General features: G+C 59.3%; 66 protein-coding genes (1 of these 66 running past the window's edge). 32 read left to right on the forward strand and 34 right to left on the reverse strand.

Features of this window, described 5'->3' with window-relative positions; translation table 11 throughout:
* The coding region (locus VMV64_RS06555) for a hypothetical protein (RefSeq protein ID WP_325329159.1) at positions 1-183 on the forward strand (183 nt) is incomplete at its 5' end.
* A gap of 532 nt (positions 184-715) precedes the next feature.
* On the opposite strand, the gene VMV64_RS06560 is transcribed toward VMV64_RS06555, so the two are convergent.
* From VMV64_RS06560 to VMV64_RS06645, 18 genes are all read right to left on the reverse strand, one after another.
* Positions 716-961 carry a hypothetical protein gene (locus VMV64_RS06560; protein WP_325329160.1) on the reverse strand — a complete coding sequence of 82 codons (246 nt, stop codon included), beginning with the start codon at positions 959-961 and terminating at the stop codon, positions 716-718.
* A gap of 653 nt (positions 962-1,614) precedes the next feature.
* Complete coding sequence (locus tag VMV64_RS06565) at positions 1,615-1,959, reverse strand: hypothetical protein (protein ID WP_325329161.1); 345 nt, start codon at positions 1,957-1,959, stop codon at positions 1,615-1,617.
* 35 nt (positions 1,960-1,994) lie between these two features.
* Positions 1,995-2,222, reverse strand: a complete 228-nt coding sequence (locus VMV64_RS06570) for a hypothetical protein (protein WP_325329162.1) — start codon at positions 2,220-2,222, stop codon at positions 1,995-1,997.
* Positions 2,219-2,773: a pyridoxamine 5'-phosphate oxidase family protein gene (locus tag VMV64_RS06575; RefSeq protein WP_325329163.1), complete on the reverse strand. Its 555-nt coding sequence runs from the start codon at positions 2,771-2,773 to the stop codon at positions 2,219-2,221. The genes VMV64_RS06570 and VMV64_RS06575 overlap by 4 nt, the downstream gene beginning before the upstream one ends.
* Positions 2,773-3,384 (reverse strand): flavin prenyltransferase UbiX, encoded by a 612-nt coding sequence (locus tag VMV64_RS06580; RefSeq protein ID WP_325329164.1) that lies wholly within the window; start codon positions 3,382-3,384, stop codon positions 2,773-2,775. Before VMV64_RS06580 ends, VMV64_RS06575 begins: the two co-directional genes overlap by 1 nt.
* 32 nt (positions 3,385-3,416) lie before the next feature.
* Positions 3,417-3,968 carry a surface-adhesin E family protein gene (locus tag VMV64_RS06585; protein ID WP_325329165.1) on the reverse strand — a complete coding sequence of 184 codons (552 nt, stop codon included), beginning with the start codon at positions 3,966-3,968 and terminating at the stop codon, positions 3,417-3,419.
* Positions 3,965-4,507, reverse strand: a complete 543-nt coding sequence (locus VMV64_RS06590) for a Gx transporter family protein (RefSeq protein ID WP_325329166.1) — start codon at positions 4,505-4,507, stop codon at positions 3,965-3,967. Before VMV64_RS06590 ends, VMV64_RS06585 begins: the two co-directional genes overlap by 4 nt.
* A gap of 46 nt (positions 4,508-4,553) precedes the next feature.
* Positions 4,554-4,922 carry a NusG domain II-containing protein gene (locus tag VMV64_RS06595; RefSeq protein WP_325329167.1) on the reverse strand — a complete coding sequence of 123 codons (369 nt, stop codon included), beginning with the start codon at positions 4,920-4,922 and terminating at the stop codon, positions 4,554-4,556.
* Positions 4,922-5,761: an RNase adapter RapZ gene (rapZ, locus tag VMV64_RS06600; RefSeq protein WP_325329168.1), complete on the reverse strand. Its 840-nt coding sequence runs from the start codon at positions 5,759-5,761 to the stop codon at positions 4,922-4,924. Before rapZ ends, VMV64_RS06595 begins: the two co-directional genes overlap by 1 nt.
* A gap of 43 nt (positions 5,762-5,804) precedes the next feature.
* Positions 5,805-6,755 (reverse strand): HPr(Ser) kinase/phosphatase, encoded by a 951-nt coding sequence (gene hprK / locus VMV64_RS06605; protein ID WP_325329169.1) that lies wholly within the window; start codon positions 6,753-6,755, stop codon positions 5,805-5,807.
* A gap of 55 nt (positions 6,756-6,810) precedes the next feature.
* Positions 6,811-7,263, reverse strand: coding sequence for a PTS sugar transporter subunit IIA (locus VMV64_RS06610; RefSeq protein ID WP_325329170.1), 453 nt, complete (start codon positions 7,261-7,263; stop codon positions 6,811-6,813).
* A 56-nt stretch (positions 7,264-7,319) separates the two neighbouring features.
* On the reverse strand, positions 7,320-7,646 hold the full coding sequence (gene hpf / locus VMV64_RS06615) for a ribosome hibernation-promoting factor, HPF/YfiA family (protein ID WP_325329171.1): 327 nt from the start codon (positions 7,644-7,646) through the stop codon (positions 7,320-7,322).
* A 192-nt stretch (positions 7,647-7,838) separates the two neighbouring features.
* On the reverse strand, positions 7,839-9,278 hold the full coding sequence (locus VMV64_RS06620; protein WP_325329172.1) for an RNA polymerase factor sigma-54: 1,440 nt from the start codon (positions 9,276-9,278) through the stop codon (positions 7,839-7,841).
* Positions 9,279-9,328: 50 nt separating this feature from the next.
* Entirely contained in the window at positions 9,329-10,051 is a 723-nt protein-coding gene (gene lptB / locus VMV64_RS06625) for an LPS export ABC transporter ATP-binding protein (RefSeq protein ID WP_325329173.1), read from the reverse strand.
* A 58-nt stretch (positions 10,052-10,109) separates the two neighbouring features.
* The gene (gene lptA / locus VMV64_RS06630; RefSeq protein WP_325329174.1) at positions 10,110-10,712 is read right to left on the reverse strand and encodes a lipopolysaccharide transport periplasmic protein LptA; all 603 of its coding nucleotides are present in this window, start codon (positions 10,710-10,712) and stop codon (positions 10,110-10,112) included.
* On the reverse strand, positions 10,693-11,214 hold the full coding sequence (lptC, locus tag VMV64_RS06635; protein WP_325329175.1) for an LPS export ABC transporter periplasmic protein LptC: 522 nt from the start codon (positions 11,212-11,214) through the stop codon (positions 10,693-10,695). The genes lptA and lptC overlap by 20 nt, the downstream gene beginning before the upstream one ends.
* A gap of 85 nt (positions 11,215-11,299) precedes the next feature.
* On the reverse strand, positions 11,300-11,821 hold the full coding sequence (gene kdsC, locus VMV64_RS06640) for a 3-deoxy-manno-octulosonate-8-phosphatase KdsC (RefSeq protein ID WP_325329176.1): 522 nt from the start codon (positions 11,819-11,821) through the stop codon (positions 11,300-11,302).
* A 204-nt stretch (positions 11,822-12,025) separates the two neighbouring features.
* The gene (locus VMV64_RS06645; RefSeq protein ID WP_325329177.1) at positions 12,026-13,015 is read right to left on the reverse strand and encodes a KpsF/GutQ family sugar-phosphate isomerase; all 990 of its coding nucleotides are present in this window, start codon (positions 13,013-13,015) and stop codon (positions 12,026-12,028) included.
* A 49-nt stretch (positions 13,016-13,064) separates the two neighbouring features.
* Here VMV64_RS06645 and VMV64_RS06650 point away from each other — a divergent pair, with 49 nt between their 5' ends.
* The gene (locus VMV64_RS06650) at positions 13,065-15,035 is read left to right on the forward strand and encodes a monovalent cation:proton antiporter-2 (CPA2) family protein (RefSeq protein ID WP_325329178.1); all 1,971 of its coding nucleotides are present in this window, start codon (positions 13,065-13,067) and stop codon (positions 15,033-15,035) included.
* Positions 15,036-15,093: 58 nt separating this feature from the next.
* On the opposite strand, the gene mazF is transcribed toward VMV64_RS06650, so the two are convergent.
* The 14 genes from mazF to VMV64_RS06720 form a co-directional block, all read right to left on the reverse strand.
* Positions 15,094-15,435, reverse strand: a complete 342-nt coding sequence (mazF, locus tag VMV64_RS06655) for an endoribonuclease MazF (protein WP_325329179.1) — start codon at positions 15,433-15,435, stop codon at positions 15,094-15,096.
* Entirely contained in the window at positions 15,435-15,677 is a 243-nt protein-coding gene (locus VMV64_RS06660; RefSeq protein WP_325329180.1) for an AbrB/MazE/SpoVT family DNA-binding domain-containing protein, read from the reverse strand. The genes mazF and VMV64_RS06660 overlap by 1 nt, the downstream gene beginning before the upstream one ends.
* A gap of 494 nt (positions 15,678-16,171) precedes the next feature.
* Positions 16,172-16,819 carry a prepilin-type N-terminal cleavage/methylation domain-containing protein gene (locus VMV64_RS06665; protein WP_325329181.1) on the reverse strand — a complete coding sequence of 216 codons (648 nt, stop codon included), beginning with the start codon at positions 16,817-16,819 and terminating at the stop codon, positions 16,172-16,174.
* Between the two features lie 196 nt (positions 16,820-17,015).
* Positions 17,016-17,216 (reverse strand): hypothetical protein, encoded by a 201-nt coding sequence (locus tag VMV64_RS06670; protein WP_325329182.1) that lies wholly within the window; start codon positions 17,214-17,216, stop codon positions 17,016-17,018.
* A gap of 9 nt (positions 17,217-17,225) precedes the next feature.
* Complete coding sequence (locus tag VMV64_RS06675) at positions 17,226-17,891, reverse strand: type II secretion system protein (protein ID WP_325329183.1); 666 nt, start codon at positions 17,889-17,891, stop codon at positions 17,226-17,228.
* A gap of 62 nt (positions 17,892-17,953) precedes the next feature.
* Positions 17,954-19,744: a hypothetical protein gene (locus VMV64_RS06680; protein ID WP_325329184.1), complete on the reverse strand. Its 1,791-nt coding sequence runs from the start codon at positions 19,742-19,744 to the stop codon at positions 17,954-17,956.
* A 56-nt stretch (positions 19,745-19,800) separates the two neighbouring features.
* Positions 19,801-20,202: a hypothetical protein gene (locus VMV64_RS06685; RefSeq protein WP_325329185.1), complete on the reverse strand. Its 402-nt coding sequence runs from the start codon at positions 20,200-20,202 to the stop codon at positions 19,801-19,803.
* A gap of 61 nt (positions 20,203-20,263) precedes the next feature.
* Positions 20,264-20,917 carry a hypothetical protein gene (locus tag VMV64_RS06690; protein ID WP_325329186.1) on the reverse strand — a complete coding sequence of 218 codons (654 nt, stop codon included), beginning with the start codon at positions 20,915-20,917 and terminating at the stop codon, positions 20,264-20,266.
* Positions 20,914-22,476 carry a hypothetical protein gene (locus VMV64_RS06695; protein WP_325329187.1) on the reverse strand — a complete coding sequence of 521 codons (1,563 nt, stop codon included), beginning with the start codon at positions 22,474-22,476 and terminating at the stop codon, positions 20,914-20,916. The genes VMV64_RS06690 and VMV64_RS06695 overlap by 4 nt, the downstream gene beginning before the upstream one ends.
* Positions 22,477-22,587: 111 nt before the next feature.
* Entirely contained in the window at positions 22,588-23,793 is a 1,206-nt protein-coding gene (locus VMV64_RS06700; protein WP_325329188.1) for a type II secretion system F family protein, read from the reverse strand.
* A gap of 12 nt (positions 23,794-23,805) precedes the next feature.
* Positions 23,806-25,533 carry a GspE/PulE family protein gene (locus VMV64_RS06705; RefSeq protein WP_325329189.1) on the reverse strand — a complete coding sequence of 576 codons (1,728 nt, stop codon included), beginning with the start codon at positions 25,531-25,533 and terminating at the stop codon, positions 23,806-23,808.
* Between the two features lie 5 nt (positions 25,534-25,538).
* Positions 25,539-26,981 carry a tetratricopeptide repeat protein gene (locus VMV64_RS06710; protein ID WP_325329190.1) on the reverse strand — a complete coding sequence of 481 codons (1,443 nt, stop codon included), beginning with the start codon at positions 26,979-26,981 and terminating at the stop codon, positions 25,539-25,541.
* Positions 26,978-28,813, reverse strand: a complete 1,836-nt coding sequence (locus VMV64_RS06715) for a secretin N-terminal domain-containing protein (protein WP_325329191.1) — start codon at positions 28,811-28,813, stop codon at positions 26,978-26,980. Before VMV64_RS06715 ends, VMV64_RS06710 begins: the two co-directional genes overlap by 4 nt.
* Positions 28,814-28,889: 76 nt before the next feature.
* On the reverse strand, positions 28,890-30,401 hold the full coding sequence (locus VMV64_RS06720) for an AAA family ATPase (protein ID WP_325329192.1): 1,512 nt from the start codon (positions 30,399-30,401) through the stop codon (positions 28,890-28,892).
* Between the two features lie 141 nt (positions 30,402-30,542).
* Here VMV64_RS06720 and VMV64_RS06725 point away from each other — a divergent pair, with 141 nt between their 5' ends.
* From VMV64_RS06725 to tatC, 24 genes are all read left to right on the forward strand, one after another.
* On the forward strand, positions 30,543-31,010 hold the full coding sequence (locus tag VMV64_RS06725; RefSeq protein WP_325329193.1) for a hypothetical protein: 468 nt from the start codon (positions 30,543-30,545) through the stop codon (positions 31,008-31,010).
* A 58-nt stretch (positions 31,011-31,068) separates the two neighbouring features.
* Positions 31,069-31,890: an ABC transporter ATP-binding protein gene (locus tag VMV64_RS06730; protein ID WP_325329194.1), complete on the forward strand. Its 822-nt coding sequence runs from the start codon at positions 31,069-31,071 to the stop codon at positions 31,888-31,890.
* Positions 31,880-32,677, forward strand: coding sequence for a lipid asymmetry maintenance ABC transporter permease subunit MlaE (gene mlaE, locus VMV64_RS06735; RefSeq protein WP_325329195.1), 798 nt, complete (start codon positions 31,880-31,882; stop codon positions 32,675-32,677). The genes VMV64_RS06730 and mlaE overlap by 11 nt, the downstream gene beginning before the upstream one ends.
* Before the next feature lie 4 nt (positions 32,678-32,681).
* Positions 32,682-33,191 carry an outer membrane lipid asymmetry maintenance protein MlaD gene (gene mlaD, locus VMV64_RS06740; protein WP_325329196.1) on the forward strand — a complete coding sequence of 170 codons (510 nt, stop codon included), beginning with the start codon at positions 32,682-32,684 and terminating at the stop codon, positions 33,189-33,191.
* Positions 33,192-33,208: 17 nt separating this feature from the next.
* A complete protein-coding gene (locus tag VMV64_RS06745; RefSeq protein ID WP_325329197.1) occupies positions 33,209-33,841 on the forward strand; it encodes an ABC transporter substrate-binding protein in 633 nt (210 codons plus the stop codon).
* Positions 33,842-33,859: 18 nt separating this feature from the next.
* Positions 33,860-34,150 (forward strand): STAS domain-containing protein, encoded by a 291-nt coding sequence (locus tag VMV64_RS06750; protein WP_325329223.1) that lies wholly within the window; start codon positions 33,860-33,862, stop codon positions 34,148-34,150.
* Positions 34,151-34,267: 117 nt separating this feature from the next.
* Entirely contained in the window at positions 34,268-35,185 is a 918-nt protein-coding gene (locus VMV64_RS06755) for an ABC transporter ATP-binding protein (protein ID WP_325329198.1), read from the forward strand.
* Positions 35,182-35,937, forward strand: a complete 756-nt coding sequence (locus tag VMV64_RS06760; RefSeq protein WP_325329199.1) for an ABC transporter permease — start codon at positions 35,182-35,184, stop codon at positions 35,935-35,937. Before VMV64_RS06755 ends, VMV64_RS06760 begins: the two co-directional genes overlap by 4 nt.
* A gap of 1 nt (position 35,938) precedes the next feature.
* A complete protein-coding gene (locus tag VMV64_RS06765; protein ID WP_325329200.1) occupies positions 35,939-36,178 on the forward strand; it encodes a BolA family protein in 240 nt (79 codons plus the stop codon).
* 17 nt (positions 36,179-36,195) lie between these two features.
* Positions 36,196-36,519, forward strand: a complete 324-nt coding sequence (gene grxD, locus VMV64_RS06770; RefSeq protein WP_325329201.1) for a Grx4 family monothiol glutaredoxin — start codon at positions 36,196-36,198, stop codon at positions 36,517-36,519.
* 3 nt (positions 36,520-36,522) lie between these two features.
* Positions 36,523-37,776, forward strand: a complete 1,254-nt coding sequence (gene murA / locus VMV64_RS06775; protein WP_325329202.1) for a UDP-N-acetylglucosamine 1-carboxyvinyltransferase — start codon at positions 36,523-36,525, stop codon at positions 37,774-37,776.
* A 113-nt stretch (positions 37,777-37,889) separates the two neighbouring features.
* Entirely contained in the window at positions 37,890-38,543 is a 654-nt protein-coding gene (gene hisG / locus VMV64_RS06780) for an ATP phosphoribosyltransferase (protein WP_325329224.1), read from the forward strand.
* A 39-nt stretch (positions 38,544-38,582) separates the two neighbouring features.
* Complete coding sequence (hisD, locus tag VMV64_RS06785) at positions 38,583-39,884, forward strand: histidinol dehydrogenase (RefSeq protein ID WP_325329203.1); 1,302 nt, start codon at positions 38,583-38,585, stop codon at positions 39,882-39,884.
* 8 nt (positions 39,885-39,892) lie between these two features.
* Positions 39,893-40,954 (forward strand): histidinol-phosphate transaminase, encoded by a 1,062-nt coding sequence (hisC, locus tag VMV64_RS06790; RefSeq protein ID WP_325329204.1) that lies wholly within the window; start codon positions 39,893-39,895, stop codon positions 40,952-40,954.
* A gap of 79 nt (positions 40,955-41,033) precedes the next feature.
* Positions 41,034-41,621: an imidazoleglycerol-phosphate dehydratase HisB gene (gene hisB / locus VMV64_RS06795; protein WP_325329225.1), complete on the forward strand. Its 588-nt coding sequence runs from the start codon at positions 41,034-41,036 to the stop codon at positions 41,619-41,621.
* Positions 41,622-41,626: 5 nt separating this feature from the next.
* Positions 41,627-42,283 carry an imidazole glycerol phosphate synthase subunit HisH gene (gene hisH, locus VMV64_RS06800; protein ID WP_325329205.1) on the forward strand — a complete coding sequence of 219 codons (657 nt, stop codon included), beginning with the start codon at positions 41,627-41,629 and terminating at the stop codon, positions 42,281-42,283.
* A gap of 36 nt (positions 42,284-42,319) precedes the next feature.
* Positions 42,320-43,066: a 1-(5-phosphoribosyl)-5-[(5-phosphoribosylamino)methylideneamino]imidazole-4-carboxamide isomerase gene (hisA, locus tag VMV64_RS06805; protein ID WP_325329206.1), complete on the forward strand. Its 747-nt coding sequence runs from the start codon at positions 42,320-42,322 to the stop codon at positions 43,064-43,066.
* Positions 43,066-43,839: an imidazole glycerol phosphate synthase subunit HisF gene (gene hisF / locus VMV64_RS06810; protein ID WP_325329207.1), complete on the forward strand. Its 774-nt coding sequence runs from the start codon at positions 43,066-43,068 to the stop codon at positions 43,837-43,839. The genes hisA and hisF overlap by 1 nt, the downstream gene beginning before the upstream one ends.
* Entirely contained in the window at positions 43,836-44,231 is a 396-nt protein-coding gene (gene hisI, locus VMV64_RS06815) for a phosphoribosyl-AMP cyclohydrolase (protein WP_325329208.1), read from the forward strand. Before hisF ends, hisI begins: the two co-directional genes overlap by 4 nt.
* The gene (locus tag VMV64_RS06820; protein WP_325329209.1) at positions 44,228-44,548 is read left to right on the forward strand and encodes a phosphoribosyl-ATP diphosphatase; all 321 of its coding nucleotides are present in this window, start codon (positions 44,228-44,230) and stop codon (positions 44,546-44,548) included. Before hisI ends, VMV64_RS06820 begins: the two co-directional genes overlap by 4 nt.
* On the forward strand, positions 44,545-44,880 hold the full coding sequence (locus VMV64_RS06825) for a histidine triad nucleotide-binding protein (RefSeq protein ID WP_325329210.1): 336 nt from the start codon (positions 44,545-44,547) through the stop codon (positions 44,878-44,880). Before VMV64_RS06820 ends, VMV64_RS06825 begins: the two co-directional genes overlap by 4 nt.
* A gap of 18 nt (positions 44,881-44,898) precedes the next feature.
* Positions 44,899-45,120 (forward strand): Sec-independent protein translocase subunit TatA, encoded by a 222-nt coding sequence (tatA, locus tag VMV64_RS06830; protein ID WP_325329211.1) that lies wholly within the window; start codon positions 44,899-44,901, stop codon positions 45,118-45,120.
* A 6-nt stretch (positions 45,121-45,126) separates the two neighbouring features.
* On the forward strand, positions 45,127-45,582 hold the full coding sequence (gene tatB / locus VMV64_RS06835) for a Sec-independent protein translocase protein TatB (protein ID WP_325329212.1): 456 nt from the start codon (positions 45,127-45,129) through the stop codon (positions 45,580-45,582).
* The gene (gene tatC / locus VMV64_RS06840; protein WP_325329213.1) at positions 45,579-46,397 is read left to right on the forward strand and encodes a twin-arginine translocase subunit TatC; all 819 of its coding nucleotides are present in this window, start codon (positions 45,579-45,581) and stop codon (positions 46,395-46,397) included. Before tatB ends, tatC begins: the two co-directional genes overlap by 4 nt.
* A gap of 15 nt (positions 46,398-46,412) precedes the next feature.
* On the opposite strand, the gene VMV64_RS06845 is transcribed toward tatC, so the two are convergent.
* Positions 46,413-47,558 carry a Do family serine endopeptidase gene (locus VMV64_RS06845; RefSeq protein WP_325329214.1) on the reverse strand — a complete coding sequence of 382 codons (1,146 nt, stop codon included), beginning with the start codon at positions 47,556-47,558 and terminating at the stop codon, positions 46,413-46,415.
* A gap of 83 nt (positions 47,559-47,641) precedes the next feature.
* Between VMV64_RS06845 and VMV64_RS06850 the strand changes: the two genes are divergently transcribed.
* The 6 genes from VMV64_RS06850 to VMV64_RS06875 all read left to right on the forward strand — a co-directional run bounded on the left by VMV64_RS06850 (position 47,642) and on the right by VMV64_RS06875 (position 52,461).
* Entirely contained in the window at positions 47,642-48,388 is a 747-nt protein-coding gene (locus tag VMV64_RS06850) for a Nif3-like dinuclear metal center hexameric protein (RefSeq protein ID WP_325329215.1), read from the forward strand.
* Positions 48,389-48,652: 264 nt separating this feature from the next.
* Complete coding sequence (petA, locus tag VMV64_RS06855) at positions 48,653-49,255, forward strand: ubiquinol-cytochrome c reductase iron-sulfur subunit (protein ID WP_325329216.1); 603 nt, start codon at positions 48,653-48,655, stop codon at positions 49,253-49,255.
* 3 nt (positions 49,256-49,258) lie between these two features.
* The gene (locus tag VMV64_RS06860) at positions 49,259-50,494 is read left to right on the forward strand and encodes a cytochrome bc complex cytochrome b subunit (RefSeq protein WP_325329217.1); all 1,236 of its coding nucleotides are present in this window, start codon (positions 49,259-49,261) and stop codon (positions 50,492-50,494) included.
* Positions 50,494-51,207, forward strand: a complete 714-nt coding sequence (locus VMV64_RS06865) for a cytochrome c1 (RefSeq protein ID WP_325329218.1) — start codon at positions 50,494-50,496, stop codon at positions 51,205-51,207. The genes VMV64_RS06860 and VMV64_RS06865 overlap by 1 nt, the downstream gene beginning before the upstream one ends.
* A gap of 235 nt (positions 51,208-51,442) precedes the next feature.
* Positions 51,443-52,042, forward strand: coding sequence for a glutathione S-transferase N-terminal domain-containing protein (locus tag VMV64_RS06870; protein ID WP_325329219.1), 600 nt, complete (start codon positions 51,443-51,445; stop codon positions 52,040-52,042).
* Positions 52,039-52,461: a ClpXP protease specificity-enhancing factor gene (locus VMV64_RS06875; protein ID WP_325329220.1), complete on the forward strand. Its 423-nt coding sequence runs from the start codon at positions 52,039-52,041 to the stop codon at positions 52,459-52,461. Before VMV64_RS06870 ends, VMV64_RS06875 begins: the two co-directional genes overlap by 4 nt.
* Here the strand turns inward: VMV64_RS06875 and VMV64_RS06880 are convergent, their stop codons facing one another.
* Positions 52,462-53,315 carry the 3' portion of a hypothetical protein gene (locus VMV64_RS06880; protein ID WP_325329221.1) on the reverse strand. Its footprint extends 115 nt past the window's final position, so the window shows 854 of its 969 coding nt (coding positions 116-969); its start codon lies beyond the right edge, outside the window; its stop codon occupies positions 52,462-52,464.

Consider the following 53,315-nt stretch of genomic DNA (forward strand, 5'->3'; position numbering starts at 1 on the left):
CTTGCCGTATCCGCGACGGGTGCATCCATACCCGTCACCGCGTTTCGCGTCATGACCCGAGGCAGGAGCCGTATGCGGCAATTCCGCAAGTACGGATCTGTGCGGGGGGTGTTGGGTAACCGGCATTCCTACCGCGACCCCCGCCGCACCGGCCCTACGGGCTACCCTCGATTTTCCGGGTAAATCGGGCGGCCGCGTAAAACTCGGCCTTTGGCCTCAGACAAACGCAGCCGACGGCCCCCGATTTACCCGGAAAACCGAGGCGGTGCAGAGGGGGAACCGGGTGGTGTGCGTAGCGGGTTGATTCTCTCCACTTTCAGCCCTCTCTCCAACTCTCTCCCGGAGGGAGATAGGGCTGCTGTCCCTTCCCCTTCAAGGGGAAGGCTAGGATGGGGACGGGGTGTTTGGTTTAACTTCCCCTTGATTCGCCGCCGAGTAGCGCAGCCAAGCCGGGGGATTTCTGCGAGGACTGTTTGAGCGCAAAGCGCGAGTTCCGCAGCAGCCCGGCTTGGCGAGCAACGCAGGGAACCCCGAAGGGGCGGTGGATGGGAGTCGCCTTCTTTGGGTTACCTTTCTTGGCGAAGCAAGAAAGGAACCAGCTGCCGGGCTGCCCCCGGCACCTAAACAATCGCGCGAAGCGCACAAAACCACAACCAAGCAACAGCAAACCCGTTCCGCGTCATTGACGCTCTACCTGATTGCGCCTTGCGCGAGTTTATTCCGCCAGAAGAGCTACCGTCGTCTCGGCCGTCGTTTTATTGATATCAAGCTGCACCACACAGTACTCAACCTGTTCTTCGACAGGCGTGGGGTCGTCCGCACAACCGCAGCCGGGAGTAATCCCCGCATAAAAAATGCCGACTTTTGCACGGATGAAACTGGCTTCATCGGAAACGCCGATAACCCGCACATCGAGTTTGTCATCCAGGGCATAGCTGCTGGTAGATAATCCCTGCTGCAAGGGTAGCTGTTCAGCACCCAGTTGCTCTATTTCCGCCTTGAGCAGAATAATAGGGGACGTAGCCCTAATTCCATCGCACCGACTGTTTTGTGTGCGCTACGCGCGGGTGTTTGGGTGCCGGGGCTGCCCGGCGGGCAGGTTACCTTTCTTGCTTCGCCAAGAAAGGCTAACCCAAAGAAGGCGACCCGCCCGCACCGGCCCTGCGGGCTACCCTCGGCTTTCCGGGCAAATCGGGCGGCCGCGTAAAACTCGGCCTTTGGCCTCAGACAAACGCAGCCGACGGCCCCCGCTTCACCCGGAAAACCGAGGCGGTGCAGAGGGGGATTTAGGTCTTGTGGGCGGAGCCCGGTTTTTGGGTGCCCTCCCCGGCGGAGAGGGCGGGGTTGGGTTGGTTTTTCGGTCCCCTTGGTCCGCCGCCGAGTAGCGCAGCCAAGTCGGGGGATTTCTGCGAGGACTGTTTGAGCGCGTAGCGCGAGTTCCGCAGCAGCCCGGCTTGGCGAGCAACGCAGGGAACCCGTAGCGTAGCGAAGGGCGGCAGACAGGGGCGGCTTTCTTTGGTTACTTTCTTTAGCCGTTTAAAGAAAGCAACTAGCCCGCCGGGCTACCCCTGGCACCCAAACATTCGCGCGAAGCGCACAAACCGCTCCGCGTGTTTATTCCGCCAGTAGAGCTACCGTCGTCTCGGCCGTGATTTTATTGATATCAAGCTGCACCACGCAGTACTCAACCTGTTCTTCGACCGGCGTGGGGTCATCCGCACAACTGCAGCCGGGAGTGATCCCGGCATAAAAAATGCCGACCTTGGCACGGATGAAACCGGCTTCCTCGGTGACACCGATAATCCGCACGTCGAGTTTGTCGTCCAGGGCATAGCTGCTGGTCGATAATCCCTGCTGCAAGGGCAGCTGTTCGGCGCCCAGTTGCTCGATTTCCACCTTGAGGGTGCCCTCAAAATCGGGTGTGCCCCAGGCGTTTAATGATTTGATTAGTCGAAGCATTGGCTATTCCCTTCCAGTCCAAGGAAATCTGGCGCTTAGTAGCCGGCGGCTTTGCCGGCAGCTTCCTCCCGCTCCTGGCTTGCCTGTTCGACCGTCTTTTCCACGCCCTTGGCCTTGTCCAGCGCGTCGCGTTGCGGCTCGAACAGCTTGGTGGCGGATTTGTCCGGTTCGGTGTGGGGGATCGGCGGCTGGTAGGGCTTTTGTTCGCAGGCGGCGAGCAGCGTTGCCGTCAGCAGCAATATGATTAATCCGATGTGTTTCATGGGGTTTTCTCCTCAAACAATCCAGTCGGCAGGCCGTCGATGCTGACCCGATTTTTTTCATACTGGTAATCGCGCACGCCCTGCTCGCCTTTCTTTTCCACCCAGCGCAGCAGCGCCTCTCGTTCTCCAGTATAGGTGTAGAGGGGCACGCCGGCACCGCAGGAGGTTTGCAGCGATTCGATGTCGAGCAGGATGATCTGGCGCGTGCCGGGCAGGTTGGGGAATTGCGGCGCGAGCGTTGCCCATTCGGAATCGCCCGGCTTGATGGCGCGTCCCTGGCCATACAGGCGCAGGATCAGGTGGTTGCCCTCGAAGGCGCAGAACATCAGCGTCATGCGTCCATTTGCCAGCAGGTGGGCGGCGGTTTCGTTGCCGCTGCCGGTGAGGTCGAGGTAGGCCACGCGCCGGTCATCCAGGATGCGCAGGCTGTCCAGCCCCTTGGGCGAGAGGTTGATGCGCCCGTCCTGAGTCGCGGTGGCGACGAAGAAGATGTGCTGCCGTGCGATGAAGGCTTTGAGGTTGTCGTCGAGGGCGGGATAGAACCTGGCCATTATTCGCCCCAGCGAGCCATCAGTTGGTGTTCGACGCCGAGATGATCGAGGATGCGCGCGACGATGAAGTCCACCACTTCGTCCACGCTCTGGGGGTGGTGGTAGAAGCCGGGGTTGGCGGGGAGGATGACGGCGCCGGCGCGGGCCAGTTTCAGCATGTTTTCCAGATGGATGACGGAGAACGGCGCTTCGCGCGGGACGATGATGAGCTTGCGGTTTTCCTTCAGCATCACGTCGGCGGCGCGTTCGATCAGGTTGTCGGACAGCCCTGCCGCGATCGAGCCGAGCGTGCCCATGGTGCAGGGGCAGATCACCATGGCGTCGGCCGGGTTGGTGCCGGAGGCCACCGGGGCGAACCATTCGTCGCGGCCGAACACCTTGAGTCGGTCGGGCGATGCGCCGTAGCGTTCGCACAGCATTTGCTGCGCTTCCTGCGGGCGGGTGGGAAGGGTCAGATCCATTTCCTGTTTTGCCACGATCTGCGCCGCCTGCGAATACAGGAGATAGACCCGGCTACCGCTTTCCAGCAGACACTGTAGCAGGCGCAGGGCGTAGGGCATGCCGGAAGCGCCGGTCAGCGCCAGGGTGATGGTCTTGTTTTGGGTTTTCATGCTTCAGATTGTAGGCCAGGTAAGCGGCGCGCTCAATGCTGCGGTGCGGAAGTGCCGGGTGGGGGTGCCACAGGCTGCGGGGCGGCGGCCGCTTCAGCCTTAAGCCTCGCCTTTTCCTCTGCCTCCGTTTTTTTCGCAGCCTCTGTCTGTGCTTTGGCCTCGGACCTTAGGCGGTCTTCTTCCTGTTTTTGTAGGACCAGCGGGCAGAGGGCTTTTTCGAATACGTCGCCGAGGCTGTCAGGGATGATCGGGGCGGGGTCGCCTTCCTTGGTCGGGGTGTATTCGAAGAGTTCTCCTGCCGGGGTGTAGAGCAGGTAGCTGATCAGCTTGAGGGTGTGCTCGGCGCAATGTATGCGCTCGCGGTACAAGGCGCTGGCAATGAGCTTGTCCTTGAAGGGTTGGGGCGTGATGAACACTGCCTTCTTCCAATAGGTGATCTCGTCGTCATTCAGGAAGAGTTTGGATCGATCGTAAAAGTACAGGCTCTGATCGGCTGCGGTGTGAATTTTCACCCATTCTGCCGCAATAGTGACGGACGGCGCAGTTGCCAGGCAGGCCACCAACAGCAGGAGCGCGCGCTTCATGGCTGGGGTAGCGGTGTCCGGGCGGGGACAGGGTTCGCTCCCTCGGCCAGGAGTTTGGCGGTGATCAGCCCGTTCACGGTGCCGAACAGCAGCGCGGCGGCGGCGAAAATCGGGGCGAGGTAGAGGATGCCGGCATGCGGGATCAGCCACAGGTAAACCACGGCCATTTGCCCGGCGATATGGACGAAGGCGGCGATGATGCTCAGGGAAATTGCGCCGAACCAACTTCTCGGCAGATGTCGCGCCAGTGCCAGCGCTGCGAGGCTGGCTGCCGCACCGGAAAAACTCAGGGCGAACGAAGGGGAAAGGAAGGTGCCGAGGATCAGGCTACCCGCCACCACCCGCAGCAGCGATACCCACACGGCAGCGCGCAGGCCGAAGCGTTCCAGCACCAGCAGGGTGACGATGTTCGCCAGCCCGGGCTTGATGCCGGGCAGCGGTGAGGGGATGACGGCTTCCATCACCGAAAGGCCAATGGCGAACGCCGCCAGCCGCGCGATGCGGTGGTCTTCCGGGGTGGTCTGGATGGTGATTTGCATGTTTCTTACCACAGAGACACAGAGGCGCCTACTTCTGGCTCTGTGGTTAATAGTTAAGTGAATCATATAATTTTTTAGCGCCGGTCAGTTCCAGGCTGACCTGGTTGGGCAGGCACAGGGCCGCTTCTCCAGCCTGGCTCAGCCAGCCCTGTTTGACGCAATACTGGCGCGGGCTGGGGTCTTCGGCTACACGGGCGCGGCGGTTGTGGATTTCGATGCGGCTGGTGCCGAGCGGGCCGTGCGCGAGGTAGCTGCGGTTTTCAGACAGGCTGAGCTCGGCGACTATTTTGCCGCCGCTACGCACCACTGCTTTGTCGGCGGCATGGCCTTGCCACAGGGTGGCAAACAGCCAGGTCGTGATGATCATGCCGGCAAGCAGCACTAGCCAGTCGCCGGTTTTTATCAGCCTCAGCATCAACTCAGCTCCCGATGCCTCACCATCGTCTGCTGCCCGCCGGTGCGGAAATGTTCCGTCAGTTTTTCGGCGAAATACACCGAGCGGTGCTGTCCACCCGTGCAGCCCAGGGCGATGGTCAGATAGTTGCGGTTGTCGCGGATGAAGCAGGGCAGCCAGTCTTCCACGAAGCGGCGGATGTCGCCGAGCATTTTCTGCACGCTGGCATCGCTCTCCAGGAAGGCGGCAACCGCGGCATCCTTGCCGGTGAGCGGGCGCAGCAAAGGGTCGTAATGGGGATTGGGCAGGCAGCGCACGTCGAAGACGAAGTCGGCATCGAGCGGGATGCCGTGCTTGAAGCCGAAGGACTGGAACAGCAGGGTCAGCCGGGAGCGGTCGAAATCCACGAAATCCTTGATCCAGGCGCGCAAGGTGTTGGGGTTGAGGTCGCTGGTGTCGATGCGATGGCCGAGGTCGCCTACCGGTTCGAGCAGGTTGTGCTCGAGCTGGATGCATTCCTGCAGGGTGCGCTGGCCGCTGCTCAAGGGATGGCGCCGCCGCGTTTCGCTGAAGCGCTTGACCAGGGTGTCGGTCTTCGCCTCCAGAAACAGCAGGCGCAGGTCGATGCCCTGTTCCTTGATCTGCGTAATGATTTGCGGCAGCTGATCGAGCGTGCCGCTGCTGCGTACGTCGACGCTGATGGCGATGCGCGCATGGCCGGCCTGGTCGAGGAAGCCGGCGATGTTGGGCAGCAGTTGAGCCGGCAGGTTGTCCACGCAGTAAAAGCCGCTGTCTTCCAGTACGGCGAGCGCGATGCTTTTGCCGGAGCCGGAGAGGCCGCTGATCAGGATGAGTTGCATTCTTAGGGTAAGGGGTGAGGGGCGAGAGGTGAGGGGGTGTTCTTCATTTTTCTTCCCCCGGGCCTGCCATCAGGCGTTCATGCCGCTCGACAAATTCGCGCGTGCTGTTGATCCCGCGCTTGCGCAGGATATGGTTGCGCACGGCGACTTCCACCATCACCGCAATGTTGCGGCCCCCCGCAACGGGGATGCGTACCTTGGGAATTTCCACGCCCAGGATGTTCTGGCTGAGTTCCTCGATTTGCAGCCGGTCCTGGGACGAAATTTTCAGGTCGGACAATTTGATTAGATTGACGATCAGCTTGATGTTCTTTTTCGGCTTGACCGAGGTCTCGCCAAACAGCGCGCGGATGTTCAGTACGCCCAGGCCGCGTACTTCCATGAAATCCTGCAGCAGCGCCGGGCAGCGTCCCTCCACGGTTTCCGGCGAAACCAGGTAGAAGTCCACCACATCGTCGGCGATCAGGCGGTGGCCACGTGTAACCAGCTCCAGCGCCAGCTCGCTTTTGCCGATGCCGCTTTCGCCCGTGATCAGCACTCCCATGCCTTGTACTTCCAGAAAAACGCCGTGCAGGGAGATGGTCTCGGCCAGTACCTGGGTGAGGTAGTGGTTGAGCACGTTCATCAGGTAGGGGCTGGGTTGCGGCGAGGTGAATAGCGGCGTCTGGCTGCGGTTGGCGGCGTCGAGCAGTACCTCCGGCACCGGCTCCTTGTTGGCGACGATGATTGCGGCAAGCTCGGTGGAGAACAGGTTGCCGATGGCCTGAGCCAGGGCAGGCTGATCCAGGCTGCGCAGGTAGTCCATTTCTGCACAGCCGAGCACCTGTACCCGGTTGGGATGGACTAAATTAAGGTGGCCGATCAGCGCCAAGGTCGGTTTTTGCACGATTTCGCCGGTGAGTTGGCGGGCTCCGCCCCCCACACCGGCGACCCAGACGAGTCCCAGTTTGTCGTGGGTTTCGTCGAACAGCTGCTTTACGTTTATCTGTGACATTTAAAGTACTGAGTCCTGAATGCTGAGTCTTGGTGGATTTTACTCAGGACTGATTCTAACTCCATGTGGTCAGCAGGCGGTAGGTTTCGACCGGATCGGAACTGGCCTGCAATTTCTCGCGCAACTGGCGATTGCTGAACATCTGAGCCAGTTCGCCGAGGATTTGCAGGTGCAGGTCAGTGGCCTGTTCCGGCACCAGCAGGATGAACAACATGCCGACCGGCTGGCCATCGGGCGCATCGAAGGAAATCGGTGTTTTCAGCCTGAAGAAGGCGCCAGTGGCTTCGCGCAGGCCCTTGATGCGGCCATGCGGGATGGCGATCCCATAGCCGAGTCCGGTGGAGCCGAGTTTTTCACGCGTAGCGAGGCTGCCGATCACCTTCTTGCGCGGTAGCTGCAGATTGTTTTCGAACAGCCAGCCGGCTTCCTCGAATAGCTGTGCCTTGCTGCCTACATCGAGGCCGCAGAGGACGTTGCCTGGGGGCAGTATTCTGGCGAGGAGACTCATATCCGGCTTTGGGGCAGGGCGCGGCGGTACTTTTTCGGTTGCCGCCGCGCGATGGCTTACTCGGCGACTTGCTGGTGTTTGCCGCCGCTGCCGCGGGTCGGGCCGCCGTTCATTTCCTTGTGCTTGACGATCTGGCGGTCGAGCTTGTCCACCAGGCTGTCGATGGCGGCGTACATGTCGGCATCCTCGGATTTAACGAAAATATCCTTGCCGCTGACGTGAACGTTTACTTCGGCTTTCTGGGCCAGTTTTTCGACGGAGAGAATGACGTTGACGTCAATGACTTGGTCGAAGTGGCGGGTAACCCTGCCGAGCTTGTCGGTGACGTAATCGCGGATGGCGGGGGTCACTTCAACGTGGTGGCCGGTAACATTGAGGTTCATTTGAGGCTCCTTCGGGTTGATATTGGATGTTAAAGGGATAGAAGAGTCTATAAACGGACAACCAGAACATTCTGGCTGCACTGGCGGGCGCGCTGCTGCGTTGCCGTCCGCTTGCATGGAATGGCCATGCGGCGCGTCCAGCGTCTTGCATCGCATCCCGCCAGCACATCCATAATTGTCCAGGTTATCCATTTACAGACTCTTTCGGAAACTGACCGCGGGAATTTGCATGGACTCGCGGTACTTTGCTACGGTGCGCCGGGCAACGACGATGCCCTGTTTTGCCAGAATATCTGCAAGCTGGCTGTCGGAAAGAGGTTTTTGCGGGGTTTCTGCCGCCACCAGCTGTTTTATCAGCGCACGGATGGCCGTGGAGGAGCAGGCGCCACCGGTTTCCGTGGCGCAGGAACTGCCGAAAAAATATTTGAGTTCGAAAACGCCGCGCGGGGTGAACATGTACTTCTGTGTGGTGACGCGCGAGATGGTGGATTCATGCAGCTCGACGGCTTCAGCGATCTCTCTCAGCACCAGGGGGCGCATGGCCACTGCACCGTGTTCGAAGAAATTCCGCTGGCGCTCGACGATGGCCTGGGAAACACGCAGGATGGTCTCGAAGCGCTGCTGGATGTTCTTGATCATCCATTTCGCTTCCTGCATCTGACTCGACAGGTGCTGCCCGCTGCTATCGCGGTTGCGCCGCAGAATATCGGCGTACATGCGATTGATGCGCAGCTTGGGCATGACCTCCGGGTTCAGGGTGGCGACCCATTGCCCCTTGACCTTCTTTACCTCGACGTCGTGCTGGATGTAGCGCGTGTCCAGGTTGGCGAAGGTGGCGCCGGGGCGCGGATTGAGGCTGGTGATCAGGCTCTGGGTGGCACGCAGTCCGTCGTCGTCGAGGCGCAGCAATTTCTTCAGTTTGGTGAAATCGCGCGCAGCCAGCAGGTTAATGTGGTGCTTCGCGAGGGAAAGCGCTTGCTCTCTGTATGGAGTTTCAGGCGGAAGGGTTTCGAGCTGCAAGGCCAGGCACTCCCCCAAATCCCGTGCGCCGACACCAGGCGGGTCGAGGTTTTGCAGGTGGCATAGCGCAGTATGCAGCTCGATCGGTTCGATTTCCAGTTCGGGCGGCAACAGCGCGGCGAGTTCATCGAGGTTCTGGGTGAGATAGCCGTCTTCGTCGAGGGCATCGATCAGCAAGGCGACAATTCGCTTGTCGTGTTCGGACAGCGAAGTGAGGCCTAACTGCCAGTTGAGGTGGTCGCGCAGATCCACCGCTTCGGCACGTTGCGAAGAGTAGTCGCTATCCTCTTCGTCGTCGTGCGCAGTCCAGGGGCTATCCTGATCCCAATCGCTTTCGGTAAGGGGGGCGGGTTCAGCGGGTGTCGCGTCGGTAGCGCTGCTGGAGGTGGGCTGAGTAGAGAACTCGTCCGGCTTGCCGCCGGCATCGGCTACTTCCTCGCTTTCCGTATCGCCTGTGCTTTCCACCCGTTCGAGGAAGGGATTTTCCTGGGTGAAGGCGTCCAGTTCCTGGTCAAGTTCCAGCGTCGACAGCTGGAGCAGCCGGATGGACTGCTGCAGCTGAGGCGTCAGGGTCAGGTGTTGCGAAAGTTTGAGTTGTAGGCTGTGCTTCATGTATTTGTTCCCGGGAGAATGTAGGCACGGTTCCTGGAGCGGGTTCGCCGCTACATCCGGAAGTGTTCTCCCAGGTAAACTTTTCTTACATTTTCATTATAAACGATTTCATCCGGATTTCCGCTGGCCAGCACCTCGCCGTCATTGATAATGTAGGCGCGATCGCAAATTCCCAGGGTTTCCCGTACGTTGTGATCGGTGATCAGCACGCCGATATTCTGTGAAGTAAGGAAGCGGATGATTTTCTGGATATCGATCACGGCGATAGGGTCAACCCCGGCAAAGGGCTCGTCCAGCAGGATGAAGCGCGGCTGGGTGGCGAGTGCACGGGCGATTTCCACCCGGCGGCGCTCGCCGCCGGAGAGGGAAAGCGCCGGGTTGTTGCGCAGGTGGTTGATATGCAGCTCGTGCAGCAGATCGTCCAGGCGCTGTTCGACCTGCCCCGGTTCAAGCGTTTGCAGCTCCAGGATCGCCCGGATGTTTTCGGACACCGTCAGCTTGCGGAAGATCGATGCTTCCTGAGGCAGGTAACTCAAGCCCAGCCGGGAGCGGCGGTGGATCGGCAGGCGGCTCAGTTCTTCGCCGTCCAGGCGGATGCTGCCGCCATCCAGCGGCACCAGTCCCACCATCATGTAGAAGCTGGTGGTCTTGCCCGCGCCATTCGGCCCGAGCAACCCGACCACTTCGCCGCTGGACACATCCAGCGAAACGTTTTTCACTACCTGGCGCGATTTGTAGCGCTTTTTCAGGCCCTGGACGATCAGTTCACTCATATAAATGCAGTCCGTAGGAGCGAGTTTGGCCGCGATAGATTCGCGGGTAAGCCCGCTCCTACTCTTCTCGTGGATTGGCGATACTTTCGGCGGGTTTCAGCTTGCTGGGAGACGGGGCGGGGGCGTCGGTTTTCTTTTTCGGCTGTATCACCGTGCGAACCCGACCGCGCGGGTTGCTGGCCGTGGCGGTTTCCTTGCCTCCGATCACCTGGAAGAATTCGGTCTTGCCATCATAGGAAATATAGTTTCCATGTGCTTCATCCAGACCGCGCTTCATGCGCGCCTGATTGAAAAGCTGTACCAAATCCTTCCTCTGATCGTATTCGATGCGCAGGGCATAGCCTTCAATGTATTCGTCGTAGCCTTCGCGCTTCTGCCTGAAACTGGCCAGGTTGCCGTAAGCCGTCCCGAGCTGGAAACCTTCGGCATCCTCAGTGACCACCAGCTTATCGGCGAGGATTCGCAGCGTGCCCTGGGTGAGGATGACATTGCCTTCGTAAATGCTGATTTTCTTGGCATCATCCACAGTGGCGGTATCCGACTCCAGGTTAATGGGCTTGTCCCGATCCGCTTTCTCAGCATGAGCCCAGGGCGTGGCTACCAGCAATAATGCTGTCCACAGGCAGAGAAGGAGCGAAAGTTTAACGGTTGGGTTTTTCATAACGGCCTTTGACGCGTGAAAACAGTTTCATCACGTGGGTTTTGTTGTTCAATTCTAAACCAACGGCGTCGACATTAATACGTGCATCCCGAATGTTAACAGCCTTGTCGGTCAGCGCCAGATCCTTGTCCGGAATGACATGCAGGTAGCTGGTCGTGAGCGTCAAGGTGCTTTTGCCGTCGAAGGCATCGCGTGTGACCACGACGTTGCCTGTGAAGTAGGCATGTTCCCCCTCCTTCGACAGTAGCCCCTTGGTCGACTGGATGTGTGTCGGGGCCATCCCGCTTTCGAAGCGGGTGAAATGCGGCCTGTCGAGATGGGTGCTGTCGTCATCCGGGTAATGCAGCATCTTGGTGGCGGTCAGGGTATGCCGCGGCAGTCCGTCCATGCCCATGCGGGTGGCGGTGAAGTTTTCCACGGTATAGTCGGGGTCGTGCCGGCCGCTGCCGTCGTTTTTCGGCTGCGTCGGCTGCACCGTGCGGTCGAGCCAGAACGTCAGCATCGCCAGCAGTACCAGCAGACCAGCTGGGAACCAGAGTGTAAAGCGGTCGCGCATCAGGCCTGTCACGGGGAGATAGCCAGCAAAGTTATTTCAGATAAGGCGCCATTTGCGCCTCGAAAGTTCCCTGCGCCTGCATGATCAGCTCGCACATTTCGCGCACGGCGCCGCGCCCGCCCGCCAGTTCGGTGACGTAGTGGGCATGCTGCTTGACCAGAGCCGGGGCGGCGGGAACGCACACGCCCAGCCCACAGCGGCGCATCACCGGCAGGTCCACCACGTCATCGCCCATATAGGCGCATTCTGTAGGGTCAATGCCGGTTTTCTCCAGCACTTCGAGAAAGGCGGCCAGCTTGTCCTCCGAGCCCTGGTAAAGATGGGTCACGCCCAGGTTGATGGCGCGCAGCGCAACCAACTGCGAGGTTCGGCCGGTGATGATTGCCAGCTCGACACCGGAGCGGTTCAGCATTTTCATGCCGTGGCCGTCGAGAGAATTGAACGCCTTGAATTCCTGGCCGTCGTCGGCCAGGTAGAGGCTGCCGTCGGTCATCACGCCATCCACGTCGAAGATGGCCAGTTTGATTTTTTTTGCGCGTTCGAAAGCGTCCATTGTCTTGTTGAATTCTTAAAGATTAACCACGAATGACACGAATGTTCACTAATGAACACGAATAAAAAAACAATATCGTTAGGATTGGCACGGACAAGCCTTTATTAACCCAGTTACCGAGCACTGTATAAATGATGGCTTTGGGTTTTCATTCGTGAACATTCGTGGGCTATTCGTGTAAATTCGTGGATAAAGTTTTTGAACTTAAACCACCCCTGCCCGCAGCAGGTCGTGCATGTTCAGCGCGCCGACCAGCCGGCCATCCGCGTCCACCACCAGCAGCCCGTTGATCTTGTGCTGATCCATCATCTGCACGGCCTCGGCCGCCAGCTTTTCCGGGCCGATCGTGCGCGGGTTAAGGGTCATCACCTCGGCCACCTTGGCGGCGCGGATGTCGAGCGTTTTGTCGAGGGCGCGGCGCAGGTCGCCGTCGGTGAACAGTCCGAGCAGGCGGTCTGCGTCGTCCGCCACCGCGGTCATGCCCAGGCCCTTGCGCGACATTTCCAGCAGCGCCTCGGTGAGCAGCGCCGTTTCCGGTACCTTGGGCAGCGCTTCGCCGCTGTGCATCAGGTCGCCGACATGCACCAGCAGGCGCCGGCCGAGCGCCCCGCCGGGATGGGATCGGGCGAAATCCTCCGCGCCGAAGCCGCGCGCATCGAGCAGCGCGATCGCCAGCGCATCGCCCAGCGCCAGCGCCGCGGTGGTGCTGGCAGTCGGAGCCAGTCCCAGCGGGCAGGCTTCCTGCGCCACGCTGGCATCGAGGTGCGCGTCCGCCTCGCGCGCCATGGATGAAGCCGGATTGCCGGTCATGGCGATGAGCTTCGCCCCCCTGCGCTTGACGATCGGCAAGATGGTGAGCAGCTCCGGACTTTCGCCGGAATTGGACAGGGCGATCAGCACGTCATCCGCGGTGATCATGCCGAGATCGCCGTGGCTGGCCTCGCCGGGATGGACGAAGAACGCCGGGGTGCCGGTGCTGGCCATGGTCGAGGCGATCTTGCGCGCGATGTGGCCGGACTTGCCCATGCCGCTTACCACAACCCTTCCCCGGCAGTGTAGAATCAGTTGCAGGGCGCAGGTGAATTTGTCGTCCAGCCGGCCTATTAGCGCTTCGACGGCCTTGGCTTCGATAGAGAGTACCTGGCGCGCCAGGTCGAGAGCGTTGCGGTCGGATATCGGTTCGGTTGCGTTCATCCGAGCATTATACTAAACCCCACAGTCTATTGCCTCACCTGATTTTCATATGCATAACACCCTGCAACTTGTCCTGATCCTGCTTGCCGCCGCCGTGCTGGTGGTGGCGCTGTTCCGCTCGCTGCGCCTGCCTCCCTTGCTCGCCTACCTGCTGGTGGGCATCGTCATCGGCCCGCATGCCTTGGGATGGGTGCCGGAAAGCGGCGAAACGACTTACCTGGCTGAATTCGGCGTGGTATTCCTGATGTTCAGCATCGGTCTGGAATTCAGCCTGCCACAGCTGAAAGCCATGCAAGGTCTGGTGTTTGGTCTCGGCGGCGCTCAGGTTCTATTAACCCTGGCGCTGGTATTGGTGATATGCCTGGCTCTGGGGTTGAGCTGGCAAGCCGGGGTGGCGCTGGGCGGCATCCTGGCGATGTCCTCCACGGCCATCGTCAGCAAGCTGTTGGCTGAACGGGTCGAGCTGCATTCCAGGCACGGCCGCGAAATTGTCGGGGTGCTGCTGTTCCAGGACTTGGCGGTGGTGCCCCTGCTGGTGCTGATTCCAGCCCTGGCCGCCGGCGACAACAACCTGGGCTGGACGATGGCGGAAGCAGTCATCAAGGCGGTGCTGCTGTTGGCGGTGCTGCTGGTTTTTGGTCAGCGCATCCTACGCCCATGGCTGCATCTTGTCGCCGGACACAAGACTTCCGAGCTGTTCATGCTCAACGTGCTGCTGGTGACGCTGGGCCTCGCCTATCTGACCGAGATGGCCGGCCTGTCGCTGGCGCTGGGGGCATTTCTTGCCGGAATCCTGATTTCCGAGACCGAATACCGCTACCAGGTGGAAGCCGACATCAAACCTTTTCGCGATGTGCTGCTCGGCTTGTTCTTCGTCACCATCGGCATGTTGCTCGACCTGCATGCTGTTGCTGACAACTTTGCCTGGGTGATGGGGCTGCTTTTCCTGCTGGTGGTGGGCAAGGCCCTGATGATCGGCCTCTTGAGCCGTTTCTCCGGCAGCGAGCTGTCGGTTTCCATCCGCTCCGGGCTGGCGCTGGCCCAAGGAGGAGAATTCGGTTTCGTATTGCTAGCACTGGCCGGGGGGGTGCATCTCCTGGATGAGCGAATTTTGCAGATCAGCCTCTCGGCGATGCTGCTTTCGATGCTGGCGGCGCCATTCATCATCCACTACAGCGAAGCCATCGTGCAGAAAGTGTGCGGCGGTGAATGGGTGAACCGTGCCCGCGAGCTGCATGAAGTCGCAGTGCGCAGTGCGTCCAGCGACCAGCATGTCATCGTCTGCGGTTATGGCCGTAGCGGACAGAATCTGGCGCGCTTTCTGGAGCAGGAAAACATTTCATTTATTGCGCTTGACCATGACCCGGAGCGCGTCAAGGCGGCGGCGGTGGCGGGCGAAAGCGTCGTCTATGGCGATGCGAGCCGGCGCGAAGTGTTGATGGCGGCCGGGCTGAACCGTGCCAAGGCGCTGGTGGTGACCTACGCCGACGTGAAATCATCGCTGCGGGTGCTGCACCATGCCCATGAAATGCGCCCCGACCTGCCGGTGATCGTGCGTACCCTGGACGATACGGACCTGGAAAAACTGCGCGACGCCGGTGCCACAGAAGTCGTGCCGGAAGTGCTGGAAGGCAGCCTGATGCTGGCTTCGCACACCCTGATGCTGCTTGGCGTGCCGCTGTCGCGCGTAGTCAGGCGCGTGCGCCAGGTTCGGGAAGCACGCTATAGCCTGCTGCGCGGTTTCTTCCATGGCGTCACCGACCAGGACTATGAGTTGAGCGAAAAAGTGCAGCCGCGCCTGCATAGCGTCGCCCTGAACGAAGGGGGTGCGGCGGTGGGCAAAACGCTCGCCGATCTGGACCTGGACAGCCTGCTAGTGCAGGTGACGGCGGTGCGGCGGCGCAACATCCGCGCCCTGGCGCCGCAGCCGGAAACCGTGCTGCAGGCGGGCGATGTGGTGGTGCTGCTGGGCGCGCCGGAGGATCTTGCCGCTGCGGAAGTCAAATTGCTACAAGGGTAGTGGCCATTCATGTAGGGCGTCAATAAGCGAAGCGCATTGCGCCTTGCGCGGGTTGCGGTCAGGACAGGCAGAGCAGTATGCGGATTTTCGCCTTGATCTCCGCCATCTCGGCTGCCGTGGCCGCGCCCTTGCGTTCGGCTTCCCGCGATTGCCAATCCAGGCTCTTGACCTGATCGGCCAAGGCCGCCCCTGTGGCGGCTGAGCCACTGAGCACCACTTCGAAGGGATAACCCTTGACCTGATTGGTGACTGGCACGCATACCAAGAGCCCCGCCTTGCTGTTGTATGCCTTCGTGCTTAAAACCACGGCAGGCCTTCTGCCCGCTTGTTCGTGGCCGCTTTGCGGCGTGAAGCTCATCCAGACGATATCCCCTGCATCCGGGACGTAGCGACTCGGCATCAGATCAGCTCCCGGCCTTGCGGTGCGCCAAAGTCGACCGCGGAATGGCGGTTTTCAGGGGTGATCCCGGCCAGCAGATCATCGAGCGAATAGCTCGGTTCTACCGGTTCAATGATGACCCGGCCATTTTGCGCCCTGATCTCGACGAGCTGATTCAAGGACAAGTGCGCCGATTCCATGACGGCAGCGGGAATGCGCACCGCAGGGCTGTTGCCCCATTTCTTGAGCAGCTGAACGGCCATGATTCTAGTCTCCTGTAGAAACAAAAGTTGATACAGGTGATAGTATAGTCACCTAGACCAATTGTTTCAACAATCGTATCGACACATCTTGTCGTGAGGCGAGGTTTTGCTGGGGAAGCACAAAGCAAAACGGGCATCCGAAGATGCCCGTCAGCTTGGTTGATACGTGGTCCGGATGCTGCGCAACGGAATCCGGGATGCCGGGGCATTCCCTTGCCCCGGATTTCACTCCGTTCCATCCGGGCTACGCTCGCTGCGTCCTCCGCGGTAAAATGCTTTTTTATGGGTTAATCAGGGTACTTCCCCTATTGTTCCGTTGGTTATTGCGCCAGCCTTACGCGGGTTGGTGCAGCAAACATAAAAAAAGCCCCTTCTTTACAGGGGCTTTTTTTGGGGGGGGCACGCGGAATTCCAAACGGCGGAAGACGCTACGTTTTTCCGCCTTACGTGGTCTGAATGCCCCTCTTCATCAAGCAACAGTCGATCGGCCAGTGTCAGAATGCCAGACACACGGTGTAAGCAGTGCCGTCCACCGGTTCCGCAGTGAGCGCTGTTGTCGGAGCTGCATCAGTTGCCGCGACCAAGGAGCCTTTAAGCGCGGAACCGTCATCAATCATAATGTCCAGTTGCCGCACCAGCTTGCCGTCAATACCGCTAGAACAAACATAGTGGCTCCCGCCGATCACGCCCCCAGAACCGGCCGTGTACCCGCTGAGTGGCGAAGTGCTGCTGATGCCCATTGTTCCGCCGGCGGCGTTGGTTCCCAAGGTGCCGGCAGTCGAATTGCCAGTGGCTAAGCCAGCCAAGCGGATGTGCTGCCAGAACAACGCCGATTCGTTCGTGGCAGTCGTCGAATTCCAGACGCCTTCGATTCTTCCGTTGCCAACTGTTCCCCCGGTCGTAGCATTTGTGGCCCCGGTTACATGAGTTGCCGCTGTTATGTCATCGCCCGGTAGAGCCCTGAATTTGTCTTGATAGGCATAGAATGCTGTTTCAATCCCCTTCAGGTCATTGCCCAGGTTCTTGACCTTGGCGCTTTCTATCATCGCCTGACCCTTCAGCACGCCGCCGAGCAGCAAACCGATAATCACCAGCACAATGGCGATTTCCACCAAGGTAAAACCGGATTGAGTTTTTTTCATTTTGACCTCTTCTTTAATTTGGATAGGGAGAATACTTATTCATGACTAAGGTAATTATTTAATTGTAAACAGTTTAGCCCTATTTTATTCGGCTTGCAAACGTCTCTGGCCTATTTCGCAGACCGTCCAGTTTGCCCGCGGATAACGCGGCTACAGGTGCACGTCTTCAAAAATGCCATCCAGCGAGAAAAGCGGTTTATTCGGCAAAAAAGAGGGCTCCCAAACTCAGGATGGCTCCCGTTATGATCAGCCCCATGCCGGCAAACGCGCTTTTGATCGCCAGGGCGGGTTCGGTGTCCGGATCGATGCCGAGGAAAAAATAGCCGGCCAGGATCAGCGCGATACCGGCAAGGCCGACGATCTTCCTGAAGGGGATGAAGTCGGTCAGTTTTGCCATGGGCATCGATCAGGGCAGCTGGTTGGCCGCGACCATGCGGTTGAACAGGATGGGGCGTGAAACCCAAATGGTGATGTCGTCGAAGGCAGAGCTCGGTGTATCGCTTTGATAGATAGCGTCGAAGGTGGCGTTTTGCCCGTCTGCGGTTTTGTTCGGGCCAGTAGAATAGATGATCGCCACCGGGCGTTCGGTCGTGGTGGTCAGGGTGGCTCCCGCGCTGTTTCGGACAGCCAGGCTGTCGGCGAAACCTGTGGTCAGCGTGAAGGTGACGGCAAAATTCCGATCAACCCGGTAGCGCCAGTAGCCGAGCCAGGGGGCGGCGGTAGTGGTGCGCGGTATGCCCCAGGCATCCAGTTCAGCTACGCCCAGTGTCTTCCAGGGAAGATAGCCCTCGGCGACGGGGGCTGCGGAGCAGGAGGCATCCTCTGCGCCGTAATCGGTGGCGGCTGGATCGGTTTGGGTGGAAGGGCAGGGCAGCCGCTTGTTGGCGACCGCAAACCCGATCAGCGCCTGATTGATCTCGTCCATGGTCTTTTGGGTTTCGCTGATCCGGCGCTGTTCCATCTGCGCGGAAAGCGGCATCAACATGCCGCCGAGCAACAGACCGACGATGACCAGCACGATGGCCATTTCGACCAGGGTGAAACCGAAGGTGTGATTGCGGTACGTTTTCATAAAATATCATCTCGTATTCAACATGAAACATCCAGCGCTATGCCCGTTGGTTGTTGCGTGGGCTAAGGCGATGTCCAGGATGTGCAAGTGTCTGCTCCCGTGGCGCCGTCCCCGGTGACGGCGCAGGTTCCAGCAGCGCAGGCCACGACCTGATTAATATAATATCCATTGTTAGTCCCTGCGGTAAAAATAACCTGGTTAAAGGTGGGATTGCCTGCCGGGACGATGTTGTTGAAGATGCTGGTATTCGAGGAGGAGCAGCCATCGATGGTGGCCGTGCCGACGGTGGCCCCATCATTTTTGAAAGTGATGGAACCACTATCATTATTTTTCAGCATACCCACTAAAACCGCAAGTGATTGCTGACCGCTGGTGAAGGTAAAGCTCATCTGTTCACCGTTGCCGAGATTGAGAGACTTTGCGCCGGACCCGCTATCTATGCCGATTCCCGTATTCGAAACGTAAATGGTTGGGGTGCTGCCGGATGTGGATGTGACGGCGATAATGGTGCCATCGGACAAGGTGACACTGCTTTGGCCCGTGTCGCCGGTCCAGCCAGCGGGTTGGTTCACTCCTGGAGGAACGATGCCCGTATAGATGCCACCGCCACCGGTGCTACCAGCGCCGATGCACGCAATCAGGTCTTGAGCCGTGCCGGTTTTGCTGAATGTACTGATGCCGCTGAAACTGGTGCCGCCGGGGAAAGAGGTTGCGTTGGCGCCTTCCAGGTACATGGCGGCATCATTCTTTTCGTTGGATGTGGCGCGTGTCTGGGCGACCAGCGGGGCGACCGTTCTGGTCGTGCGTTCGCCGCCAAAGAGTAGCACCGCATTGCAGACGTTGGCGGTCAACACGCCGTTGACGGCGATTTTGGTGGGGGTGGCCAGTTTGGTATAGAGCAGGTTGTCGTGCCAGTTGGCCAGGAATTTTTGTTGTCTTGCTGTCAACTTGTTCCAGCAGTTGGTCGGGTCGGCCGTCTTGCACTTGTCATAGACGTCGTCCGAACCCTTTGTGCCGGAGGTCAGCGTTGGCAAGCTCGCGGGGGTCAGGCTGTTAAGGTAGGCGGCGAGGGTGATGCTGCTGCCAGGGGAAATGGGCGTGTTGCTGAGCAGGTCGTTGATATCGGCGGCAAAATCGCTGCGCCGTTTGATGCGATCGAAGATTTCGGTGGGGGTGATCCAGAGCAGGCGGTCATTAATCGTGGTGTTGCCATATGCCCCGGCAGTCAGCATGACGGGGGGCGGGGTTGGGATTGTGAAGGCGTTGCCGCCATCCAGATAAGCGGCGACGCTGTTAGTGGTGTCTCCGCTGCATTCCTGGCCGCTACTGGGGGGGCGGTTTTGCGCGCTCAGTGGCGGGCCGGGGGAGAAGATCACCGCAACGGGGCGGCTGTGGGCCGTTGCTCCCGATACGGTTGAGCCGCCCGCATCCTGAATCGCGAACTGTCCCAAGGTGTCCCAGTTCATAAAATCAGTCAGGTTGCCGCCCGCCACTGCCTTGAAGGTTCCGGAAACGGCATACCACAGGCATTCACCGTGGCTGTCGCGCAGCGGCGGCAGACCCAGAGTCTTCCATGGCAGGCGTCCTGCCACCGGGATGTCCTTGCCGGCACATTGCGTAGGAGTTTGATTGGCTTCGGCTTCGCCATCGTTGTCGAAGTCCGGGCAAGGCAGGTAGCCGAATACATCATCCGGATGACCTTTATCCCGGTAAGTGATCGCATATCCGATCAATGCATCCTTGGCCTTGGCCAACGCATCCGCCGTGATTTTATCCCGCTCGATCTGGGGGTTGCTCTTCAGGGCGCTGACCAGCAAGGCTGTGGCCAAGCCGAGAATAATCAGCATCAGCATCAGCGCTGAGCCTTTGGCCTTGGGGCAAGGAAATGGCAGATCGTTTCGCATGGCGGCTATTTTATTGCGCTATTCGGGTCGTCAGGCACGGCGGTGAATTGGTAGCCCTCGCGAATCTCTCCGGTGCCGGGCGTCAGGGTTTGGCCGGCCTTTAGAGGGCGCAGCCGGGTGGAACCGGGTAGCTTGACGGTGATTTCTCCGGGGGCGCCCTTTTTTTTCGTGGCCGTAATCTGTTCGCTTTCGTGTTGCGGGGCGCCGTTGATCCAGACCGTGCTTGTGCCTCTGCTGCTTGTGACCAGGCCGTTCACCGTAATCGGGCCGCTGGCCGCGCGTACTCCGGGGGCGACGATGTTGTGGCGCAAGGCGTCGAGCGCGGTGCGCTCCTGGGGGGCGAAGAAGAACCGCCCCACCAGTTCGGCGCGGGGTGCGCTCGCTGCCAGGAGCAAGCCGGCAGCCATGACGGCCTGCCACCTTGTTGTGCGTTTTATTTTCAAAATAGGGATCATGTTTCGCCTCCCATTATCGGCCGGGTGGGTTGAACGCGGCACCCGGTGCGGGGGTACTCACCGTCAGCCAGTCCAGGGAGCATTCCGCCGCAAGATTTGGGGCGAGCTGGAGGGGCTTGCCCTTCTCCTGCGGGTTGCGGGTGATGTCGCAATGGTCGAGGGCAAACAGCCCCGCTTTGCGGGCGCGCAGCTCGTTCAGCAGGGTGAAGAGGTCGTTTTCGTGAAGCAGGGGAAATTTGATGTTCATCCGGCTGGCGGAGATTGTCAGGGTGTTCGTGGAGGGAAGGCCGGTAAACGTATAAGGCCGCCGCGAGGCGATGTCGTATTCCATGGGGAAAAATTTGCGTTGCTCCCGGACGCGGCCCAAGGCGTCAATCCAGTCCAGCCGCCTTTCTTCGCCGATCTGTCTGGTGTCGAGCAGGGCTTGGTATGGGGCGAGGTAGCGGCGGATGATTTCCTGTTCGGCGGCCGTGCGTGCGTGGTTCTGGCGCGCGGTGTCGAGCCGTTGTTGCGCTTGTGCGTGGCGCTCCTGCTGGCGGCCCTCGAATAGGGTACCGCCGAAGTGCAGGCTGAGGCCGGTCACGATGCTCAGCGCCAGCAGGATCAGCGCTAACCGCATCATGAGCAGATTTTCCCGGGTCATCTCCGAAAGGTTGAGGCGGCTCATGATCCGGTCGCCCGATAAATCAGCTTGAGCGAAAAATTGGCGGCAGGCGGCTGCGCGTCTTCGTTCAGGCTGCCCTTGAGCTGGGCCTGGGGACCGGTCTCGATGGGCAGGGCCAGCGGGATCGCTTGCAGGCCGGGGGTGGCCTTCAGGATTGCCGTCAGTCGCTCGACAGCGGCCAGCGCATCGCGGTAATTGGTGAAGGGAGCGATTTCACCTTCCAGCAGGGCGATTTCGAGTTTTTCGCCGCGCTCTCTCGGCACTGATTCGTTGGTTGCGGGCGGGGGCGCGGCTGACTTGGCACCGATGTCCTGATCGGGATTGGCGGTCAACACCCATTTGAAGCGCTGCAGGCGCACCTGGGGCAATTCGTTCAGGGCGCGGCTGATGGCGGCCATCAGGGTTTCGGGAGTGCGCGGGCGGGCGGTGAGGGTTTCCGCCAGTTCCACGGTTCCCTTGAGGATATCGGGCGCCGCCGGCAGCAAGGGGAAGGCACTTTGCATGGTATGCGCTTCCGCCCCCAGGCGCTCCGCCTGGCTGAGGGTTTGATCGGTCTGCACGGCGAGGTTCAGGCCGTCGGCGATATGGTGCCAGGCGGAAAGGATGCCGAAGGCGACCAGAACGATACCGCTGGATTTCATCGCCAGCGCGGCGCGGTTCAGCCGCCAGTAGCGGGATTCCCGTGCGCCGGCGTAGTGGTTGCCAACGCTGTGGCGGGACAGGAATTGCAGATACAGGGATTTGACGTCGGTGGCGGCGCTCGAATCGAGCCCCAGGGCGGCGGCGGTATGCCGCAGTTCCCGGGGCAAGAACTGGTGCGTCGGCGTACTGTTGCAGCCGTTGAGAAGGCTGTCGCACTCGTTGTCGTTGAAAAGCAGGTGGATTTCCAGCAGCTGATCCCGCGGCAGCAAGCGCTGGTTATTCAGGTATTGCTGAATCTTGGCGCTTTCCTCGTTGACCGCATCGATCAGCTCGACCGGGCCGCTCCCGGCAATGGAAACCAGGCGGCTGAGCTTGAGATATCCGTTCTGGAAGTAGCTCTGGCGCAACCCCCCGTCGCCCTGGCGGGTGATGAGCAGCAGGTGGGGGGCTTTGCCCAGGCCGAGTTTGCGGTTGATCGCCTGGCTGAGCAGCGGTACCGAATAGAGTCCCGCGAGCGCTATCCTGCATTCCAGGACGGCGTCGATCCAGGGCTTGATCGCCGCGCTGTTGGTCAGGGCGGAGAGCAGGAGGCGGTCGTCCCGGCGTCCTTCCGTGTCCCGCTCCTGCAGCGCGGTGTGCCGGTAGGCCTCATTGCGGAAGACTTGCCCCAGTTTGCGGTTGATCAGGGCGGTGCGGGACCGGCCCAGTATGTGGGGGATGGTTTCGAGGCGGAAATCCTCCTCGATGATGTCCACCAGGAAGTGGAGGGGCAGTTTGGCGTGCTTTTCCAGGTGCGCCGCGAATTCGGCGATGCCCTCCGCGTCGGCATTGAAAACGTGTCTTGCGGACAGGGCGCCATGACGCCAGGTGTAAACCTCGGTATGTTTGGCGGTGTGGTAGGCGAGCAGCTTGCTAAACATAAGCCTGTCCTGAGCGCAGTCGAAGGGCCTGTGCAAATACGGGTAGCTGTGCCACACCTGAGCGCGGGCATGGAGGGTCGTAGGGGTTTTGCGGGCTGCGTATGGCGTTCATCAGGTTTTCAATTTGCTGATGGTATCGTATATCGGGCCGAGCACGGATAGCATGATCCAGCCTAATATCAGTCCGAGGACGACGGTCATGACAGGTTCGATCAGGGCTTGCACCCTTTCGATCGATTCCTTGACTTCACGGTCATAAAAATAGCTGACGTTGCGCAACGCCTTGTCCAGTTCGCCGGTGGCTTCGCCGACCTTGAGCATGCGCAATACCAGGGGCGGGAACATGCCGGTATTCTGAAAGCCGGCGGTGACGCTCTGCCCTTCCGAAATAAGCTTCCCGGCGCGCTGCAAGGCATCTTCGACCACCCTGTTGGACGCGATCTTTTCGGACAGCAGGATGCTGTCGAGAATGGTGATGCCTGAAGCATACATCAGGGCGAAAAAGGTGGCGAAACGGGCAAGAATGATTTTGTGAAGAATGGGACCGACCATCCATACCTTCAGCTTGAGGCCGTCCGCCCTGTAGCGGGCTTCCGGGCTGTTTTTCAACAGGATGGTCAGGCCCATCCACGCCAGCGGAGGAAAGGCGAGGATCAAATACCAGTAGTTGATGAAGATGTTCGAAATGAAAATCAGCGCCTTGGTGTGAAAGGGCAGTTCCTGCCCCATGTTCTTGATGAATCCGGTGAGCTGCGGCACCAGGAAGATCATCAGGAAGAAGGTGACGCCGAGTACGATGGTGCCGACGAAGGCCGGGTACATCAGCAGTTTCTTGGTTTGTGCGGCGAGTTCGTCCTGCCACTTCAGGGTCTCAGTCAGGCTGCGGAATATTTCGGCGAGCTTGCCGCTTTGCTCGCCGGCTGCGATCAGGCTGGTAAAGGTTTGGTCGAAGGTGTCGGGATGCCGCATCATCGCCTGCGACATCTGCAAGCCGCCCTCGATGTTTTCGATCAGGTCGGCGACGATTTCGCGGAAGCGCGGATGCTCGATGCTGTCGCGCAGGTCGGCCAGCCCTTCCAGCAACGGCACGCCGGCGCCGCTGAGCTGCTCCATGTAGAAACAGAAATTGATCAGGTCCTGGCGCTTGACCGGGAGTTTGCGGAAAGCGAAGGTCCTTTGCGCTGCCGGCTTGCCGTCGATCAGGTCCAGCTCCAGGCGCTTCAGGCGCAATTCCAGATCTGAAATGTTTGCGGCGTCCATGTCGCCGCGAACCATCCTGCCGTCGGCGTCCATGGCCTGATAAACAAACAGGCTCATGGTCTGATCCTATCAGTGTTGACCATCGCGCGCGAAACTTCTGATCTTGGCGGTCAGGTCCACTACGCGCGAAACTTCGTCGAGTGAGGTGGATCCATCCAGTACGCGGCGGGCGCCATCGTCGGCCAGTGTGCGGAAGCCTTTGGACATCGCCATGGCTTTTATTTCAAGGGTGGGGGCGCGGCGCGCGATCAGCTCATCCAGGTCCGCATCCATCTTGAGTAGTTCCATGATCGCGATGCGCCCCTTGTAGCCTTGGAAGTCGCAGTGCTCGCAGCCGGTGGCGCGGTAGATCGTGATGCCGGGGGCTTCATTGTCAAGCCCAAGAAGCCGGCCTTCCAGCGGGTCTGGCTGGAAAGGCTGCTTGCAGTGGGGGCAGAGCTTGCGCAACAAGCGCTGGGCGACTACGCCGATGATGTTGCCGGACAGGATGTCGGGCCGGATGCCGATGTCCAGCAGCCGCGGGATGACGCCGACCGCCGAATTGGTGTGCAGGGTGGAATAGACCTGGTGGCCGGTCATGGCAGCACTGAAGGCCATTTCCGCTGTTTCAGTGTCACGGATTTCGCCCACCAGAATGATATCCGGATCCTGCCGCATCATCGAGCGGATGCCGTTGGCGAAGTCCATTTTAGCCGCCTCGTTGACCGAGGTCTGGCGGATCATGTTCATCGGGTATTCGACCGGGTCTTCCAGCGTCATGATGTTGACGCTTTCGGTGTTGATGTGATTCAGGATGGAATACAGCGTGGTGGTCTTGCCGCTGCCGGTCGGGCCGGTCACCAGGATGATTCCATCCGGCCTGGCCAGCATGAGCTTGAGCAGGGTCAGTTCGGCATCCGTCAGGCCGAGACCGTCCAGTGATACGATGCTTTTTTGCCGGTCGAGGATGCGCAGCACGATGTTCTCGCCATGCGCGGTGGGCTGGGCTGAAACACGAAAATCGATCGCGCGTCCCGAAAAAGTGATGGAAATGCGCCCATCCTGAGGGCCGCGAGTCTCGGCGATGTTCATGTTGCTCATCACTTTCAGACGCACGACCATGGCGGCCCAGTAGGTCTTGTGCAGGCTGCGGATTTGCCGCAGCACGCCGTCGATGCGATAGCGGATGCGCAAAAAGAACTGCTCCGGCTCGAAGTGAATGTCGGAGGCGCCATGCTGCACTGCATCGGCCAGCAAGGAATTGACCAGGCGCACCAGAGGCTGGCTGTATTCGCCGGAAACGGTTTGCAGGCTCTGGTAATCGATTTCCCCGGTTTCGATTTCGTGCAGGATGCCGTCGATCGAAAGCTCGAAGCCATAAAATTGGTCGATCACCCGGATGATTTCGGAATCGCCCGCCAGCACCGGCTCGACGGCGATATCCATGCCCAGCATGGCGCGCACCTGATCCAGCGCGACGAGGTTGTGGGTGTCGGACATCGCCAGCATCAGTGTGTTGCGCTGCCGGTCGAATTCCAGCGGGAAGACGCAGTAGCGCTTGGCGATATCCTTCGGGATCAGCTTGAGCGCGGCGGCATCCACTACCATATGGGACAAATCCGCGCTCTGCTGGTTCAGGTTTTCGCTTAGCGCTTCGCGCACCGTGGCCTCGGTGACGAAGCCGAGATGGATGAGCTGCTTGCCCAGCGGGACGCTGGTGCGTTTCTGCTCGAGCAGGGCGATGCGCAACTGGTCGTCGCTGATGACGCCCTTCTCGACCAGCAATTTGCCTAGGGGGAGTTTGGGTTGTTCGGCCATGGTTTTTAATTGCCCGCCGGCTGCAGGAGTTCTTTAACGCGGTTCTGGGCCGCAGCTTTGTCGAAATTCGCCGGGCCGGACTGGGACAGGGCGAGCTGGTAGTACTCCAGCGCCAGCTTGCCCTGGTTCAGCTGGTCGAGGCTGATGGCCAGGTTGTAAAGATAGTCCGGGTTGTGGGGCGATTTTTGGTAGGCATGGAAAAACGCTTGCTGCGCTTCCGCCCATCGTGACTGGCCTGCATACAGGTTGCCCAGGGCGAAATGCAGAAAATGGGCGTCCGGCTGTTGGGCGAGGAGGGTTTTGACCCGGCTTTCGCTTTGCACCGGGTCGGCCTGGCCGGCTGCGAGGGCGAGCATGCCGGCCTGGGCCGCCGCATCGCGCGGGTCCAGTTCCTGGAGGCGCAGGTAGGTTTTGACTGCTTCGTCGCTGCGCCCGCGTTTTGCCGCGATGGCGGCCATGCCTAGCAGGGCATCGCGGTTGTTGCCGTCCTGCCGCAGGATGCTGGCGTATTCCTGCTGCGCAAGGCCATCATTGCCGGCCATGAAGGCTGAATAGCCGCGGGCCAGAGCGGGGGCGACCTGATCTTTGGGGGTGCTGCGGCGAATGGTGATGGTGGATTCCTTCGAGGCCTGTTCCACCAAGGGTGCGGCGGGCGGCGGTGGCGTTTGCCGCTCGTCAGCCGGACTCATGTTGCTCGCCATGGTTTCGGTGGCGGTCAGCATGGGAGGCGGCGCGGATAGTGGTGCCGGGAGCAGGCTTGGCGCGACTGTCGCCACCGCTGCTGTCATGGGCGGGGGCGCGATGGGGGCCGGATGTAGCCCGCCTCGGTCCAGCGCCGACGATAATTGTGGATACTGCCAGTACAGATAGGCGCCGCCGGCGAGCAGGAAAATTGCCGCTGCGCTGACGGCGGCCGGCAGCAGTCGGTTGCGGTCGGGCGTCTTGTTGGTAACGGCGAGGACATTGGCGGCGTGTTGCTGGCGCTGGGCGGTCGTGGTTTCCTGCGCGAGCGGCTGCTTGATCGCGGAAGGCGTGCCGTGTAGCCTGTTTTGTGATGGAGGCGCTGTTCGCGGAAGCGAGGATTTGGCTGGCGCAGGCTCTTCCCACCGTGCGGGGGCCTGGGGCGGGGGCATTGCGCTTTGCGGCTCGGTTGCCGCGATCGGTGGAATGGCTGTTGCCGTGGCGGGAGCGGGTTCGGGAGGGAGCGCTTCCAGCGAGAGGGCGGGTGCTGCCGCGAATGCCATGGCTGCCGGCGCGCTGTCGCCGGGCGTCGGTTCCTCCCATTTAAGGGATGGGAAAGGGCCTTCGTCCTGAAGCCGTTCCGGGGTGGGCGGCCAATCCGGCTCAACAGCCAAGCCGGCGCTGCTTACTTCTGGTACGGATTCATCCGGGGCGACTTTGAATTTTTCCCGCTCCGCCCGTTTCAGGGCTTCCATCAGCAGGCTCATGGCCTTGCACCGCCTTGCGCGGTTTGCGATGAAGGCGCTTCACTAAAGAAATCTGCACCCGGAACCGATACCCCCGCATTGCGGTAGTCCCCGTTCATGCTCGCGTCTTTGACGACGACCGGGCGCAGGAAAATCACCAGCTCGGTCTTGGTCGTGGTTTCGTTGCGGTAACTGAAGATGTCGCCGATCAAGGGTAGCCTGGAGAGGCCGGGAACCGCGTCCTTCAGGTTGTCGACCGAATCCTGCATCAGGCCGCCCATCACTGCAATTTGCCCACTGCTGACCTTGAGCATGGATTCCATTTCCCGTGTCTGGATTTCGGGGATGCGGCTGATGACCGGTGTGGCGGCGTTGGCGAGATCCGGGTTGGGGTCGTTGACGTAGCCGATGATGCGCGAAACGGTCGGCCGGATGTTGAGCGTGATCTCGTCGGTGTCCGCGATTTGCGGCGTGACGCTCATGACGAAACCGATCGGCACGGTGTGCACTTCCGAGGAGAAGGTGGTGATGGGGGGCACGCCGGCGACGGTGGACGGAGTGGTCTGCGCGGTGATGGTGAAGTACACGCGGTTGTCCACCACCTTGAGCAGCGCCGTCTGATTGTTGAGCACGCTGATTTTCGGGCTGGACAGCACCCTGACCTTGCCGAACGATTCCAGCAACTGGATGGTGGCGGCGATATTGCCGAGTACCGAGTTCGGGTTGGCGTAACCGAGCGTGAAAATTCCGGGCGATGCACCGGGATTCACGCCCGATGGCAGGATGCCGATCCGGCCTTGCCTGAGATTGAATCCGGTGCTGTCATTGCGCAGGCTAGACCAGTCGATGCCCTGCTGGTACTGGTTCGACAGCTGGACTTCGGCGACTGTGGCCTCGATCAGTACCTGGCGCTTGGCGTTGGCGAGAATCTGATCGATAAATTCCTGCACCTTCTCGTGCTGGCGCGAGGTGGCGCGTACCGCAATAATGCTGTTTTCCGGGTTGGCGATGACCGAGGCAGCTTCACGGAAGGTGGAGCGGCGTGTGACGGTGGAGCTGTCGGTGGCGAGCAAGGCCGGATTGGGACTGTTGGCGATGGTGCTGATAGCGTAGCTTGATTTGCGGCTGGGGGTGGCTGCGACGCCGGTGCCGGTTGTGGATTGCATTCCAGCCTGTTCCACCGTGGTTTCACTGCTGCCGTCGGGCAGTAGCTTGTCCGTTTCGTGCAGGATGTCCTTGAGGTTCTGCACCAGCGTCTGCCAGAAGTGGTTTTTCGAGGTATTGGTCAGGCTGGTGGTGGAATTGCTGTTTGCCGACCCGCCTGTCGTCGCGGCACCGCCACCACCGGTAGTGACCGAGCCCCTGCCCGCGGAAGCGATCTGGGTGGCGATGCTGACGTTGCTGGTCGTTTCCCGCGACATGTTGAGGTAATCCACCTTGTATTGCTTGAGATAGGGGGCGTCGCGCAGTACCGTCAGGTTGGGGCCTTCGATTTCATAGCGCATATCCACCTGTTTGGCGATGCGGGTGAGCAGCTGCGGTAGCGACTGGTCGATGGCATTAAGGGTGATGTTGCCTTCGATGCCGGGATGAACGTCGACGTTCAATTTGGCATCCCGCGCCAGGGCGAACAGCAGCTCGCGCACGGGCACGTCATTGACGACCACGCTATAGGTTTCGGTCTTGGCGGCGGGCCTGGGGGGAGGGAGCAGCACGGTTTGCCTGACCGGTTGAGGGATGTTGCCAGCCGGGCGGGGTTTATCCTGGATATGGCCGGCAGAGGGCGCAACCGGCTGCGTGCCGCAAGCAGTGACAAGCAGGCAGCCGACAAGGATCAATAAGTAATTAGGCATTATTAAAATAATGTAACACTATTTATATTTAAAACCAATTGATTGGTTGCATTATTTAAATCAATTGGTGAAGTTTTTAGTTGTCATGCCTCTGTCCCGTGATTTCAGCTTTTACGCCCCTCACGGTTCGTATGATCGGGCGGCTGATTTTCATTTCCCTGGGAAGGCGGGCCAACGAAGCAAGCGCTTCGTCACGTGTTGTAAAATTGCCGAATAAAACGCCAAATCCGTTTTTCCCCGTTAAGGAGGAGGGGTAGACGTAAAGTTGTTGAAGTTCCAGAGCGTTTCTTTGAAAAAAGCGCTCCAGTCGTGAGATGGCTTCCGCATCGGAATCGGCGACCATGAGTTGAATGCTGAAATGCGCTTCATCTTCTTTTTTGTCCAGCCATGCCCGCGTTGCATCCAATCGTTGCTGCAGCAGGCTTGGCATCGGGGTGGAAGCGGCTGGGGAAGGTGTGCCCTGTAGTGTTGTTGTTTGTGGCGCGGTAGGCGCTTGCGAGGGTTTTTCTTGTGCAGAGGGGGGTGGCGCCTCGTCGGTAGCCGGGGCCGAGGAAGCCGGCGCGGGCTCTTCCTGAATGACCGGCTGTGCGGCAGGTAAAGCGGCGGTTGCAACAGGGGGTTGAGGCACAAGCTTGGCGATGGGAACCGGAGTTGGAGCGGTGGCGGTGATGAGGGAGGAGAGATTCGAAATATCTTGCCAGCCGACTCCAAGCGCTATCCCCAGTCCGAACAGCATAACGGAAAACCCGATTCTTTTCAGGGAGGGGCTTGCAGATGCGGCGCCTGAGAACTCGGTATCCTTGATTGCGGCCTTGACGTGTTTGGGCCTGATATTGTGGGTGTTCAGGGAAAATGCCGCGAGCAGAGCCTTGTCCGCGAGAACGTTAATGCGCCGTGTGATGCCTTGGGAGGCATTGGCGATCAGCTTGACCGCGCCCGTACCGAAGAGGTCCGGCCCACGATAGCCGGCGGCGCACATGCGGAACATCAGGTATTCGGGGATTTCTTTTCCGGCGAGCGGCGGCACCGTGAAGCTGTGCGTGATCCGCTCTTTCAGCTGGCGCATTCGCGGCAAGCCGAGGTTTTCGTCCAGCTCGGGCTGGCCGAACAGCACGATTTGCAGCAGTTTGTGGTGCGAGGTTTCCAGGTTGGAAAGCAAACGGATTTCTTCCAGGGTGTCAAGCGGCATGGCCTGGGCTTCCTCGACCAGAAGCACGACCTGCTTGCCGGCGGCGTGTTTTTCGATCAGGTAGTCCTGTATCAGGTGGAGGGTTTCGCTGGCACGTTTTCCCTTGGTGGAGAGGCTCAGTTCGCTGGCGATGACGTGAAAGACGTCGTCCCGGTTCAGGCTGGGATTGGCCAGGTAGATCGCTTCCACATTGTCCGGCAGCATGCTCTCCAGCATTCGGCACAGCATGGTTTTGCCGCTGCCGATCTCGCCGGTGACTTTGACGATGCCTTCGCCGTGGATGATGGCGTAGAGTAGCGCGTCCAGAATGGCGCCACGGTTGCCGCCGGTATAGAAAAATTCGGTGTTCGGCGTGATCTTGAAGGGCGGCTGGTTTAGGCCGAAATGGTCGAGATACATTGCTTTAGATTGAGCCGGATAGGGTATTAAGTGATTGTGCCACAAACCATTCCTGCGGAATAGGTGAAATCCTTAGCCCGTCGAAGGGCCGTTGGTTGCATGGCGAGGCGGGGATGATGATGGCTGATATAATCCCAGCCGATGGAAAAATCGACAAATCACCAATTTTATATTGGCAGCGCTGGCTGGGAGCACCCGCAGTGGGAGGGGTGCTTCTACCCGGACGGGATGCCGCCGGAATGGCGTCTGACCTTTTACAACACCGCCTTCCCCTGTGTTTATCTGGCTTATGAAGAATGGTCGGGCCGCGACCTGCAAACCCTGAGTGCCTGGGTGGAGGATACCCTGGAGCGGTTCCGCTTCGTGCTTGAATCCAATCCGGCCGGATTGTCGGATGGCGACAAGGCCAGGCTGGAGGTGCTGGCGCCGCGTATCGATCCAGTCGACGGACAAGTGGTCTGGCTGGAAGGCAAGCCGGATCTGAAGCGCTTGGCGGGTGAGCTGAACAGGCTTGCCGGACGCACGGGGCCTGTCTATCTGATCAGTCGCGATCACGATCTGGATGCGATGAATCAGGTGAAGATCCTGTTGGAAATCATGGGGGGTTGATTGTTGCCTGAGTCAAGCTGGTTTAGAATGCGTGCTTCGCATAAAAGAACAAATTCTCGTGCCTGCCGAAAATCTGGTTGAAATCAGCGATCTGAACTTCACTTACGGCAAACGTCCGATCTTGAAGGGGATTAATATGAAGATCCCCCGGGGTAAGCTCGTCGCTATTATGGGGCTATCCGGCTGCGGCAAGACCACCACGCTGCGCCTGATCGGCGGAGCGCTCAAGCCCACTACCGGCAGTGTCAAGGTTGCGGGAAAAGAAGTGGGCGGGCTGGATACGGAAGACCTGTACAAAATGCGCCGCAAGATGGGCATGTTGTTCCAGTTCGGGGCGCTGTTTACGGATCTTTCCGTTTACGAGAACGTGGCCTTCCAGATGCGCGAGCATACCGATTTGCCTGAAACCGTGATCCGCGATCTGGTGATGATGAAACTTCATGCCGTGGGCCTGCTCGGTGCGCACAAGCTGATGCCATCCGAGCTGTCCGGGGGCATGGCGCGGCGCGTGGCGCTGGCACGGGCGATTGCCCTTGATCCGATGCTGATGATGTACGATGAGCCGTTTGCCGGTCTCGACCCGATTTCGCTGTCGGTGATCGGCAACCTGATCCGGCATCTGAATGATGCCCTTGGAGCGACCTCGATCGTGGTGACCCACGATATCCAGGAATCCCTGAAGATTGTGGACTATGTGTATTTCATGGCGGATGGTGTAGTTGTCGCCGAGGGCTCCGCTGAGGACATCAAGGCGAGCAAGCTGCCGTTCGTGCACCAGTTCGTGTGGGGAGAGATTGATGGGCCGGTATCTTTTCATTATCCCAGTCCGCCTTACCGGAAGGATTTGCTGTTGGAGGCTCGGAGTTCTTATGCCGCATAGAAAAGTCGGTTTTGGTTTGCATAGCATCGGGGCTGCGGTGGTCAATGGCGTGTGGCGCCTGGGGTTCGCCAGCCGTTTCTTCCTGATGACTTTGATCAGCTCCGGCGCGAGCTTCCGCCGCATCCACCTGACCATCCGCGAAATCTATTTCAGTGGCGTGATGTCGCTGATCATTATCCTGGTTTCCGGCCTGTTCGTCGGCATGGTGCTGGGGCTGCAGGGCTACGAAACCCTGCAGAAATATGGTTCCGAGTCGGCGCTGGGCTCGCTGGTGGCGCTGTCGCTGGTGCGCGAGCTGGGGCCGGTGCTGGCCGCCTTGCTGTTCGCCAGTCGCGCCGGTTCAGCCATTACCGCCGAGATCGGTCTGATGAAAGCGACCGAGCAGATTGCCGCGATGGAGATGATGGCGGTCGACCCCATCTCACGCGTGGTGGCGCCGCGCTTCTGGGCCGGAGTGATCTCCATGCCGTTGCTGGCCGCGATGTTTTCCGCCGTCGGCGTGTTCGGCGGCTACCTGGTCGGGGTGGTGCTGATCGGGGTGGACGAGGGATCGTTCTGGTCGCAGATGCAGGCGGCGGTTGATTTCAGGCAAGACATCGTGAACGGTGTGATCAAGAGCATGGTGTTCGGTATCGCGGTGACCGCGATTGCGCTGTTCGAGGGCTATGATGCCCCGCCAACCGCGGAGGGTGTATCGCACGCCACTACCCGTACCGTGGTGACGTCGGCGCTGGCGGTGTTGGGCCTGGATTTTATTTTAACGGTATTCATGTTTCGGGGAGTGTAGGTTTATGGAACGGACGACACTGGATATGTGGGTGGGCGCTTTCGTGGTGGGCGGACTCATCGCGCTGCTGATTCTGGCTTTCAAGGTGGGGAACCTTGGCGGCTATGATGGATCCGAAACCTATCAGGTGTACGGCGAATTCGACAATATCGGCGGACTCAAAATCAAGGCTCCGGTGAAAAGCTCCGGTGTGGTAGTCGGCCGGGTGTCGGGCATCCAGTTTGACAATAAAACCTTCCGGGCTCGTGTGGAAATTCGCCTCACTAAAAACTATCAGTTTCCCAAGGATACCAGCGCAGCTATCCTGACTTCCGGTCTGTTGGGCGAGCAGTACATCGGCCTGGAAGCCGGGGGGGACGAGGAAAACCTGAAAAACGGCGATAAATTCAAGCTGACCCAGTCGGCGTTGGTGTTGGAGCAGTTGATCGGTCAGGCCCTTTTCAGCAAAGCGGCTGATGAGGGTGGCGATAAAAAGACAGCCCAAGGCGGCAACAAAAAAGCCGTAGTACAATAATTGTTTTGGAGCGCATTATGAAAAAATCGTTTTGCCATGCCCTGTTCCTTGTGACGGCATTCTTTTGTGCGACGGCAGTCGCGGTCGCAGCGGAAATGGCGCCGGACGCACTGGTCAAGGAAACCTCCCAGGATGTCCTGGAGATCGTCAAGAAGGATAGGGATATCCAGGCCGGGAACAAGCAAAAGATCTACGCCCTGGTTGATGCCAAGGTGCTGCCCCATTTCGATTTCAAACGCATGACCCAGCTCGCCGTGGGAAAATCCTGGCGTCAGGCCACACCGGCACAGCAGGATGAGTTGGTGAAGGAGTTTCGGACCTTGCTGGTGCGTACTTATTCCACTTCGCTGAGCGCTTACAAAAAACAGACCATAGACTACAAGCCGCTGAGGATGGAGCCTGGCGACACTGATGTAACGGTGAGGACCGTGGTCAACCAGCCCGGTGGTCAGCCTATTCCTATCGACTATGGCTTGCAGAAAACTGCTGACGGCTGGAAGGTCTACGATGTCGTGGTGGACAACATCAGTCTGGTTACCAATTATCGTGGCTCATTTTCCAACGAGATCCGCAAGTCCGGCATCGACGGCCTGATCAAGGTTCTGGTCGACAAGAACCGCGCGGCCGAGCAGGCTGGCGCTAAAGGCTGAATCGGATCTAGCGTGGACATGATCGTACAGGACGGCGACAATTTCAGGATTCAGGGCCGGATCACCATCGACAACGCCCATACAGTATTGACGGAGGGCTTGAAGCTGTTCGTCCGTGATGGCCTGGTGGTGGATATGTCTCAACTGGAGGAAGTGGACTCCTCTGCAGTCAGCCTGGTGCTGGAGTGGTTGCGCGAGGCTCAGCGCAATCGACGCAAGCTCCGCTTTACCCACCTTCCCGATAATCTGAAGAGCCTGGCGACCCTGTACAGCGTACTCGATTTGATCCAGCCGGCTGAAGCTGATTAACCCCCAAAACATTTCTAGCCACGGATGTTCACGGATAAACACGGATTGAGGCGGAACTTCGATGATTATCCGTGTTAATCCGTGGCTAGCGCTTTTTTCAGCCAAACTTTGCCTTCAGTGACCCCCGCGATTGAAATTCGCGAAGTGCACAAGCGCTTCGGCAGCCTGCATGCCTTGCGCGGCGTGGATCTGACGGTGGAGCAGGGCGAGTTTTTCGCCCTGCTCGGCCCCAACGGTGCTGGGAAAACCACACTGATCAACATTCTGGCCGGACTTTCCCGGGCTACGCAAGGCTGCAGCAGGGTGATGGGCCACGACGTGGTGGCCGATTACCGCAATGCACGGCGCGCACTTGGCGTGGTGCCGCAGGAGCTGGTCTACGACGCCTTTTTTACCGTGCGTGAAATGCTGCGCTTCCAGTCCGGCTATTTCGGCCTGCGCAAGAACGACGCCTGGATCGATGAAATACTCCACAACCTGGGCCTGACGGACAAGGCCGACACCTACACCCGCTTACTGTCTGGCGGCATGAAACGGCGCGTGCTGGTGGCTCAGGCGCTGGTGCACAAGCCGCCGGTGATCGTGCTCGACGAACCGACGGCCGGGGTGGACGTGGAGCTGCGCCAGAATTTGTGGGAGTTTATCCGGCGCCTGAACCGCGACGGCCACACCATCGTGCTCACCACCCACTACCTGGAAGAGGCGGAAACCCTGTGTAGCCGTATCGCCATGCTGAAACAGGGGCAGGTCATCGCGCTCGATACCACGCATAACCTGCTCAACGCCCATGCGGCAACCCAGGTTCGAATGAGGCTCAATCCCAACCGGCTGCCCGACGTGTTGCGCCCGCTGCTCGTCGCCGAGGAGGCCGGTTGCTTTCGTCTGGTGCTGAATGACTACAGCGGGCTGGAAAAAGTGCTGGCAACCCTGCGCGAGTCAAATGTGGCGGTGGAGGAGCTAGAAGTATTCAAGCCAGACCTGGAAGATGTGTTTTTGCAGATCATGGGCAGGGTTGACAAGGAAGTGGCGAGATGACCGGCCTGTGGACGCTGTTTTACAAGGAGCTGCTGCGTTTCTGGAAGGTCGGTCTACAGACTATTTTGTCGCCGCTGGTGACGACGCTGCTCTACCTGCTGATTTTTTCCCATGTGCTGGAATCTCATGTGCAGGTTTATCCGGGTGTCGGCTACACTGCCTTCCTGCTTCCGGGGCTGGTGATGATGTCCATGCTGCAGAATGCTTTCGCCAACAGTTCATCCAGTCTGATCCAGTCGAAAATGTCGGGCAACGTCGTGTTCCTATTGCTGCCGCCGCTGGCTTACTGGGAGTTTTTTGCCGCCTACGTGGCAGCTGCCGTCGTGCGCGGTCTGGTGGTTGGCCTCGGAGTGGGGCTGGCCGGGTTGTGGTTTACGCCGGTGGCGCTGGCCCATCCCCTGTGGATGATGGCATTCGCGCTGGCGGGTTGCGCCATGCTGGGGGCGGTGGGCATCATTACGGCGCTGTGGGCGAGCGGTTACGATCAGATGGCGGCGGTGCAAAATTTCATCATCATGCCGCTGACTTTCCTGTCCGGGGTGTTCTACTCGATCCACTCCCTGCCGCCTTTCTGGCAGGCGCTGTCGCATTACAACCCGTTTTTCTATCTGATCGACGGGTTCCGCTATGGCTTCTTCGGCGTATCGGATGTTTCTCCGGAGTTGGGGTTATTGATTGTCGGTACCTGCTTTTTGGCATTATCATTGGCGACTTTGGCTCTGCTTAAGAGCGGTTATAAATTACGGAATTGACATGCCCACACCTGAAAACGTTAAAACATACATTGAACAAGGCCTGGAGTGTACCCATATAGAGGTACAAGGCGATGGCCGCCATTTCGAGGCGGTGATCGTCAGTCCAGCTTTTGAGGGCAAGGGGATGGTGCAGCAGCACCAGCTTGTCTATCGGGCGCTGGGCGACAGGATGCATGAAGAAGTTCATGCTTTATCGATGAAGACCTTCACCCCTGAACAGTGGGCGAAGCAAATTTGATATTTATTGGAGTGGATATGGATCAGAACGCATTGAACAAAATCAAGCAAACCGTCACCGAGAACCCGATCGTGCTTTACATGAAAGGCACCCCGCAATTCCCGCAGTGTGGTTTTTCCGGGCTGGCTGCCCAGGTTCTGAAGGCATGCGGCGTGACCGATTATGTTGCGGTCAATGTGCTGGCAGACGCGGAAGTCTATGAAAACCTGAAGTATTACGCCAATTGGCCGACTTTTCCCCAGCTCTATATCAAAGGGGAGCTGATCGGCGGATCCGACATCATGAAAGACCTCTACGAGAAGGGCGAGATGCAGAAGCTGGTGGAAAGCGCAAAGGCCTAATTCATGGACAAGCTGGTCATTCAGGGCGGTATTCCCCTGTCCGGGGAAATCCGTATTTCCGGAGCTAAAAACGCGGCCCTGCCGATTCTCTGTGCCGCATTGCTGACGGAAGAGCCGCTCCACATCGGCAACGTGCCTCATTTGCGCGATGTTACGACCATGCTCGAACTGCTCAACCAGATGGGGGCGGAAGTATCGGTCAACGACCGCATGGGGGTGGAGATCGCCGCGCGCAAGCTGCACAACCTGGTGGCTCCCTACGAATTGGTTAAAACCATGCGCGCCTCGATCCTGGTGCTGGGTCCGATGCTGGCCCGCTGCGGGCAGGCGCGGGTATCCCTGCCGGGCGGCTGTGCCATCGGATCTCGTCCGGTGGATTTGCACATCAAGGGCCTGCAGGCGATGGGCGCGGAAATCGAGATCGAGCACGGCTACATCCTGGCGCGCGCGGAGCGTCTCAAGGGCGCGCGGATTTTCATGGATACCGTCACCGTCACCGGCACGGAAAACCTGATGATGGCGGCGACTCTGGCTGACGGCGCGACGGTGCTGGAAAATGCCGCGCGTGAGCCGGAGGTGGTGGATCTGGCGAACTGCCTGATCGCCATGGGCGCAAAAATCGAGGGTGCCGGCAGCGACGTGATCACCGTGCATGGCGTTGACCGTTTGCATGGTGCTGACTACCGGGTTATGCCCGACCGGATTGAAGCCGGGACTTTTCTGGTGGCGGCAGCTGCCACCGGCGGCAAGGTGCTGCTCAAGGATGTGCGTCCCGACATCCTCGATGCCGTGCTGGAAAAACTGCGCGAGGCAGGCGCCCATATCGAGTGCGGCGCGGATACCATCAGTCTGGAAATGGCCGGACCGCTTAAATCTGTGAACGTACGCACCGCCCCCTATCCGGCTTTCCCCACCGACATGCAGGCGCAGTTCATGGCGCTGAATGCAGTGGCGAATGGCGCGGCCACCGTCACCGAAACCATCTTTGAAAACCGTTTCATGCACGTGCAGGAATTGCAGCGCCTGGGTGCGAACATCGAAACCGAGGGCAATACCGCCGTGGTGCGCGGCGTGCCCGCTTTAAGCGGCGCCACGGTGATGGCGACCGACCTGCGCGCCTCGGCGAGCCTGGTCGTGGCCGGCCTGATCGCCCAAGGCGAAACCAGCGTCGAGCGGATTTACCACATCGACCGCGGCTACGAGTGCATCGAGGAGAAGCTGTCGCAGCTCGGGGCGCGGATCAAGCGGGTGCACTGAGTTTTATCTTTCATCGCAGAGGCGCAGAGACGCAGAGGTCTCGTGATTCGAATTTCTCGGCGTCTCTGCGCCTCTGCGGTAAAATTGTTTTTTGAGCAAATGAGATGCCCGACGTGACTGGAATCACCATCGCCCTTTCCAAGGGCCGCATATTCGAGGAAACCGCACCGCTGCTGAAAGCGGCGGGGATTATTCCGCTCGACGACCCGGAAACCTCGCGCAAGCTGATTCTGTCCACCAACCGGCCCGAGGTGCGCCTGATCGTGGTGCGCGCCTCCGACGTGCCGACCTACGTGCAATACGGCGCGGCCGACATGGGCATCGCCGGCAAGGATGTGCTCAACGAGCACGGAGGTGCTGGCCTGTACCAGCCGCTGGACTTGAAAATCGCGCGCTGCCGCATGATGGTGGCGGTGCCGGAAGGCTTCGATTACGAGAACGCGGTGCGCCAGGGTGCGCGCCTGCGCGTCGCCACCAAGTACCTGCAAACCGCGCGCGAGCATTTCGCCGAGAAGGGCGTGCATGTCGATCTGATCAAGCTTTACGGTTCGATGGAACTGGCGCCGCTGGTCGGGTTGGCCGATGCCATCGTCGATTTGGTGAGCAGCGGTGGTACGCTCAAGGCCAACCACCTGGTGGCGGTGGAGGAGATCATGCAGATCAGCTCGCGGCTGGTGGTGAATCAGGCGGCGCTCAAGCTCAAACGCGAACAGATTCAGCCTATCCTCGATATTTTTGCCGCGACCGTCGCCAAAACATCGCCCTGATTCTGTAAAATTCGGCCATTCCATTATCACTAAATCATCATGCTAAACATCAAACGCTATTCCACTTCCCAGCCAGATTTCCAGGTGCGGCTGACCGATCTGCTGGCCTTCGAGGGCGCGCAGGACGAGTCCATCGACAACGTGGTCGCGGCTATTCTGCACGACGTCAAGGCGCGGGGCGATGTCGCCGTGCTGGAGTACACGCGGCGTTTCGACCAGCTGGATGCGGCCTCTGCAACCGAATTGGAGCTTTCGCAGCCCCGCCTCAAGCAGGCGTTCGATAACCTGCCCGCCGTGCAGCGCGAGGCGCTGCAACAGGCGGCGGAGCGGGTGCGGGTTTACCACGAAAAACAATTGATGCAGTCGTGGAGCTATACCGAACCCGACGGCACCATGCTCGGCCAGCAGGTGACTGCGCTCGACCGGGTCGGCCTGTATGTGCCGGGCGGCAAGGCCGCCTATCCTTCATCGGTGCTGATGAACGCGATTCCCGCCAAGGTGGCCGGGGTGAAGGAACTGATCATGGTGGTGCCGACGCCGGGCGGCCTGGTCAACGAACTGGTGCTGGCCGCTGCGGCGGTATGCGGAGTGGATCGGGTGTTCACCATCGGTGGGGCGCAGGCGGTGGGCGCGCTGGCCTATGGCACGCAGACCGTGCCGCAGGTGGACAAGATCGTCGGCCCCGGCAATGCCTATGTGGCTGCTGCCAAGCGTCGCGTGTTCGGCGTGGTCGGCATCGACATGGTGGCCGGGCCTTCTGAAATCCTGGTGATTTGCGATGGCAAGACCGACCCGGACTGGATCGCGATGGACCTGTTTTCCCAGGCCGAGCACGATGAGCTGGCACAGTCCATCCTGCTTTCTACCGACGCTGCCTTTATCGACGCAGTGCAGGCCAGCATCGAAAAGCTATTGCCGCAGATGCCGCGTCAGGAAATCATCCGCACCGCACTGGAAGCGCGCGGTGCGCTGATCCAGGTGAAGGATCTGGACGAGGCGGCCGAAATCGCGAATTACATCTCGCCCGAGCACCTCGAGCTTTCCATCGAGGATCCTGTGGCGATGACAAAAAAGATCAAACACGCCGGCGCCATCTTCATGGGACGCCAGACCTGCGAGGCGCTGGGCGATTACTGCGCCGGCCCCAACCATGTACTGCCGACTTCGCGCACGGCGCGCTTTTCCTCGCCGTTGGGCGTCTACGACTTCCAGAAGCGCAGCAGCCTGATCATGGTGTCCGAGGCCGGTGCCCAGGTGCTGGGCAAGATTTCGATGGTGCTGGCCGAGGGTGAGGGCCTGCAGGCACATGCCCGTTCGGCCGAATATCGCGTGAGGGGCTGAGCATCACCATGAGTCGCTTCTGGAGCAAGGTCGTCCACACCCTGACACCCTATGTGCCGGGCGAGCAGCCCAAGCTGCCCAATCTGGTCAAGCTCAATACCAACGAGAATCCCTATGGGCCAAGTCCCAAGGCGCTCAATGCGCTGCGCGGCGAGGTGGGCGATACGCTCAGGCTGTATCCGGACCCCAACAGCGACCGGCTGAAGGAAGCCATCGCGTCCTTTTATGGTGTGAAAACAGCGCAGGTCTTCGTCGGCAACGGCTCCGACGAGGTGCTGGCACATACCTTTCAGGCGCTGCTCAAGCATGATGCGCCGGTGCTGTTTCCGGATATTACCTACAGCTTCTATCCGGTGTACTGCGGCCTGTACGGCATCGCCTACCGACAGCTGCCGCTGACCGAGTCGTTCGAGATTTGCGTTGACGATTATTTGACGCCGAACGGCGGCATCATTTTTCCTAACCCGAATGCGCCCACCAGCCGGCCGCTGGCGCTGGCCGAGATTGAGCGCTTACTGTGCGCGAACACCGGGTCGGTGGTGGTGGTCGACGAGGCTTACGTGGATTTCGGTGCCGAGTCGGCCGTCGGGCTGGTGGACCGCTACCCGAACCTGCTGGTCATTCATACCCTGTCGAAATCCCGTTCGCTGGCTGGGCTGCGCGTCGGTTATGCGATCGGTCATCCGGATCTGATCGAGGCGCTGGGGCGGGTGAAAGACAGCTTCAACTCCTATCCGCTCGATCGCTTTGCCATTGCCGGGGCTGCCGCCGCGATCGAGGATCGCGCCTATTTCGAGGACACTTGCCGCAAGGTGATCGCCACCCGCACCCGGATGGTAGCCGATCTTGAATCGCTGGGCTTCGAGGTGCTGCCTTCGGCCGCCAATTTCGTCTTCGCCCGCCACCACCGGCATGATGGCGCCGAGCTTGCTGCCAGACTGCGCGAGCGCAGCATTATCGTGCGGCATTTCAAAAACCCGCCGCGCATCGCGCCGTTCCTGCGCATCACGGTCGGGACGGATGGGCAATGCGAGGCGCTGGTCGGTGCACTTAGAGAAATTACGGCCTAGAATGCAGGATATCGTCTCAGCCCGCTTTGCCCTCTTGCCATGCTGAGTTAGAATGAGAAAAACTTCGGCCAACGACCCAATGCGTACCTCTCAAGTTACCCGCAATACCCTGGAAACCCAGGTCAGCGTATCCCTTAATCTGGACGGTACAGGCGTGGCCAAACTCGCCAGTGGCGTGCCTTTCCTCGATCACATGCTCGACCAGATTGCGCGGCATGGAATGGTTGATCTGGATATCTCCGCCAAGGGCGATCTGCACATCGACGCCCATCACACCGTTGAAGATATCGGTATTACCCTGGGCCAGGCTTTCGCCAAGGCGGTCGGCGACAAGAAGGGCATACGCCGCTACGGCCATGCCTACGTGCCGCTCGACGAGGCGCTGTCACGCGTGGTGATCGATCTGTCCGGGCGTCCCGGTCTGGTGTTCGCGGTGGAGTTCTCGCGCGGTACGATCGGCGAATTCGACGTCGACCTGGTGTCGGAGTTTTTCCAGGGCTTTGTCAATCACGCCGGGGTGACTCTGCATATCGACAATTTGCGCGGCAAGAACTCACACCATCAGGTGGAAACCATCTTCAAGGCCTTCGGCCGTGCGCTGCGCATGGCGGTGGAGGTCGACTCGCGCCTCGGCGGTGCCATGCCTTCGACCAAGGGTAGTCTATAGTAATCATGAGCAGCATCGCGGTAGTGGATTACGGCATGGGCAACCTGCGTTCGGTGGCGAAGGCGCTGGAGCATGTCGCCCCGGATGCGCGCATCGTGGTGACCAGCGACGCGGGTGAGATTGCGCAAGCCGATCGGGTGGTATTCCCCGGCGTCGGCGCGATGCCGGAATGCATGCGTGAGCTGGAGGTGCGCGGCCTGCGTCAGGTGCTGATCGAGGCGGCACAGACCAAGCCTTTTCTCGGCATCTGCCTGGGTATGCAGGCACTGTTCGAATTCAGCGAGGAAGGCAATGTCGCTGGTTTGGGGGTGCTGCCCGGCAAGGTCAGGCTGTTTCCGCGCGAGGCGATGCACGACACTCAGGGGCAGCGCCTCAAGGTGCCGCACATCGGCTGGAACGAGGTGCATCAAGCCGTGTCTCATCCCTTGTGGAATGGAATTACCAACGGCGCGAGATTTTATTTCGTGCACAGTTACTACGTCGAGGCGGGCAATCCTGAACTGGTGGCGGCGTTTACCCATTATCCCTTCGCCTTCGCCTGCGCCGTGGCGCGCAACAATATTTTCGCCGTGCAGTTCCATCCGGAAAAAAGCCAGGCCGCGGGACTCAAGCTGCTGGCCAATTTCGCGGAATGGAACGGAATGGCAACCAATCCGGTCTGATCCAATTTTTATTGTAATCCTACTGCTGCAACCATCATGCTAATTATTCCTGCGATTGACTTGAAAGACGGGCACTGTGTGCGTTTGAAACAGGGGTTGATGGAGGAGGCTACCGTCTTTTCCGAAGACCCCGGTGCGATGGCCAGGCACTGGCTCGATGCCGGCGCGCGTCGGCTCCACCTGGTTGACCTGAACGGAGCCTTTGCCGGCAAGCCGGTCAATGGTAGCGCCATCCGGGCTATCGTAGATGCGGTGGGCGCTGATATCCCTGTGCAGTTGGGTGGCGGCATTCGCGACCTGGAAACTATCGAGCGCTATCTGGACAATGGCATCAGCTACGTCATTATCGGCACTGCAGCGGTGAAGAACCCCGGCTTTCTGCATGAGGCTTGTTATGCTTTCCCCGGCCAGATCATCGTCGGTCTCGATGCCAAGGACAGCAAGGTGGCGGTGGATGGCTGGTCGAAGGTAACCGGGCATGACGTGATCGACCTGGCCAAGAAATTTGAGGGTTATGGCGTGGAAGCGGTCGTGTATACCGACATTGGCCGCGATGGGATGCTCTCCGGGGTGAATATCGAGGCGACGGTAAACCTGGCGCGGGCGCTGACCATCCCGGTCATCGCCAGCGGCGGCATCACCAACCTGGATGACGTGAAACAACTGTGCGCCGTCGAGTCCGAGGGCATCATGGGCGCCATTACCGGTCGGGCCATTTACGAGGGCACGCTCAACTTCGCCGAGGCGCAGAAGCTGGCGGATGAATTAGGCGGAACGGCCTGATGGGTTTGGCCAAGCGCATCATCCCCTGCCTCGACGTGACCGACGGTCGCGTCGTCAAGGGTGTGAATTTCGTGGCGTTGCGCGATGCCGGCGATCCGGTCGAGATTGCGCGCCGCTACGACGAGCAGGGCGCGGACGAACTGACCTTTCTCGATATCACTGCGAGCAGCGATAACCGTGGGTTGATTCTGCATATCATCGAGGAAGTGGCGGCGCAGGTGTTCATTCCCCTCACCGTGGGCGGCGGCGTACGTGCCGTCGACGACGTGCGGAGGCTGCTCAATGCCGGCGCCGACAAGGTCGGCATCAACACCGCGGCAGTGGAGAACCCGCAACTGGTGGCGGACGCCTCGTCGCGTTTCGGCTCGCAGTGCATCGTGGTGGCGATCGACGCCAAGCAGGTATCGGCTGCGGGCGAGCCGCTGCGCTGGAACGTGTTTACTCACGGCGGACGCAAGGACACCGGGCTGGACGCGGTGGCATGGGCGAAAAAGATGGAACAAATGGGCGCCGGCGAGATTCTGCTGACCAGCATGGACCGCGACGGCACCAAGATCGGCTTCAACCTGGAGTTGACCCGCGCAGTGGCCGATGCGGTCGGTATCCCGGTGATCGCCAGCGGCGGCGTCGGCAATCTTGATCATCTGGTGGATGGGGTGCTCAAGGGCCATGCCGATGCAGTGCTGGCAGCCAGCATTTTCCATTACGGTGAATATTCCGTCGAGCAAGCAAAACGCTATATGGCGCAACACGGCATTGAAGTGAGACTATGAGTGCAAAAGATATCTGGCTGAACAAGGTGAAGTGGACGGATGACGGCCTGGTGCCGGTCATCGCCCAGGATGCGACGAGCGGGGCGGTGCTGATGTTTGCCTGGATGAACCGTGAAGCCCTCAAGCTCACGGCGGAGGGAGGCGAGGCGGTGTACTGGTCGCGCTCGCGCAAAAAGCTGTGGCACAAGGGCGAGGAATCCGGCCATGTGCAGAAGGTCAAAGAGATTCGCCTCGACTGCGATGAGGACGTGGTGCTGCTCAAGGTCGAGCAGATTGGCGGCATCGCCTGCCATACCGGCCGCAACCATTGTTTCTTCCAGAAACTGGAACTGGGCAGATGGCTGGTGGTGGAGCCGGTTCTGAAAGACCCGGCAGAGATCTACAAGAAATGAGCGATATACTCAGTCGACTGGCAGATACCCTGGAAGCCCGCAAGCAGGCTGACCCGACCAGTTCCTACGTAGCCAAGCTGTACGCCAAGGGACTGGACGCTATCCTGAAGAAAATCGGCGAAGAGGCTACAGAAACCATCGTGGCGGCCAAGAACGGTGATCGTCAGCAGATCGTGTACGAAACCGCTGATTTATGGTTTCATTGCCTGGTGATGCTGGCCAGCCAGGGAGTGCGTCCGGAAGAAGTGCTCGACGAACTGGCGCGGCGCGAGGGGTTGTCCGGTCTTGCCGAGAAGGCAGCAAGAGGTGAGCAATGAGCGATTGCATTTTCTGTAAGATCGTGGCGGGCGAAATCCCCAGCCGCAAGGTGTACGAGGACGGTGAACTTATTGCCTTCCATGACGTCAACCCTGCAGCGCCGGTTCATTTCATGATCGTGCCGAAAGAGCACATCAACTCGCTGGAGGACTGCCATGGCCGGCACGAAATGCTGCTCGGCCGCATTCTACTGTTGGCACCAAAGCTGGCGAAAGAACAGGGACTGAACAGCGGCTTCAAGACCGTCATCAATACCGGCAAGGGCGGCGGTCAGGTGGTGTTCCATCTGCACGTCCATGTCATCGGAGGCGGCAAGCTGCCGCACTTATAATTTCTAGAGGAGAAGGAAATGGGCTCATTCAGCATCTGGCATTGGCTGATCGTACTGGTGATCGTGCTGGTGATCTTCGGCACCAAGAAACTGCGTAACATCGGCGGCGACCTGGGTGGCGCGGTGAAGAGCTTCAAGGAAGCCGTCAAGGAAGAGGAAAAGACGCCGAAGATCGATGCAACGGCACAGCAGGCCGGCCAAACCATCGAAGGCGAAGTCAAGAACAAGACCGTATCGTAATCCGCCATGTTCGACTTCAATTTCGCCGAACTGTTGGTGATCGGTGTCGTTGCACTGATTGTCATAGGCCCGGAGCGCATGCCGAAAGTGGCTCGAGCCGCGGGCCTGCTGTTCGGCCGTGCGCAGCGTTATGTTTCCGAGGTCAAGGCTGACATCAACAATCAGCTCAAGCTGGAAGAGCTGCGCAAGATTGAAGCCGATCTGCGCGCCAAGGCCTCGACTGCCGAGCATGTGATCATCGAGGAAACCCAGCACGTCGAGCAGGAATTCAGGGGGGCGGCGGAATTGGTCACCCCGGCTACTACCCCGCTCGTTCTTGAAGGGGACGCGGCTGCGGAAAAGCCTGGCGAGCCGCAACCCTTGCCATCTGCGGAAATCCCCGCAGCTGCATCGCCGCAGCTTGAGTTGGGCCTGGATTCGACGCTGCCCCACCAAGCAGAGACTTCATCCAAATCCAAGTGATCACGCCTGAAACTTCCGAATCGTTTTTTTCCCATTTGATCGAGCTGCGCAGCCGATTGCTGCGCGCGCTGATCGCGGTGGGATTGGTGTTCATCTGCCTGTTTCCCTTCGCCGGCGATCTTTACGCCATACTGGCTCACCCGCTGCTTGTTGTGCTGCCCAAGGGCGGTCAGATGATCGCTACTGACGTCACTACGCCATTTTTTGTACCGATGAAGGTGGCAATGATGGCCGCCTTCATGATCGCCCTGCCCTACGTGCTCTACCAGATATGGGCCTTCATTGCCCCCGGTCTGTATGCCCATGAAAGACGGTTAATCGCACCGCTGGTGGCGGCGAGCACTTTCCTGTTCCTGTGCGGCATGGCTTTCGCCTATTTCCTGGTGTTCCCGGTGGTATTCGGTTTTGTTACCTCGGTCGCACCGCAGGGCGTGGCGGTGATGACCGATATCAACAAATACCTGGATTTTGTCCTGACCCTGTTCGTCGCCTTCGGCATCACCTTCGAGGTGCCGGTAGTGGTGGTGGTACTGGTGAGGATGGGCATGGTCAGCGTCAAGAAGCTGCGCGAGATCCGTTCTTATGTGGTTGTCGGCGCCTTCGTGATCGGCGCCATTTTTACTCCGCCCGACGTGGTGTCCCAGATCATGCTGGCGGTGCCGCTCTGGCTGCTGTACGAACTGGGTATTGTGGTTGCCTCGATGATAGAGAAAAAGGCTGCTGTGGCCGAGCCGGATTACCAGCCGCTCAGTGACGAGGAAATGGAACGCGAGCTGGACGCGATAGAGCAGAAGCAGAGCGAAACGCGGGACTAGCAGCGCTTGCCGGGCCTAGTTATTCTGCCGCGCCTTCGGCCGCTTCCCGATGCTGACATGGAGCTCGGCTTCTGTCTGGTTGCGCAAAATCTTCAGCGCGGAGACCTTGCCAGGCACTAGGCTGGAAACCTGGTTGAGCATGTCGGTGGAATCGCCGACCGGTTTGCCGCCGATTTCCAGCAGGATATCTCCCGGTTTGACGCCTGCCCGATCCGCTGGTCCGCCGCGCAGTACTCCGGCAATCAGGACGCCGCTGGTTTTGCGCATTTTGAAAGTTTCTGCCAGCTCTGGCGTGATGTCCTGTACTTCCACCCCAATCCAGCCACGCACTACTCCGCCGTGGAGGATAATCTGTTCCATTACTTGCTTGGCGAGGCTGATCGGGATGGCGAAGCCGATGCCCAGTGAGCCGCCGCTACGGGAATAGATTGCGCTGTTGATGCCGATCAGGTTGCCGCTAGCGTCCACCAGTGCACCGCCGGAATTTCCGGGGTTGATCGCGGCGTCGGTCTGGATGAAGTTTTCGAAGGTGTTGATGCCCAGGTGGCTGCGCCCCAGGGCGCTAACGATTCCCATCGTCACGGCCTGTCCGACACCGAAGGGGTTGCCGATCGCCAGTGTCACGTCTCCGACCTGGAGCTGCTCGGCATGGCCCAAGGTGATGGCGGGCAGATTTTTCAGTTCGATTTTCAGTACGGCGAGATCGGTATCGGGATCGGTGCCGACGACTTTGGCCGAACTTTTTCGGCCATCAGCGAGGGCCACTTCGATCTCGTCGGCGGCCTCGACGACATGGTGGTTGGTCAGAATATAACCATCCGGGCTGACGATCACGCCGGAGCCCAAACTGGACGCACGTTGTGGTTCGCTATCGAGACGGTCGCCGAAAAAGCGGCGGAACAGGGGGTCGTCCATGAATGGACTGTGCGGTGCCGGGATTTCCTTGCTGGTAAAAATATTGACCACCGAAGGCATGGCTTTTTTTGCGGCTGTACTGAATGAACCGGTCTTTTGCGCGGCGCCGCCCGATGGGGCCTCTTGTAGCGTAACCACTGAATTGCCGCGCCATGGCAGAAGATCCGGCTGCAGCGTGGCGATAACGAATAGCGCCGCAAGACTGATGGTGGCGGTTTGTGCAAAAATGAGCCAGAGTCTGCGCATAATTTTCTCTCGATATCGGTAATATTGCGTTTTGTCATGGGCGGCAAGTTAGCGTGTCGTCCAAAATTCAATTTGGGGCGCTTATGGAACTTTACAAGCTGGAAGCTTATGCCGGTCAGCTAATGGATGCGGCCCGATTTCATGATTATTGCCCAAATGGGGTGCAGATAGAAGGGCGGCCTGAGGTTTTTCGCCTGGTGAGCGGGGTGACGGCCAGTCTGGATTTGCTCAAGGCGGCGATCGGTGCGGGTGCGGACGCGATCCTGGTGCATCACGGCTATTTCTGGAAAAACGAGGATGCCCGTATTACGGGGGTGAAACGCGCCCGGATCGAGTTGCTGTTGCGCCACAATGTCAGCCTGCTGGCTTACCATCTTCCGCTCGATGCACATCCAGTGCTGGGCAATAATGCGCAGCTGGCGAAAAAATTGGGCTTCGTGGTGGAAGGCGGGTTCGGCGAGCAGGGCATCGCTTGTCATGGCGTGCTCGCCGATGCGCTGCCGCTTTACGGGCTGGGCGAAAGGGTTGCGCTGGCCCTGGGCCGTACGCCGCTGGTTATCGGCGATGGGGGCAAGGCGATACGGCGCATCGCCTGGTGCAGCGGTGCAGCCCAAGGGTATTTCGAGGAGGCGATCCGGCTTGGTGTGGATGCTTTTCTCACCGGCGAGATTTCGGAGCAGTGCGTCCATCTCGCGCGCGAAACGGGAGTTGCGTTCGTTGTTGCTGGTCATCACGCTACTGAGCGCTACGGGGTGCAGGCACTGGGCGCGCATCTGGCCCAACAATTTGGCATCAGCCATCAGTTTATCGATATTGACAACCCGGTATAGCTGCGGCAGATTTGCGCTGTGATTGCTTGATAAACAATGTGTTGACGTTTTGTTGCCAGGAAAGCTGAATAAATGGATTTAAGTTTTTCAGAAAAATTGGTTACAATTGCCGACTTTTATGTCCCAAGAAAGATTTTCGGATAGGATTATCCGGAATGTTTCGCGGCAGATTATTTTATCTGGCGCTGTCGATATTGAGGCTGGATTGCTTAAGTCAATATCGGGCGTGCCGTTGAGGTTTCCAAGAAAACGGGGATTCAGTGTATGAGCCAAAATGAAGTGGACCGCAGCAAACGGAGATTTCTGATTGCTGCTACGACTGCGGTCGGTGGAATTGCGACGGTTGGTGTCGCTGTTCCGTTTCTCGCGAGTTGGATGCCAAGCCAGCGAGCCAAGGCCGCCGGTGCGCCGGTGGAAGTGGATGTCAGCAAGGTCGAGCCGGGCATGATCCTGAATGTCGAATGGCAAGGCAAACCGGTATGGATCGTGAACCGCACCAAGGAAATGATGGATTTGCTGGCGAATCATGACGACAAGCTGGTTGATCCCAAATCGGACGTGCAACAGCAACCGAAGTACTGCCAGAATGCGCTGCGTTCTCGCGCGGAGCACGCAAACATCCTGGTGGTGGTGGGTATCTGTACTCATCTTGGTTGCTCTCCTTCCGAGAAAATGAAGGCCGGCCCCGTAAGTGGCTTGGGCGACGACTGGCCAGGTGGATTTTTCTGCCCCTGCCACGGTTCTCGCTTCGATCTGGCAGCGCGCGTGTTCAAGGGTGTCCCCGCGCCGACCAACCTGGTAATTCCGCCCTACAAGTATTTGAGCGACAGCCGTATTCTGGTTGGCGACGACAGCAAGGGAGCCTGATAAATGAATAGCCTGACACGTTTGCTGGGGTGGGTGGACGACCGTTTCCCCCTTACCAAGCTTTGGAAAGAGCACCTTTCCGAGTATTACGCACCGAAGAACTTTAACTTCTGGTATTTCTTCGGCTCGCTGGCGCTGCTGGTGCTGGTCATTCAGATCGTCTCCGGTATTTTTCTTACCATGCACTACAAGCCGGATGCGGCCCTTGCCTTTTATTCTGTCGAGTACATCATGCGCGACGTGGATTGGGGCTGGCTGATTCGCTATGTCCATTCCACCGGCGCCTCGATGTTTTTCGTGGTGGTGTATCTGCACATGTTCCGCGGCCTGATCTACGGCTCCTATCGCAAGCCGCGCGAGCTGATCTGGATTTTCGGTATGCTCATCTACCTGGCCCTGATGGCGGAAGCCTTTATGGGCTACTTGCTGCCTTGGGGGCAGATGTCCTACTGGGGGGCGCAGGTAATCGTCAATCTGTTCTCTGCCGTGCCGTTCATCGGTCCGGACCTGTCGATCTGGATTCGTGGTGACTACGTGATCTCCGACGCTACGCTGAACCGCTTTTTTGCCTTCCACGTGGCCGCCGTGCCGCTGGTGCTGATCGGCTTGGTGGTGGCGCATATCATCGCGCTGCACGAAGTGGGTTCGAACAATCCGGACGGTGTTGATATCAAGAAGCATAAGGATCCGGTCACCCACATTCCGCTCGACGGCATTCCCTTCCATCCCTACTACACGGTGAAGGATATCGTTGGGGTGGTGGTGTTCCTGATGGTGTTCTCGGCGATTGTGTTCTTCGCGCCCGACTTGGGCGGCTATTTCATCGAGGATAACAATTTCTTTCCCGCGGATCCGCTGAAGACGCCGCCGCACATTGCTCCGGTATGGTACTTCACGCCGTTCTATGCGGTCCTGCGCGCGGTGCCGCCAATGTTCGGCTCGCAGTTCCCGGGCGTGATCGCGATGGGTGTGGCGGTCGTGATCATCTTCTTCCTGCCCTGGCTTGACCGTGCGCCAGCCAAGTCGATCCGTTATCGCGGCCCAATCTACAAGACTGCGCTGACGCTGTTCGTGATCAGCTTCGTCGGTCTGGGTTACCTGGGCATGCTGCCGGTTACGCCGCTGTATACACTGCTTTCGCAGATACTGACCACAGTCTACCTCGGCTTCTTTCTGCTGATGCCGTGGTACACCAAAATCGACAAATGCAAACCCGTACCGGAAAGGGTGACAGGATAATGAAAAAGATACTGTTTCTCGTAAGCCTGCTGGCTTCGACGATGGCATTCGCCTCCAGCGACATCCATCTGGACAAGGCTCCTACCAAACTGAGCGACCAGCAGTCGTTACAGCGCGGTGCGAAGACTTTCGTCAACTACTGCCTGTCTTGCCACAGCGCGCAGGCGATGCGTTACAACCGCCTGCAGGACATTGGCCTCACCGAGCAGCAGATCAAGGATAATTTGATCTTCACCGGCGCCAAGGTGGGCGATGCCATGACCAACAGCATGAGCAAGAAGGATGCACTGGCGGCTTTCGGCGCTGCGCCTCCTGATCTTTCCGTGATTTCCCGGTCACGCGGTGCGGATTGGCTCTACACGTATCTGCGCGGATTCTACCGCGACGAAACCAGGGCAACAGGTTGGAATAATGTGGCCTTCGATAAGGTGGGTATGCCGCACGTTCTGTACGAGTTCCAGGGCGAGCAGGTGCTGCACGTGGAGAAGCACGGCGAGCACGAAACCCAGAAGCTGGTGCTGACCAAGCCGGGCAAAATGACGCCGGCGGAGTATGATGGCATGGTGGCGGATTTGGTGAATTACCTGGAGTTCATGGGTGAGCCGATTAAGGCGACACGCATGAAACTGGGTGTCTTTGTTCTGCTCTTTCTGGGTATCTTCTTCGTGGTGGCTTATTACCTGAAGAAAGAGTTCTGGAAGGATATTCATTAAGCTGATGCGATCAGGCAAAACATAGCCTGAATCAGCGGAAACGGGCCACTATGGCCCGTTTCCGCTTTGGGCTCTAGTAAATCGTCTCGATAAAATGTTAGTATGACTCGATTGGCCGGAGCGCATAGGGGATGTTCCCCTCGGCAAGCCGTTCATTCCGATAGCTGGATTCCGGTCTCGGTCACGCGGATTCGCCAATATAAACATGTCTACCACTATTAGCAGCAAAAAACCTATGATGACACTTTATTCCGGCACTACGTGCCCATTTAGTCAGCGTTGCCGCATCGTACTGTATGAAAAAGGCATGGATTTCCAGGTCATCGATGTGGATCTCCACAACAAGCCTGAAGATCTAGCGGTGATGAATCCGTACAACCAGGTGCCTGTGCTGGTGGAACGCGATTTGATTCTGCACGAGTCGAACATCATCAACGAATACATCGATGAGCGCTTCCCCCACCCGCAATTGATGCCGGCTGATCCAGTGATGCGCGGACGGGCTCGACTATTCTTGCACCGCTTCGAGCAGGAACTGTTCAGCCATGTCGCGGCTATCGAGCATGGCAGCCAGAAGGCGGCGGACAAGTCGCGCGCCGCGGTGCGCGACAGCCTCGCACAGCTTGCGCCGCTGTTCGTCAAGCAGAAGTTCATGCTGGGCGAAGAGTTCTCCATGCTCGACGTGGCGATTGCTCCCATGCTGTGGCGTCTGGATTATTACGGTATCTCAATGCCGAAGCAGGCCGCGCCCCTGCTGAAATACGGCGAGCGGCTGTTCAGTCGGCCGGCATTCATCGAGGCGCTGACTCCGTCCGAAAAAGCCATGCGCAAGTGAGCGAACTGTCCACCAAACCCTACCTCATTCGCGCCATCTATGAATGGTGTACTGATAGCGGGTTGACGCCGCACCTTGTGGTTGCGGTGGGCAAGCATACCCGGGTGCCGATGGAGTTCGCAAAGGACGGGCAGATCGTCCTGAATGTCAGCCAGGGGGCTACACGCAACCTTCTCATCGGCAATGATTTGATTCAGTTCTCGGCTCGCTTCAACGGCGCTTCACGTGACATCGAGGTGCCTATAGATGCGGTGGTCAGCATCTACGCCCGCGAAAACGCTCAGGGTCTTTCCTTTGCGCTTGAAGAAGAAGCGGGCGGGGTGGATGAAACGCCTTTGGGCGATGTCGCATCTTCGCCATCGCCAGATGACGAGCCGCCAACGCCACGCAGCAAGCCGCAACTGAAAATTGTAAAATAATTACTGCCTGACGGGCCAGTCGCTGACTCGGCCTGTGCGCAGGTCGTAGCTCACGATGCGGTTGTTGTTGGTGTCGGCGATCAGCGCCGTGCCGCCGAGCACGGCTAGTCCGCCGGGTTCATTCAGATTGAACTCCTTTCCGGGTTTGCCATTTCCAGCTAGTGACGTGACGGTGCGGGATCGCAGGTCGAGCATTTTCAGCTTGTGGTTGTAGGTGTCCGCGATCAGGATGCGGTTCTCGTCCAGTGCGGCAACCCCTAGTACGTGCTGCAGCTTCGCGTTCGCAAAAGCGCCGTCGCGGTCACCAAAGTCAAACAGGCCGGTGCCAACCAGGGTTTCCACCTTTTCCCTGCCGGATCGCAGGTCAATCCGGCGTACCGCTGAATCCTCCGCATCGGCGACGTAAAGCCAGTGATCAAACAGACTCAGTCCGCTGGGCTGACTGAAAGCGGCTTCGCTTAATTTTCCGTCAGCAATGTCTTCTCGCCCAATCCCGGCAAAGAGGGCAATCCTTTGTGACTTGGCGTTGAGGCGCCAGATCTGGTGCGAACCAGCCATGGCGATATAGAGCGTGCCGTCCCGGCAGGCAACATCCCAGGGGGAGCTGAGGCCGACTTCGAGTCCTTTGGCTTCAGCGCTGACAGCCCCCCCTTTCCTGCCATTGCCGGCAACAGTTGTGACCGTGCGGCGCGTAAGATCAATGAAGCGTGCGGTCGATGCGTGTCCATCCTTGAAGCCTGCTGCGCCCCCGCCAAATATTTGCGTAATCTTGCCCTTGGTGTCGGTCAGCAGAACGCGATGGTGCAAGGAATCAGCGATGGCTACACTGTCTCCGTTTGCCGCTATCTTGCCTG

Origin of the sequence: Sulfuricella sp., assembly GCF_035531155.1 — a bacterium.
GTDB lineage: Bacteria > Pseudomonadota > Gammaproteobacteria > Burkholderiales > Sulfuricellaceae > Sulfuricella.

What these genes read in the sequence shown, in the direction of transcription:
- VMV64_RS06565 (WP_325329161.1), bottom strand. Translation starts at nt 1,959, where the DNA reads ATGCTTCGACTAATCAAATCATTAAACGCCTGGGGCACACCCGATTTT.
- VMV64_RS06570 (WP_325329162.1), bottom strand. Translation starts at nt 2,222, where the DNA reads ATGAAACACATCGGATTAATCATATTGCTGCTGACGGCAACGCTGCTC.
- VMV64_RS06575 (WP_325329163.1), bottom strand. Translation starts at nt 2,773, where the DNA reads ATGGCCAGGTTCTATCCCGCCCTCGACGACAACCTCAAAGCCTTCATC.
- VMV64_RS06580 (WP_325329164.1), bottom strand. Translation starts at nt 3,384, where the DNA reads ATGAAAACCCAAAACAAGACCATCACCCTGGCGCTGACCGGCGCTTCC.
- VMV64_RS06585 (WP_325329165.1), bottom strand. Translation starts at nt 3,968, where the DNA reads ATGAAGCGCGCGCTCCTGCTGTTGGTGGCCTGCCTGGCAACTGCGCCG.
- VMV64_RS06590 (WP_325329166.1), bottom strand. Translation starts at nt 4,507, where the DNA reads ATGCAAATCACCATCCAGACCACCCCGGAAGACCACCGCATCGCGCGG.
- VMV64_RS06595 (WP_325329167.1), bottom strand. Translation starts at nt 4,922, where the DNA reads ATGCTGAGGCTGATAAAAACCGGCGACTGGCTAGTGCTGCTTGCCGGC.
- rapZ (WP_325329168.1), bottom strand. Translation starts at nt 5,761, where the DNA reads ATGCAACTCATCCTGATCAGCGGCCTCTCCGGCTCCGGCAAAAGCATC.
- hprK (WP_325329169.1), bottom strand. Translation starts at nt 6,755, where the DNA reads ATGTCACAGATAAACGTAAAGCAGCTGTTCGACGAAACCCACGACAAA.
- VMV64_RS06610 (WP_325329170.1), bottom strand. Translation starts at nt 7,263, where the DNA reads ATGAGTCTCCTCGCCAGAATACTGCCCCCAGGCAACGTCCTCTGCGGC.
- hpf (WP_325329171.1), bottom strand. Translation starts at nt 7,646, where the DNA reads ATGAACCTCAATGTTACCGGCCACCACGTTGAAGTGACCCCCGCCATC.
- VMV64_RS06620 (WP_325329172.1), bottom strand. Translation starts at nt 9,278, where the DNA reads ATGAAGCACAGCCTACAACTCAAACTTTCGCAACACCTGACCCTGACG.
- lptB (WP_325329173.1), bottom strand. Translation starts at nt 10,051, where the DNA reads ATGAGTGAACTGATCGTCCAGGGCCTGAAAAAGCGCTACAAATCGCGC.
- lptA (WP_325329174.1), bottom strand. Translation starts at nt 10,712, where the DNA reads ATGAAAAACCCAACCGTTAAACTTTCGCTCCTTCTCTGCCTGTGGACA.
- lptC (WP_325329175.1), bottom strand. Translation starts at nt 11,214, where the DNA reads ATGCTGACGTTCTGGCTCGACCGCACGGTGCAGCCGACGCAGCCGAAA.
- kdsC (WP_325329176.1), bottom strand. Translation starts at nt 11,821, where the DNA reads ATGGACGCTTTCGAACGCGCAAAAAAAATCAAACTGGCCATCTTCGAC.
- VMV64_RS06645 (WP_325329177.1), bottom strand. Translation starts at nt 13,015, where the DNA reads ATGAACGCAACCGAACCGATATCCGACCGCAACGCTCTCGACCTGGCG.
- VMV64_RS06650 (WP_325329178.1), top strand. Translation starts at nt 13,065, where the DNA reads ATGCATAACACCCTGCAACTTGTCCTGATCCTGCTTGCCGCCGCCGTG.
- mazF (WP_325329179.1), bottom strand. Translation starts at nt 15,435, where the DNA reads ATGCCGAGTCGCTACGTCCCGGATGCAGGGGATATCGTCTGGATGAGC.
- VMV64_RS06660 (WP_325329180.1), bottom strand. Translation starts at nt 15,677, where the DNA reads ATGGCCGTTCAGCTGCTCAAGAAATGGGGCAACAGCCCTGCGGTGCGC.
- VMV64_RS06665 (WP_325329181.1), bottom strand. Translation starts at nt 16,819, where the DNA reads ATGAAAAAAACTCAATCCGGTTTTACCTTGGTGGAAATCGCCATTGTG.
- VMV64_RS06670 (WP_325329182.1), bottom strand. Translation starts at nt 17,216, where the DNA reads ATGGCAAAACTGACCGACTTCATCCCCTTCAGGAAGATCGTCGGCCTT.
- VMV64_RS06675 (WP_325329183.1), bottom strand. Translation starts at nt 17,891, where the DNA reads ATGAAAACGTACCGCAATCACACCTTCGGTTTCACCCTGGTCGAAATG.
- VMV64_RS06680 (WP_325329184.1), bottom strand. Translation starts at nt 19,744, where the DNA reads ATGCTGATGCTGATTATTCTCGGCTTGGCCACAGCCTTGCTGGTCAGC.
- VMV64_RS06685 (WP_325329185.1), bottom strand. Translation starts at nt 20,202, where the DNA reads ATGGCTGCCGGCTTGCTCCTGGCAGCGAGCGCACCCCGCGCCGAACTG.
- VMV64_RS06690 (WP_325329186.1), bottom strand. Translation starts at nt 20,917, where the DNA reads ATGAGCCGCCTCAACCTTTCGGAGATGACCCGGGAAAATCTGCTCATG.
- VMV64_RS06695 (WP_325329187.1), bottom strand. Translation starts at nt 22,476, where the DNA reads ATGTTTAGCAAGCTGCTCGCCTACCACACCGCCAAACATACCGAGGTT.
- VMV64_RS06700 (WP_325329188.1), bottom strand. Translation starts at nt 23,793, where the DNA reads ATGAGCCTGTTTGTTTATCAGGCCATGGACGCCGACGGCAGGATGGTT.
- VMV64_RS06705 (WP_325329189.1), bottom strand. Translation starts at nt 25,533, where the DNA reads ATGGCCGAACAACCCAAACTCCCCCTAGGCAAATTGCTGGTCGAGAAG.
- VMV64_RS06710 (WP_325329190.1), bottom strand. Translation starts at nt 26,981, where the DNA reads ATGAGCCTGCTGATGGAAGCCCTGAAACGGGCGGAGCGGGAAAAATTC.
- VMV64_RS06715 (WP_325329191.1), bottom strand. Translation starts at nt 28,813, where the DNA reads ATGCCTAATTACTTATTGATCCTTGTCGGCTGCCTGCTTGTCACTGCT.
- VMV64_RS06720 (WP_325329192.1), bottom strand. Translation starts at nt 30,401, where the DNA reads ATGTATCTCGACCATTTCGGCCTAAACCAGCCGCCCTTCAAGATCACG.
- VMV64_RS06725 (WP_325329193.1), top strand. Translation starts at nt 30,543, where the DNA reads ATGGAAAAATCGACAAATCACCAATTTTATATTGGCAGCGCTGGCTGG.
- mlaE (WP_325329195.1), top strand. Translation starts at nt 31,880, where the DNA reads ATGCCGCATAGAAAAGTCGGTTTTGGTTTGCATAGCATCGGGGCTGCG.
- mlaD (WP_325329196.1), top strand. Translation starts at nt 32,682, where the DNA reads ATGGAACGGACGACACTGGATATGTGGGTGGGCGCTTTCGTGGTGGGC.
- VMV64_RS06745 (WP_325329197.1), top strand. Translation starts at nt 33,209, where the DNA reads ATGAAAAAATCGTTTTGCCATGCCCTGTTCCTTGTGACGGCATTCTTT.
- VMV64_RS06750 (WP_325329223.1), top strand. Translation starts at nt 33,860, where the DNA reads ATGATCGTACAGGACGGCGACAATTTCAGGATTCAGGGCCGGATCACC.
- VMV64_RS06760 (WP_325329199.1), top strand. Translation starts at nt 35,182, where the DNA reads ATGACCGGCCTGTGGACGCTGTTTTACAAGGAGCTGCTGCGTTTCTGG.
- VMV64_RS06765 (WP_325329200.1), top strand. Translation starts at nt 35,939, where the DNA reads ATGCCCACACCTGAAAACGTTAAAACATACATTGAACAAGGCCTGGAG.
- grxD (WP_325329201.1), top strand. Translation starts at nt 36,196, where the DNA reads ATGGATCAGAACGCATTGAACAAAATCAAGCAAACCGTCACCGAGAAC.
- murA (WP_325329202.1), top strand. Translation starts at nt 36,523, where the DNA reads ATGGACAAGCTGGTCATTCAGGGCGGTATTCCCCTGTCCGGGGAAATC.
- hisD (WP_325329203.1), top strand. Translation starts at nt 38,583, where the DNA reads ATGCTAAACATCAAACGCTATTCCACTTCCCAGCCAGATTTCCAGGTG.
- hisC (WP_325329204.1), top strand. Translation starts at nt 39,893, where the DNA reads ATGAGTCGCTTCTGGAGCAAGGTCGTCCACACCCTGACACCCTATGTG.
- hisB (WP_325329225.1), top strand. Translation starts at nt 41,034, where the DNA reads ATGCGTACCTCTCAAGTTACCCGCAATACCCTGGAAACCCAGGTCAGC.
- hisH (WP_325329205.1), top strand. Translation starts at nt 41,627, where the DNA reads ATGAGCAGCATCGCGGTAGTGGATTACGGCATGGGCAACCTGCGTTCG.
- hisA (WP_325329206.1), top strand. Translation starts at nt 42,320, where the DNA reads ATGCTAATTATTCCTGCGATTGACTTGAAAGACGGGCACTGTGTGCGT.
- hisF (WP_325329207.1), top strand. Translation starts at nt 43,066, where the DNA reads ATGGGTTTGGCCAAGCGCATCATCCCCTGCCTCGACGTGACCGACGGT.
- hisI (WP_325329208.1), top strand. Translation starts at nt 43,836, where the DNA reads ATGAGTGCAAAAGATATCTGGCTGAACAAGGTGAAGTGGACGGATGAC.
- VMV64_RS06820 (WP_325329209.1), top strand. Translation starts at nt 44,228, where the DNA reads ATGAGCGATATACTCAGTCGACTGGCAGATACCCTGGAAGCCCGCAAG.
- VMV64_RS06825 (WP_325329210.1), top strand. Translation starts at nt 44,545, where the DNA reads ATGAGCGATTGCATTTTCTGTAAGATCGTGGCGGGCGAAATCCCCAGC.
- tatA (WP_325329211.1), top strand. Translation starts at nt 44,899, where the DNA reads ATGGGCTCATTCAGCATCTGGCATTGGCTGATCGTACTGGTGATCGTG.
- tatB (WP_325329212.1), top strand. Translation starts at nt 45,127, where the DNA reads ATGTTCGACTTCAATTTCGCCGAACTGTTGGTGATCGGTGTCGTTGCA.
- VMV64_RS06845 (WP_325329214.1), bottom strand. Translation starts at nt 47,558, where the DNA reads ATGCGCAGACTCTGGCTCATTTTTGCACAAACCGCCACCATCAGTCTT.
- VMV64_RS06850 (WP_325329215.1), top strand. Translation starts at nt 47,642, where the DNA reads ATGGAACTTTACAAGCTGGAAGCTTATGCCGGTCAGCTAATGGATGCG.
- petA (WP_325329216.1), top strand. Translation starts at nt 48,653, where the DNA reads ATGAGCCAAAATGAAGTGGACCGCAGCAAACGGAGATTTCTGATTGCT.
- VMV64_RS06860 (WP_325329217.1), top strand. Translation starts at nt 49,259, where the DNA reads ATGAATAGCCTGACACGTTTGCTGGGGTGGGTGGACGACCGTTTCCCC.
- VMV64_RS06865 (WP_325329218.1), top strand. Translation starts at nt 50,494, where the DNA reads ATGAAAAAGATACTGTTTCTCGTAAGCCTGCTGGCTTCGACGATGGCA.
- VMV64_RS06870 (WP_325329219.1), top strand. Translation starts at nt 51,443, where the DNA reads ATGATGACACTTTATTCCGGCACTACGTGCCCATTTAGTCAGCGTTGC.